Origin of the sequence: Ruania rhizosphaerae (assembly GCF_009805705.1) — a bacterium.
GTDB lineage: Bacteria > Actinomycetota > Actinomycetes > Actinomycetales > Beutenbergiaceae > Ruania > Ruania rhizosphaerae.
The window spans coordinates 1-57,671 of the sequence record NZ_VSMB01000011.1 but is presented as its reverse complement, the minus strand read 5'-3'; the positions used below and the strand labels follow the sequence as shown (position 1 = coordinate 57,671).

Annotated in this window: 54 protein-coding genes and 1 tRNA gene (1 of these 55 running past the window's edge); 46 read left to right on the top strand and 9 right to left on the bottom strand. The window is 68.3% G+C overall.

Features of this window, described 5'->3' with window-relative positions:
• Positions 1-876: the 3' portion of a M20/M25/M40 family metallo-hydrolase gene (locus FV560_RS14865; protein WP_159622338.1), read on the top strand. The gene continues 453 nt to the left of window position 1, outside the view; 876 of the gene's 1,329 nt are visible here — the last part of the coding sequence; the start codon falls outside the window, past its left edge; its stop codon occupies positions 874-876.
• 18 nt (positions 877-894) lie between these two features.
• On the opposite strand, the gene FV560_RS14860 is transcribed toward FV560_RS14865, so the two are convergent.
• Positions 895-1,125, bottom strand: a complete 231-nt coding sequence (locus tag FV560_RS14860) for a DUF5703 family protein (RefSeq protein ID WP_159622337.1) — start codon at positions 1,123-1,125, stop codon at positions 895-897.
• Between the two features lie 126 nt (positions 1,126-1,251).
• Here FV560_RS14860 and FV560_RS14855 point away from each other — a divergent pair, with 126 nt between their 5' ends.
• Positions 1,252-1,563, top strand: coding sequence for a DNA primase (locus FV560_RS14855; RefSeq protein ID WP_159622336.1), 312 nt, complete (start codon positions 1,252-1,254; stop codon positions 1,561-1,563).
• Positions 1,564-1,612: 49 nt separating this feature from the next.
• On the opposite strand, the gene FV560_RS14850 is transcribed toward FV560_RS14855, so the two are convergent.
• On the bottom strand, positions 1,613-2,584 hold the full coding sequence (locus tag FV560_RS14850) for an aldo/keto reductase (protein WP_159622335.1): 972 nt from the start codon (positions 2,582-2,584) through the stop codon (positions 1,613-1,615).
• Between the two features lie 51 nt (positions 2,585-2,635).
• Here FV560_RS14850 and FV560_RS14845 point away from each other — a divergent pair, with 51 nt between their 5' ends.
• Positions 2,636-3,481 carry an undecaprenyl-diphosphate phosphatase gene (locus FV560_RS14845; protein WP_159622334.1) on the top strand — a complete coding sequence of 282 codons (846 nt, stop codon included), beginning with the start codon at positions 2,636-2,638 and terminating at the stop codon, positions 3,479-3,481.
• A 53-nt stretch (positions 3,482-3,534) separates the two neighbouring features.
• Positions 3,535-4,833 (top strand): cysteine--1-D-myo-inosityl 2-amino-2-deoxy-alpha-D-glucopyranoside ligase, encoded by a 1,299-nt coding sequence (gene mshC, locus FV560_RS14840; protein ID WP_159622333.1) that lies wholly within the window; start codon positions 3,535-3,537, stop codon positions 4,831-4,833.
• Between the two features lie 105 nt (positions 4,834-4,938).
• On the opposite strand, the gene FV560_RS14835 is transcribed toward mshC, so the two are convergent.
• Positions 4,939-5,757, bottom strand: a complete 819-nt coding sequence (locus FV560_RS14835) for a PAC2 family protein (protein ID WP_159622433.1) — start codon at positions 5,755-5,757, stop codon at positions 4,939-4,941.
• 153 nt (positions 5,758-5,910) lie between these two features.
• Between FV560_RS14835 and FV560_RS14830 the strand changes: the two genes are divergently transcribed.
• From FV560_RS14830 to hisF, 11 genes are read left to right on the top strand one after another with little or no spacing between them, the layout of a single operon-like run.
• The gene (locus tag FV560_RS14830) at positions 5,911-6,612 is read left to right on the top strand and encodes an HAD family hydrolase (RefSeq protein WP_235020149.1); all 702 of its coding nucleotides are present in this window, start codon (positions 5,911-5,913) and stop codon (positions 6,610-6,612) included.
• Positions 6,605-7,792, top strand: a complete 1,188-nt coding sequence (locus FV560_RS14825) for a site-2 protease family protein (RefSeq protein WP_159622332.1) — start codon at positions 6,605-6,607, stop codon at positions 7,790-7,792. Before FV560_RS14830 ends, FV560_RS14825 begins: the two co-directional genes overlap by 8 nt.
• Before the next feature lie 53 nt (positions 7,793-7,845).
• Entirely contained in the window at positions 7,846-8,880 is a 1,035-nt protein-coding gene (locus tag FV560_RS14820) for a tRNA (adenine-N1)-methyltransferase (RefSeq protein WP_159622431.1), read from the top strand.
• Positions 8,881-8,907: 27 nt separating this feature from the next.
• Positions 8,908-10,542, top strand: a complete 1,635-nt coding sequence (gene arc, locus FV560_RS14815; protein ID WP_159622331.1) for a proteasome ATPase — start codon at positions 8,908-8,910, stop codon at positions 10,540-10,542.
• A gap of 18 nt (positions 10,543-10,560) precedes the next feature.
• Positions 10,561-12,192 carry a depupylase/deamidase Dop gene (gene dop / locus FV560_RS14810; RefSeq protein WP_275401910.1) on the top strand — a complete coding sequence of 544 codons (1,632 nt, stop codon included), beginning with the start codon at positions 10,561-10,563 and terminating at the stop codon, positions 12,190-12,192.
• A 48-nt stretch (positions 12,193-12,240) separates the two neighbouring features.
• The gene (locus tag FV560_RS14805) at positions 12,241-12,432 is read left to right on the top strand and encodes a ubiquitin-like protein Pup (RefSeq protein WP_159622330.1); all 192 of its coding nucleotides are present in this window, start codon (positions 12,241-12,243) and stop codon (positions 12,430-12,432) included.
• Positions 12,429-13,265, top strand: a complete 837-nt coding sequence (gene prcB / locus FV560_RS14800) for a proteasome subunit beta (RefSeq protein ID WP_159622329.1) — start codon at positions 12,429-12,431, stop codon at positions 13,263-13,265. Before FV560_RS14805 ends, prcB begins: the two co-directional genes overlap by 4 nt.
• Positions 13,262-13,990, top strand: coding sequence for a proteasome subunit alpha (prcA, locus tag FV560_RS14795; RefSeq protein WP_159622328.1), 729 nt, complete (start codon positions 13,262-13,264; stop codon positions 13,988-13,990). The genes prcB and prcA overlap by 4 nt, the downstream gene beginning before the upstream one ends.
• Positions 13,987-15,378 (top strand): Pup--protein ligase, encoded by a 1,392-nt coding sequence (pafA, locus tag FV560_RS14790; protein WP_159622327.1) that lies wholly within the window; start codon positions 13,987-13,989, stop codon positions 15,376-15,378. The genes prcA and pafA overlap by 4 nt, the downstream gene beginning before the upstream one ends.
• 41 nt (positions 15,379-15,419) lie before the next feature.
• Positions 15,420-16,331, top strand: coding sequence for an FKBP-type peptidyl-prolyl cis-trans isomerase (locus FV560_RS14785; protein WP_159622326.1), 912 nt, complete (start codon positions 15,420-15,422; stop codon positions 16,329-16,331).
• Positions 16,328-17,098: an imidazole glycerol phosphate synthase subunit HisF gene (gene hisF, locus FV560_RS14780; RefSeq protein ID WP_159622325.1), complete on the top strand. Its 771-nt coding sequence runs from the start codon at positions 16,328-16,330 to the stop codon at positions 17,096-17,098. The genes FV560_RS14785 and hisF overlap by 4 nt, the downstream gene beginning before the upstream one ends.
• A gap of 15 nt (positions 17,099-17,113) precedes the next feature.
• Here the strand turns inward: hisF and FV560_RS14775 are convergent, their stop codons facing one another.
• A complete protein-coding gene (locus tag FV560_RS14775) occupies positions 17,114-17,743 on the bottom strand; it encodes a TIGR03085 family metal-binding protein (protein WP_159622324.1) in 630 nt (209 codons plus the stop codon).
• Positions 17,744-17,956: 213 nt separating this feature from the next.
• Between FV560_RS14775 and hisI the strand changes: the two genes are divergently transcribed.
• The 20 genes from hisI to FV560_RS14675 all read left to right on the top strand — a co-directional run bounded on the left by hisI (position 17,957) and on the right by FV560_RS14675 (position 39,352).
• Entirely contained in the window at positions 17,957-18,316 is a 360-nt protein-coding gene (gene hisI / locus FV560_RS14770) for a phosphoribosyl-AMP cyclohydrolase (protein WP_159622429.1), read from the top strand.
• On the top strand, positions 18,316-19,911 hold the full coding sequence (locus tag FV560_RS14765; RefSeq protein WP_159622323.1) for an anthranilate synthase component I: 1,596 nt from the start codon (positions 18,316-18,318) through the stop codon (positions 19,909-19,911). Before hisI ends, FV560_RS14765 begins: the two co-directional genes overlap by 1 nt.
• A gap of 3 nt (positions 19,912-19,914) precedes the next feature.
• Positions 19,915-20,529 (top strand): Trp biosynthesis-associated membrane protein, encoded by a 615-nt coding sequence (locus FV560_RS14760; protein ID WP_159622322.1) that lies wholly within the window; start codon positions 19,915-19,917, stop codon positions 20,527-20,529.
• Between the two features lie 42 nt (positions 20,530-20,571).
• The gene (locus tag FV560_RS14755) at positions 20,572-20,856 is read left to right on the top strand and encodes an HGxxPAAW family protein (protein ID WP_159622321.1); all 285 of its coding nucleotides are present in this window, start codon (positions 20,572-20,574) and stop codon (positions 20,854-20,856) included.
• Positions 20,857-20,861: 5 nt separating this feature from the next.
• Complete coding sequence (locus FV560_RS14750) at positions 20,862-21,296, top strand: DUF2752 domain-containing protein (RefSeq protein WP_159622320.1); 435 nt, start codon at positions 20,862-20,864, stop codon at positions 21,294-21,296.
• 20 nt (positions 21,297-21,316) lie between these two features.
• A complete protein-coding gene (locus FV560_RS14745) occupies positions 21,317-21,991 on the top strand; it encodes a DUF4190 domain-containing protein (protein ID WP_159622319.1) in 675 nt (224 codons plus the stop codon).
• Positions 21,992-22,117: 126 nt separating this feature from the next.
• A complete protein-coding gene (trpC, locus tag FV560_RS14740) occupies positions 22,118-22,933 on the top strand; it encodes an indole-3-glycerol phosphate synthase TrpC (protein WP_159622318.1) in 816 nt (271 codons plus the stop codon).
• Between the two features lie 95 nt (positions 22,934-23,028).
• A complete protein-coding gene (gene trpB, locus FV560_RS14735) occupies positions 23,029-24,291 on the top strand; it encodes a tryptophan synthase subunit beta (protein ID WP_159622317.1) in 1,263 nt (420 codons plus the stop codon).
• A complete protein-coding gene (trpA, locus tag FV560_RS14730; RefSeq protein ID WP_159622316.1) occupies positions 24,288-25,157 on the top strand; it encodes a tryptophan synthase subunit alpha in 870 nt (289 codons plus the stop codon). The genes trpB and trpA overlap by 4 nt, the downstream gene beginning before the upstream one ends.
• Entirely contained in the window at positions 25,154-26,224 is a 1,071-nt protein-coding gene (gene lgt, locus FV560_RS14725) for a prolipoprotein diacylglyceryl transferase (RefSeq protein ID WP_159622315.1), read from the top strand. The genes trpA and lgt overlap by 4 nt, the downstream gene beginning before the upstream one ends.
• A 260-nt stretch (positions 26,225-26,484) precedes the next feature.
• On the top strand, positions 26,485-31,068 hold the full coding sequence (gltB, locus tag FV560_RS14720; protein WP_159622314.1) for a glutamate synthase large subunit: 4,584 nt from the start codon (positions 26,485-26,487) through the stop codon (positions 31,066-31,068).
• Positions 31,061-32,530 carry a glutamate synthase subunit beta gene (locus tag FV560_RS14715; RefSeq protein ID WP_159622313.1) on the top strand — a complete coding sequence of 490 codons (1,470 nt, stop codon included), beginning with the start codon at positions 31,061-31,063 and terminating at the stop codon, positions 32,528-32,530. The genes gltB and FV560_RS14715 overlap by 8 nt, the downstream gene beginning before the upstream one ends.
• Positions 32,531-32,697: 167 nt before the next feature.
• Entirely contained in the window at positions 32,698-34,119 is a 1,422-nt protein-coding gene (gene pyk, locus FV560_RS14710; protein ID WP_159622312.1) for a pyruvate kinase, read from the top strand.
• Between the two features lie 206 nt (positions 34,120-34,325).
• Entirely contained in the window at positions 34,326-35,078 is a 753-nt protein-coding gene (locus tag FV560_RS14705) for a hypothetical protein (RefSeq protein WP_159622311.1), read from the top strand.
• 2 nt (positions 35,079-35,080) lie between these two features.
• A complete protein-coding gene (locus tag FV560_RS14700; protein WP_159622310.1) occupies positions 35,081-35,788 on the top strand; it encodes a hypothetical protein in 708 nt (235 codons plus the stop codon).
• Positions 35,789-35,851: 63 nt separating this feature from the next.
• Complete coding sequence (locus tag FV560_RS14695) at positions 35,852-36,421, top strand: 5' nucleotidase, NT5C type (protein ID WP_159622309.1); 570 nt, start codon at positions 35,852-35,854, stop codon at positions 36,419-36,421.
• A complete protein-coding gene (locus FV560_RS14690) occupies positions 36,418-37,656 on the top strand; it encodes an arginine deiminase (RefSeq protein ID WP_159622308.1) in 1,239 nt (412 codons plus the stop codon). The genes FV560_RS14695 and FV560_RS14690 overlap by 4 nt, the downstream gene beginning before the upstream one ends.
• Positions 37,657-37,740: 84 nt before the next feature.
• Positions 37,741-37,824, top strand: a tRNA-Leu gene (locus FV560_RS14685).
• A 101-nt stretch (positions 37,825-37,925) separates the two neighbouring features.
• The gene (locus tag FV560_RS14680) at positions 37,926-38,555 is read left to right on the top strand and encodes an ANTAR domain-containing response regulator (protein ID WP_159622428.1); all 630 of its coding nucleotides are present in this window, start codon (positions 37,926-37,928) and stop codon (positions 38,553-38,555) included.
• A gap of 86 nt (positions 38,556-38,641) precedes the next feature.
• The gene (locus FV560_RS14675) at positions 38,642-39,352 is read left to right on the top strand and encodes a GNAT family N-acetyltransferase (protein WP_159622307.1); all 711 of its coding nucleotides are present in this window, start codon (positions 38,642-38,644) and stop codon (positions 39,350-39,352) included.
• On the opposite strand, the gene FV560_RS14670 is transcribed toward FV560_RS14675, so the two are convergent.
• Positions 39,268-39,699, bottom strand: a complete 432-nt coding sequence (locus FV560_RS14670) for a hotdog fold thioesterase (protein WP_159622306.1) — start codon at positions 39,697-39,699, stop codon at positions 39,268-39,270. The genes FV560_RS14675 and FV560_RS14670 overlap by 85 nt on opposite strands.
• Here FV560_RS14670 and polA point away from each other — a divergent pair.
• Positions 39,698-42,406, top strand: a complete 2,709-nt coding sequence (gene polA / locus FV560_RS14665; protein WP_159622305.1) for a DNA polymerase I — start codon at positions 39,698-39,700, stop codon at positions 42,404-42,406. The genes FV560_RS14670 and polA overlap by 2 nt on opposite strands.
• On the opposite strand, the gene FV560_RS14660 is transcribed toward polA, so the two are convergent.
• A complete protein-coding gene (locus FV560_RS14660; RefSeq protein WP_159622304.1) occupies positions 42,400-43,233 on the bottom strand; it encodes a class I SAM-dependent methyltransferase in 834 nt (277 codons plus the stop codon). The genes polA and FV560_RS14660 overlap by 7 nt on opposite strands.
• Positions 43,234-43,489: 256 nt before the next feature.
• On the opposite strand from FV560_RS14660, the gene rpsA reads away from it, so the two are divergent.
• The 3 genes from rpsA (at position 43,490) to coaE (ending at position 46,970) form a co-directional block, all read left to right on the top strand.
• Positions 43,490-44,983 carry a 30S ribosomal protein S1 gene (gene rpsA, locus FV560_RS14655; protein WP_159622303.1) on the top strand — a complete coding sequence of 498 codons (1,494 nt, stop codon included), beginning with the start codon at positions 43,490-43,492 and terminating at the stop codon, positions 44,981-44,983.
• A gap of 113 nt (positions 44,984-45,096) precedes the next feature.
• Positions 45,097-45,744, top strand: a complete 648-nt coding sequence (locus FV560_RS14650; protein ID WP_235020148.1) for a pyroglutamyl-peptidase I — start codon at positions 45,097-45,099, stop codon at positions 45,742-45,744.
• Positions 45,741-46,970 (top strand): dephospho-CoA kinase, encoded by a 1,230-nt coding sequence (gene coaE / locus FV560_RS14645; RefSeq protein ID WP_159622302.1) that lies wholly within the window; start codon positions 45,741-45,743, stop codon positions 46,968-46,970. Before FV560_RS14650 ends, coaE begins: the two co-directional genes overlap by 4 nt.
• Positions 46,971-46,974: 4 nt before the next feature.
• On the opposite strand, the gene FV560_RS14640 is transcribed toward coaE, so the two are convergent.
• Both FV560_RS14640 and FV560_RS14635 read right to left on the bottom strand, forming a co-directional pair.
• Positions 46,975-47,403, bottom strand: a complete 429-nt coding sequence (locus tag FV560_RS14640; protein WP_159622301.1) for an OsmC family peroxiredoxin — start codon at positions 47,401-47,403, stop codon at positions 46,975-46,977.
• Positions 47,404-47,510: 107 nt separating this feature from the next.
• On the bottom strand, positions 47,511-48,269 hold the full coding sequence (locus FV560_RS14635; RefSeq protein ID WP_235020147.1) for an alpha/beta hydrolase: 759 nt from the start codon (positions 48,267-48,269) through the stop codon (positions 47,511-47,513).
• Positions 48,270-48,307: 38 nt separating this feature from the next.
• On the opposite strand from FV560_RS14635, the gene uvrB reads away from it, so the two are divergent.
• Positions 48,308-50,395, top strand: a complete 2,088-nt coding sequence (gene uvrB, locus FV560_RS14630) for an excinuclease ABC subunit UvrB (protein ID WP_159622300.1) — start codon at positions 48,308-48,310, stop codon at positions 50,393-50,395.
• Between the two features lie 16 nt (positions 50,396-50,411).
• Here uvrB and FV560_RS14625 read toward each other — a convergent pair whose 3' ends face one another.
• Positions 50,412-51,395 carry an N-acetylglucosamine kinase gene (locus FV560_RS14625; RefSeq protein ID WP_159622299.1) on the bottom strand — a complete coding sequence of 328 codons (984 nt, stop codon included), beginning with the start codon at positions 51,393-51,395 and terminating at the stop codon, positions 50,412-50,414.
• 120 nt (positions 51,396-51,515) lie between these two features.
• Here FV560_RS14625 and FV560_RS14620 point away from each other — a divergent pair, with 120 nt between their 5' ends.
• The 6 genes from FV560_RS14620 to FV560_RS14595 all read left to right on the top strand — a co-directional run.
• The gene (locus tag FV560_RS14620; protein ID WP_235020146.1) at positions 51,516-52,379 is read left to right on the top strand and encodes a MurR/RpiR family transcriptional regulator; all 864 of its coding nucleotides are present in this window, start codon (positions 51,516-51,518) and stop codon (positions 52,377-52,379) included.
• Positions 52,380-52,426: 47 nt separating this feature from the next.
• The gene (locus FV560_RS14615; protein ID WP_159622298.1) at positions 52,427-53,182 is read left to right on the top strand and encodes a sugar isomerase domain-containing protein; all 756 of its coding nucleotides are present in this window, start codon (positions 52,427-52,429) and stop codon (positions 53,180-53,182) included.
• A gap of 87 nt (positions 53,183-53,269) precedes the next feature.
• Positions 53,270-54,700 (top strand): N-acetylglucosamine/diacetylchitobiose ABC transporter substrate-binding protein, encoded by a 1,431-nt coding sequence (gene ngcE / locus FV560_RS14610; RefSeq protein ID WP_159622297.1) that lies wholly within the window; start codon positions 53,270-53,272, stop codon positions 54,698-54,700.
• Entirely contained in the window at positions 54,697-55,719 is a 1,023-nt protein-coding gene (locus tag FV560_RS14605) for a carbohydrate ABC transporter permease (protein ID WP_159622296.1), read from the top strand. The genes ngcE and FV560_RS14605 overlap by 4 nt, the downstream gene beginning before the upstream one ends.
• Positions 55,716-56,591, top strand: coding sequence for a carbohydrate ABC transporter permease (locus tag FV560_RS14600; protein ID WP_159622295.1), 876 nt, complete (start codon positions 55,716-55,718; stop codon positions 56,589-56,591). The genes FV560_RS14605 and FV560_RS14600 overlap by 4 nt, the downstream gene beginning before the upstream one ends.
• Before the next feature lie 269 nt (positions 56,592-56,860).
• On the top strand, positions 56,861-57,671 hold an 811-nt coding region (locus tag FV560_RS14595; protein WP_200837718.1), incomplete at its 3' end, for a hypothetical protein.

The window sequence follows — 57,671 nt, the reverse complement described above, 5'->3', positions numbered from 1 at the left end:
GACGAGGAACACGGCGGTACCTACGGTGCCCGGTGGGCAGTGGAGAACCGTCCGGAGCTATTTGCCGGTGCGACCGAGGCGATCAGCGAAGTCGGCGGCTACTCCGTCGAGCTGGGTGGTCAGCGCGCCTACTTGCTGCAGACGGCGGAGAAGGGCATCGCGTGGCTGCGGATGATCGCCGAAGGCACGGCAGGGCACGGCTCACAGATCAACACTGACAACGCCGTCACCCGGCTCGCCGGAGCAGTCGCGCGGATCGGCGCTCACTCGTGGGGCACCGAGCTGGCACCGACCGTGCGCGCCCTCCTGGACGGCGTCTCAGACCTGACCGGGATCGCCTACGACCCGCAGGACCGTGCGTCGATCGATGCGCTGGTCACCTCACTCGGATCGGCGAGCAAGTTCGTCGGGGCGACGCTCTCGACCTGGGCCAACCCCACGCAGCTGGACGCCGGATACAAGGCGAATGTGGTGCCCGGAGGAGCCGAGGCGGTCATCGACGTGCGCTTCCTGCCCGGCCAGGAAGAACAGACGATGGCGACGCTGCGCGAGCTGGCAGGGGAGGGCATCCGGTTCGAGGACGTGCAGCGTTCGATCGCTCTGGAAGTGCCGTTCAGCGGCGACCTGGTGGACCGGATGGTGGACGCTCTGGACGCAGAGGACCCGGGCGCCGTCGTGCTGCCGTACATGCTCTCAGGCGGCACGGACAACAAGCACCTCGCCGATCTGGGGATCACCGGATACGGCTTCGCCCCGCTGCAGCTGCCACCCGAGCTCGATTTCGCCGGCATGTTCCACGGCGTGGATGAGCGTGTGCCGGTGGCGGCGGTGGAGTTCGGTGTGCGCGTGCTGGAGCGGTTCCTGCGGACCTGCTGAGTGGGCGACCGCTGTGGCTCACAGGGTGCTGGCCACCCGGATGATCTTGCGACGTAACCACACCTTCCGCGCCCCGCCCAGGTAGATGCGGTGACGTGCGAGCTCCCACCGGCCGTACTCGGCCTGCTCGGTGAGCAGCTGGCGCACATCGGTGCGGCTCGCGCTCGGCGGGATGGAGACCACGCGGAACTCGTACTGAGCCGCCGACCGTGTCGATCGTGTCGATCGTGTCGCGGGAATGCCTGCCATGGCGACACCATAGTGGCCCTCGGCCCGAGCGTGGGTCAGCAGCCCGGGCCGGGTGTGCCAGAGCGTACTGGACCCGGGCCGAAAATGGCTCTCCACCCAGCCGGTCGAAGGTGCTACGGTCAGGCCATGGCCAAGGATCTGCGCGCTGCGCTGGATGATCTCCTCACCGCTTTTGAGGCTCACCTCGACGCTGCCGAGGGTGCTCCGGAGGATGACGACCCGACCGTGCTGAACGCGGCCGCGGCACTCGCTGACGCCTTCGAGAACTATGACGAGATGCTCTACGACGAGCTCGGGGTGGACACCCCGTTCGTCGTCTACGACGGCGACGAGGACGATCTCGAGGACGACGACCTCGACGAGTTCGACACCGATGACAGCGATGACTCCGACACCTACGACGACGATCTTGAGGTCGAGGTGGACGACCAGCGCTGAGCGCCGATCGCTGCGCACTCATCGCTGTGTCCCTGAGTCGAACGTGCCCTCAGCGACGTTCGGGATACCCGAGGACCGGTGCGGTGATCTCGTCGAGCGCATCCCGGATCTGTTCGGGAAGCTCCAGGTCCACCGCTGCCAGTGAGCCCCGTAGTTGGGCCGGTGTCCGTGCTCCCACGACGGCGGAGCTCACCCCGGGCGTGTCCCGCACCCAGGCCAGGGCAACCTCGACCGGTGCACGGCCCAGTCCGTCCGCAGCCGTCACCACGGCCTCGACCACGCTGCGCGAGCCGTCAGTCAGATAGGGCTCGACGAATCCGCGCAGGTGCGGAGATGCCGCGCGGGAGTCTGCGGGTACCGAGCGCCGGTACTTGCCGCTGAGCACTCCGCGTCCGAGGGGAGACCAGGCGAGCACGCCCGCACCGAGGGCCCGGGCACCCGGGAGGAGTTCACGTTCGATCCCGCGCTGCAACAGGGAGTACTCCATCTGCACTGCCGCCAGCCCGGGGGAGAGGCCCGGCAGACCCGTCCCGACCTCCAGCAGGGTGGCCGCGCGCGCGGTCTGCCAGGCCGGGTGGTTCGCCAGACCGACATACCGGGTGCGGCCGGTGTCGACAGCGTGGCGCAGCGCCGAGACGGTTTCCTCGAGCGGGGTGCCTGGATCGGGGGCCTGGACGAGCCACACGTCGAGGTGATCGGTCCCCAACCGCTTCAGGGTGGCGTCGAGCCCGTCGAGCAACGCGCCCCGGGAGGCGTCCACACGGCCGTCGCGTACCCCGGCCTTCGAGCACAGCAACAACTCGTCGCGTTCGGCGACCGTGCCCAGCAGGCCACCGATGACCTCCTCTGCCATGCCGCCGGAGTAGGTGGCTGCCGTGTCGAGCAGCGTGCCGCCGGCATCCAGGAAGACCTTGAGCTGTTCGGCAGCCTCGTGCTCGTCGGTGTCGCGCCCCCAGGTCATCGTCCCCAGTGCCACCGAGGAGACGCGCAGTCCGCTCGCGCCCAGTCGCCGTGTCTGCATGTCAGCGAGGTTACCCGTCATGACCGGGTCGGCCGGTTATCGTTGGGCCTCGTGACATGGTGGGAAGCCCTCGTGCTGGGGGTCATACAAGGACTGACCGAGTTCCTCCCGATCTCCTCGAGTGCGCACCTGCGCATCGTCGGTGATCTGATGGGACAGGACCCGGGGGCGGCGTTCACCGCCATCACCCAGATCGGTACCGAGGCCGCAGTGGTTCTCTACTTCCGCCGCGACATCGCCCGGATCATCGGCCGGTGGGCCCAGGCACTCCCGGTCGGCCCGTGGAAGAACCAGGTGCCCAGCAGTGACCCGGACGCCCGCATGGGATGGTTCGTCATCTGCGGCTCCATCCCCATCGTGGTGCTCGGGCTGCTGTTCCAGGATGCGATCGAGCATGCGTTGCGCAACCTCTATCTCACTGCGCTCGTGCTCACCGTGTTCGCGGTGATCCTCGGGATCGCCGACGTCCGGGGCCGAAAGGAGCGCGTGCTGACCCAGCTGACGTGGAAGCACGCCTGGCTGTACGGCTTCGCGCAGTCGCTCGCGCTGGTGCCCGGCGTCTCCCGCTCCGGTGGAACGATCACCGCCGGCCTGCTCATGGGCTACACCCGGGAGGCAGCTGCGCGGTACTCCTTCCTGCTCGCGATCCCAGCCGTCCTGGGCTCCGGCTTCTACCAACTCGTCAAGAGCGGAGGCACCGGTGGCGCAGCAGGTTTCGGCCCCACCCTGCTCGCCACGATCGTGGCGTTCGGTGTCGGCTATGTGGTGATCATCGCGTTCTTGAAGATCGTCTCCACCTACTCCTACCTCCCCTTCGTCTACTACCGCATCGTGCTGTCCGTGATCGTCGTGGCGTTGCTCCTGGCCGGGGTCGTCGCCCCGTTGCCGAGCACGTGAGGCAGGGCACCCCTGTGGTCAGAGTTGCCCGAGCCACTCGTTAGGCTGAGATCGTGCAATCTTGGACGAGCCCTGCGATCCCTGCGCTGCCCGGTCGGGGCCACCGTCCCCGGTTGCACGACACAGCCTCCGGTGAACGTGTCGATCCCGTGACCGGCGGTGTGGGAGCCCTGTACGTGTGTGGGATCACGCCCTACGACTCCACCCACCTCGGCCATGCGTTCACCTATCTGGCCTTCGACACCCTGAACCGCGTCTGGCGCGACGCCGGGGTCGATGTCCGCTACGTACAGAACATCACCGACATCGACGACCCGCTGCTGGAACGGGCTGAGGCGACCGGGGTGGACTGGCGAGATCTGGCCAGCGACCAGATCGACCTGTTCCGCTCGGACATGTCCACACTGCGGGTGCTGCCGCCCGACCACTACATCGGCGTCGTGGAAGCGATGGACCTGCTGGTGACCGCCGTCGAGACGATGCTCGCCGCCGGTGCCGCCTACCGGGTCGAGCAGGATGTCTACGCCGACCTCTCCGCCGACGAGCGGTTCGGCTCCCTCAGCCACCTCGATCCGGAGGCGATGGCGACGCTGTTCGCCGAACGCGGCGGGGACCCGGATCGGCCAGGCAAGCGCGACCCGTTGGACCCGCTGCTGTGGCGCGGCCAGCGACCGGGTGAACCCCACTGGGACGGGCATGGTCTCGGCCCCGGGCGGCCGGGATGGCACATCGAGTGCGGTGCGATCGCCGCCGAGTATCTGGGTCTGCCCGTGAGCGTGCAAGGGGGCGGGCAAGACCTGATCTTCCCGCACCACGACATGGGCACCAGCCACCTGCGGTTCTTGCCCGCTTCGGGCACCCACGGCGATCAGAGCACCCAGGGCACGTCACAGGAGCCGATCCGGTGCTTCGTCCACACGGGTCTGGTGGCCTACCAAGGCCACAAGATGAGCAAGTCGCTGGGGAACCTGGTGTTCATCTCGCGCCTGGTCGCCCAGGGTGTGGACCCGCGCGCGATCCGGCTGGCGTTGCTCGACCACACCTACCGCGATTCCTGGGAGTTCGCACACGCCCACCTGGAGACCGCCGGGGCCCGGCTCGCGCGCTGGCGCCGGGTGGTCCCGGACCGGGACGAGCCGGGGGCGGCGAACGCATCTGGCGGGCCAAGCAGTTCGCAGGGACCGAACGCTGTCACCCACCTGGAGCGGGTGCGCGCCGCGCTGGCCGATGACCTCGACACCCCGGCGGCGCTGGCCGCCGTGGACGCCTGGGCGAGCCAAGGCGGAGCCGACAATCCCGCACTGCTGGTGGACGCCGTCGACGCTCTTCTGGGTGTGGACCTACGCAGCTGAGGTCGAAGACCTCCGTCGGTGGCGCGTCAGGGCGGCCTCAGTGTCACCGAACGGCGCCACGACGACATTCACGCCACCCTCGTGGCTCGTTCCGCCGAGCAGCACTCAGCCCGGACCGTGCCCGGGATCGCGGCGGCGCAGGAACTTCTCGAACTCCCGCGCGATCGCCTCGCCCGAGGCCTCCGGGAGCTCGGCCGTATCCTTGGCCTCCTCCAACTGCTGCACGTACTCGGCCACCTCCGGATCGTCCGAGGCGAGCTCGTCGACGCCGTCCTGCCACGCCTTCGCGTCCTCCGGCAGGTCTCCCACCGGGGTGGGCTCGCCGAGCAACTCATCCAGCGCCGTGAGGATGGCCAGCGTGGCCTTGGGTGACGGCGGCTGTGCCACATAGTGCGGGACGGCTGCCCACACGTTCAGCGCGTGCATGGTGCGGTCGGCGGCCAGGTGAGTCAGCACTCCGGTGATCCCGGTCGGGCCGTCGTAGTCGCTTTCCTCGACGTCCAGCAACGCCTGCACCCGCCGGTCGTCCGAGCTCGTCTGCACCGGAATCGGCCGGGTGTGTGGCACATCGGCGAGCAACGCCCCGAGGCACACCACAGTTCCCACATCCAGCTCTTCGGCGATGTCGAGCAGCTGGCCACAGAAGTCGCGCCAGCGCATCGACGGCTCCACGCCCTGGACAAGCACGAGCCGGCGCCCTCGCTGCGGTGTGGCCGTCACCGAGACCGTCGTACTCGGCCAGGTGAGCACTCGGTGGCCGCGTTCGTCGCGGCCGATCGTGGGGCGATTGACCTGGAAATCGTGGAACAGGTCGGGATCGAGCCGATGGACCTCCCGCACGTCCCACGCCTCGGCGATGTGCGCCAACGCCGAGCTCGCCGCCGAACCGGCGTCGTTCCAGCCCTCGAACGCAGCGATGAGCATCGCCGGAGGCACCTCGGTGCCGGCGTCTGCGGTGTGGTCGGGGTCCGGGCCGCGGTGGCGTGGCGGAGTGGTCACCACTCCAGCCTACGACGCCGTAGCCTCCCGTCCGCTCGTGGCGCCGGCCCCGGGCCCGGCACACCGTAGACTCGGCGGGTGCCTCGAATCACCACTGAGACCGACCTCGCCGCCGTCCTGTGGGACATGGACGGCACCCTGGTCGACACCGAGCCGTACTGGATCGCCGTCGAGATGGAGCTGGCCGCTGCACACGGCGGCGCTTGGGACGAATCCCTCGGCACCGACCTGGTCGGGATGCCATTGCAGGTCTCTGCCGCCGCACTGCGCGACCGGGCCGGGGTGCGCGGCAGCGTCGAGGAGGTCATCGAGCTGATGATCTCCGGCGTCATCGACCGGATCGCCACCCGCGGGCTCCCATGGCGGCCAGGCGCCCGGGAGCTGCTCGAGGAGCTCGGCGCCGCGGGCGTCCCACTCGCGCTGGTCACCATGTCCTGGCGGCGACTGACGGATGTGGTGCTGGCCGCCCTGGAACCGAACCCGTTCGCTGTGATCGTCACAGGCGATGAGGTCGCCCGCGGCAAACCCCACCCGGAGCCCTACCTGCGAGCAGCCGCAGAGCTCGGTGTCGACCCGGCGTCCTGCATCGCGATCGAGGATTCGCTGCCGGGTCTTGCCTCGGCGGAAGCCTCGGGGGCTGCTGTCATCGGTGTGCAGGCCAAGGTGCCGATTCCGGCAGCCAGGGGCCGCAGCAGGTTTCCCAGTCTGGCTGGGATCACCGTCGCCGATCTGCGTCGCATCGTCGCCGGAGACGTCGACGACCGGCTACCAGATGACTGACCGGCCCGCACCGCGTCCACGACCAGCCGGCCAGACCACCCGCGGCTGGCGGATCGGTAGCGTCGGCGGAGCGCCGGTGGTGGTCACCGCCGGGTGGCTGCTCATCGCCGGGGTCCTGATCGCCCTGGTCGGACCACAGTTGCAGTCCATCACGGGTGCGGGTCCGATCGCCTACCTGTGGGCCCTGGCCGTCCCGGCGCTGCTGTTCATCTCCGTGCTCGCTCACGAACTCGCACACGGCTGGGCTGCACGCGCCCGCAAGGTGCCCGTCCGCGAGTACGTGGTCACGTTGTGGGGCGGGCACACCTCCTTCAGCGGTGGACTGCGTACCCCTGGCGACTCGGCCTTGATCTCCGTGGCCGGCCCGGCTGCGAACCTGGCGCTCGCCGCCCTCGCCTGGTTCCTCGGGGACGGCCTTCCTGGACTCCCGGGCCTGGCGCTGGACGCCTTCACCTACACCAACGCCTTTGTCGGCATCTTCAACCTGTTGCCCGCGCTCCCGCTGGACGGCGGCAAGTTGCTCGAGGCCGCCGTCTGGTCGATCAGCAAGGACCGCTCGCTGGGCACCATCGTCGCCGCCCGCGCCGGGCAGGTGCTCGCCGTCGTCGTGCTCGGCGGGAGCCTGCTCGTGCCGCTGCTGCGCGGGGAACGGCCGAGTGTGGTCACCGCCGTCTGGGCGGCCCTGGTGGCCGGGGTGCTGTGGACCGGGGCCCAGGCATCGTTGCGCCAAGCCAAGGCCCAGCGCAGCGCCCAGGCGATCGACCTGGCAGCGATCGCCACCGGTGCTCACGTGCTGCACGTTAGCGGCACTGTCGCCGACGCCGACCAGGTGCTGGCCCGCACGCCGTCGGTCGGCATCGTGCTGGTCGACGACCGCGGCAAGCCGGTCGCCCTGGTCGACCGGCAGGCGCTGACCGCCGTGCCTGCCACTGGCCGCCAGGAGGTGCCGCTCAGCGCGGTCGCGCACGCTATCCCGCCGGCTGCGCTGGTGACCCGCACGCGCGGGCCGGAGGCCGTGGCCCAGGTAGCCCGCGCAGCACAGGCGGGGGCCGCCGTCGTGATCCTGGTCGGACCGACCGATCCCTCCGGTGACCCGAGCCGGGGGCTGGTCCCGGCACAGGTGCTCGGGCTGGTCCCGGTCTCGCAGGTGGTGGGTCTGTTGGGTGGGCGGCGCGCGTAGACTGCCCACCCGTGACTTCCGATGCCTCCACCGACCAGCCCACCGGGTCCACGATGCGCCGGGGCCCCTTCCGCTCCGGTGACAAGGTCCAGCTGACCGATCCCAAGGGACGACTGACCACCATCACCCTGACCGAGGGCGGCGTCTACCACACGCATCGCGGTTCATTCCGCCATGACGAGCTCATCGGTGCACCGGAGGGCACGGTCGTGAGCACCACCGCCGGTATCGAGTACCTTGCCTTACGGCCGTTGCTCGCGGATTTCGTGCTCTCGATGCCACGCGGAGCAGCGGTGATCTACCCCAAGGACGCCGGGCAGATCGTCACTCAGGCCGATATCTTCCCCGGTGCGCGAGTGGTCGAGGCCGGTGTCGGCTCGGGTGCGCTGTCGCTGTCTCTGCTGCGCGCGGTGGGCGACTCCGGTTCCCTGCTCTCGGTGGAACGACGTGAGGACTTCGCCGAGATCGCCCGTGGCAACATCGAGGACTTCTTCGGCAGGCCTCACCCAGCCTGGACGCTGCGCATTGGTGACCTCGCCGATGTCCTCCCGGAGGCCGTGGAACCAGGGTCGGTGGACCGGATCATCCTGGACATGCTCGCACCCTGGGAGAACCTGGATGCCGTGGCGCACGCACTGACGCCCGGTGGCGTGCTGCTCGCCTACGTCGCCACCGCCACCCAGCTGTCTCGCTTCGCCGAGGACGCCAAGGCGGACGGGCGCTTCACCGAGCCCCTCGCATGGGAGTCGATGGTGCGTGGCTGGCATCTCGAGGGCCTGGCCGTGCGGCCCGAGCACCGGATGATCGGGCACACAGGCTTCCTCGTGACCACCCGGCGGATGGCGCCGGGGGTGAGCGCACCGCTGCGGCGTCGTCGGCCGGCCCCCGGTGCCTACGCCGAAGAGGGGGTTGCGGTGGACGAGGGCGCGCTCGCGGCCGACCTGGGCGAGCGGGACGTCTCGCCGAAGAAGCTGCGCAAGCTGCGCCGTTCCTTCGATGCTCACCGCCGGGCGCGTGAGGGCACTGCCACGCCCACGGACCAGCAGGCGGACCCCGGGACGGACCGTCCGGAGGCTGACCTAGAGTAGGAAGTCCCGGCGCAGGAGGGAGCAGCGATGGCCGAGAACACCACCGCACGCGAGCGGGAGCTGCAGGAGCAGGCGGTCTCGCTCGCGGCGAAGAACGAACGCCTCGTCACCGCGCTCACCACAGCGCGTTCGCAACTGGTCGAGATGCGCTCCCAGCTGGAGGAGATGAGCAGACCGCCGGCGAGTTACGGCGTCTTCGTGCGCTCGCACTCCGATCGCACGGTCGACGTCATGTCTTCCGGTCGCAAACTGCGGGTGGGCACCTCCCCGCACGTGGCTGTGGAGTCCCTGCACCCCGGGCAGGAGGTGCAGCTGAACGAGGCCATGATCCTCGTCGCTGTCGGCGGCTACGAGCCGGTCGGTGAGCTCGTCACCGTCAAGGAGATGCTCGGCGACGGCCGTGCCCTCGTGCTGGGACGGGCCGAGGAAGAACGTGTGGTCCGGCTCGCCGGGCCGCTGGTCGGCGCCGGCATCCGGGTGGGGGATGCCCTCACCGTTGACACACGGACCGGCTTCGCATTCGAGAAGATTCCGCGCTCGGAGGTCGAGGACCTCATGCTCGAGGAGGTTCCCGATGTCGCCTACACCGACATCGGTGGGCTGTCGCGGCAGATCGAACAGATCCGGGACGCCGTCGAGCTACCGTTCGGTCACCCCGACCTGTTCCGCGAGCACGGGCTCAAGCCGCCCAAGGGCCTGCTGTTGTACGGTCCGCCCGGGTGCGGGAAGACCCTCATCGCCAAGGCTGTGGCCACCTCCCTCGCCCACACCGCCGGCAAGGGCGTCGCCGAGGGTGAGCCGGTGCGCAGCTATTTCCTCAACATCAAGGGACCGGAGCTGCTCAACAAGTTCGTCGGGGAGACCGAGCGCCACATCCGGTTGATCTTCTCCCGGGCACGGGAGAAGGCCTCCCAGGGGGTGCCGGTGGTGGTCTTCTTCGATGAGATGGAGTCGCTGTTCCGCACCCGCGGCACGGGGGTCTCCTCGGACGTGGAGACCACGATCGTGCCGCAGCTGCTCGCCGAGATCGATGGCGTGGAGCGGCTCGAGAACGTGATCGTGATCGGTGCCTCCAACCGGGAGGACATGATCGATCCGGCGATCCTGCGACCCGGCCGGCTGGACGTGAAGATCAAGATCGAGCGCCCCGACGCCGAGTCCGCACAGGACATCTTCAGCAAGTACCTCACGCCTGACCTGCCGATCCACCCGGACGATCTCGCCGAGCACGGGGGCGACGCCTCGGCCGCGGTAGCCGCGATGATCGAGCGCGCGGTGGGGCGGATGTACGCCGAGGATCCGGAGAATGAGTTCCTCGAGGTCACCTACGCCAGTGGCGACAAGGAGATCTTGTACTTCAAGGACTTCAACTCCGGCGCCATGGTCGCCAACATCGTGGACCGCGCGAAAAAGGCCGCCATCAAGGATCTGCTCGCTACGGGTGTGCGCGGGATCCGCGTGGAGCACCTGCTCAGCGGTCTCGTCGATGAGTTTCAGGAGAATGAGGACCTGCCCAACACCACCAACCCCGACGACTGGGCCCGGGTGTCCGGGAAGAAGGGGGAGCGGATCGTGTTCATCCGCACGATCGTGCAGCACAAGGACGCCCCGCGGACCAGTCGCACCATCGAGAACATCAGCCCCACCGGCCAGTATCTGTAGGCACATAGGGTGGGCGTCGTGACTGTGCGGCGTGTGATGGGCATCGAGACCGAGTACGGCCTGCTCGGGGTCGGCAACCCGGCAGCGAACCCGATGGTGATGTCCGCCCAGCTCATCACCGCCTATGCGAACGAGGGCATGCCCGGATCGGCGCGCGCACGGTGGGACTACCAGGACGAGGACCCGCTGCGCGATGCGCGCGGCTTCCGGCTCGACCGCGCCGAGGCGGACCCGAGCCTGCTCACCGACGACCCGCAGCGACCGGCCCCCGAGGGTGACCTGCACCGGGTCACGTTGCGGCGACGCCCCGGTCCGCAGCCCGAGCCGGCCACCGTTGCCAACGTGATCCTGCCCAACGGCGCGCGGTACTACGTCGACCATGCGCACCCCGAGTACTCCAGCCCGGAGGTCACCACCCCTCGGGACGCCGTCCTGTGGGACCGTGCCGGAGAGCAGGTGCTGCTGCGGTCGAGCCGCCTTCTCGCCCAGATCGCGGGCATGCCCGAGATCGCGCTCTACAAGAACAACACTGACGGCAAGGGCGCCAGCTACGGCACACACGAGAACTACCTCGTCGAGCGTGCCGTGCCGTTCGAGGACATCGTCGCCGCCTTGACTCCGTTCCTGGTGACCAGGCCGGTGATCTGCGGTGCGGGACGGGTCGGGCGCGGACAGCGGAGCGAAGCGGGCGGCTACCAGCTCAGCCAGCGTGCCGACTTCATCGAGGCAGAGGTGGGGCTGGAGACCACACTGCGGCGCCCGATCATCAATACCCGCGATGAGCCGCATGCCGAGTCCAGCCGGTACCGGCGGCTGCACGTGATCGTGGGTGATGCGAACCAACTCGAGGTCTCCACCTACCTCAAAGTGGGCACCACCGCACTGCTGCTGTGGTTGCTGGAACGGCGCGGACTACCCATGGAGCTGGCGGCGTTGCGGCTGGCGGACCCGGTGCGCGCCGCCCAGGAGGTCAGCCACGACCTCACGCTCACCCGCAGACTCGACCTCGAGGACGGCAGGCGGATGACGGCGCTGGAGATCCAGCGCACGTACTGCGAGGTGCTCACCGAGGCGGTACAACACGCCGCCGGAGGTGAGGCAGCGGCGCCGGACCCGGCAGCGGAACAGACCGCCGATGTGCTGGCGCGCTGGGCGGACGTGCTGACCAGGCTCGGTGACGATCCGGCCTCCTGCGCGCGAGAGGTGGAGTGGGTCGCCAAGCTCCGCGTGCTGGAAGCCATGCGTCGTCGCGACGGTCTCGGCTGGGACGCTCCCCGGCTGGCTGCCCTCGACCTGCAGTGGTCCGATCTGCGCCCCGAACGCAGCATCTACTCCCGGCTCGTCGCTGCTGACGCCGTGGAACGGCTGGTCAGCGAGGACGAGGTCGCCGCCGCCGTCCTGCATCCACCGCAGGACACCCGCGCCTACTTCCGCGGGGAGGCGGTACGCCGCTACCCCGGTGCGGTTGCCGCCGCCAGCTGGGACGCGATCATCTTCGATATCGACGGCGCCCCGGCGCTGCAGCGGGTTCCGATGACCGACCCGCTGCGCGGCACCCGTGCGCACGTGGGGGAGCTTCTCGACGCCCATCCCGACCCGGGCACGCTGCTGGCCACCCTCACCGCACGTCCGCCTGGCCCGCAGACGTAGGATCAGCCTCACGAAGACCCGTCCGCGCCAACCAGCTACGGAGCCTCGATGTCGCCACGACAGTTCGATCAGCGTCACCCCCACCCCCGTCCCGACGATGATTCGGCACCACCCCCGGCCGGCAGTGGTGCCCAGGCACGCGACACCGAGGTCGACTCCCTGCTGGAGGAGATCGACGACGTGCTGGAGACCAACGCCGAGTCCTTCGTCCGCGGATTCGTGCAGAAGGGCGGGCAATGACCGTCGGTGCCCGGGAGCAGTACCCCGATCGCCTGCCCGCTGCCTTCACCCGGCCGGGGAGCGCCTCGTTCGTGGAGTTTCTCGCCTCCTATGCACCCGACCTGCTTCCGGGCGGGTCCCACGGTGGGGATGCGGGCCAGGTGGTGACCGGCTCCCCGCACGCCACGACGATCGTTGCGGTCGCGCTCGATGACGGGATCGTGATGGCCGGTGACCGGCGCGCGACCATGGGATCGGCCATCGCCCACCGGCACATGGAGAAAGTCTTCGCAGCAGACGAGTTCTCCGCCATCGGGATCGCCGGCACCGCAGGTGTCGCTGTCGATCTCGTGCGGCTGTTCCAGCTCGAGTTGGAGCACTACGAGAAGATCGAGGGCACGCTGCTTTCGTTGGAGGGAAAGGCGAACAGACTCGGAGCGATGGTGCGCGGGAACCTCGGGTTGGCGTTGCGTGGCCTCGTCGCCCTGCCGCTGTTCGGCGGGTACGACCCGGCTAGCAGGGTGGGGAGGATCTTTTCCTACGATGTCGTCGGTGGCCGCTACGAGGAGATCGAGTACCACAGCGTCGGCTCCGGATCGGTGCACGCCAAGGGATCGTTGAAGAAGCTCTGGCGTCCGGGAATGAGCGTCTCGGACGGGGTCGAGGCGGTCGTGCACGCGCTGATGGACGCCGCGGACGAAGATTCTGCCACCGGCGGTCCCGACGTCGAACGGGGTATCTACCCGATCGTGGCGCGTGTCGACGACGACGGCTACCAACGCGTCTCCGACGCGGAGTTGGCGCAGGTGGTCGCGCGGCTCCTCGAGCTGCCGGAACGCAGGAGGCAGGTATGACGCAGCCGTTCTACGTCTCGCCCGAACAGTTGATGAAGGACCGGGCGGACTTCGCGCGCAAGGGGATCGCCCGCGGCCGTTCGGTCGTCGTGATCGGCTACGAGGGCGGTATCGCGTTCGTCACCGAGAACCCGTCCCGGGCGTTGCACAAGATCAGCGAGATCTATGACCGGATCGGATTCGCGGCGGTCGGCAAGTACAACGAGTTCGAGAACTTGCGGGTGGCCGGCGTCCGGTACGCCGATCTGCGCGGATACTCCTACGACCGCAGCGACGTCAACGCCCGGGGGCTGGCGAATGCCTACGCCCAGACGTTGGGATCGGTGTTCACCACCGAGTCCAAACCACTCGAGGTCGAGATCGCCGTCGCCGAGGTCGGTTCGGGCCAATCCGGGGACCAGATCTACCGGCTCGGCTATGACGGCTCGGTCGCGGACGAGTCCGGATACGTGGTGATGGGGGGAGCGGCAGACCAGCTCGGCCACCGCATCGGTGAGTCGTGGCGCCTGGGCCTAACCCTGGCCGAGGCTCTCGTGCTGGCCGTCGGCACGCTGGGGACCGACTCGTCCGGGAAGCAGCGCCGGATTCCCGCTCCAGAGCTGGAGGCTGCCGTCCTCGACCGTTCGCGCCGTCGCCGGACGTTCCGCCGGCTGGACGCCGGCGCCCTCGCCGAGCTGCTCGACAGCGGTGCGGCGGGCGGCCCTGCAGGTGGCGCGGGCACATGAGCCGGCGCATCTTCGGCCTGGAGACTGAGTTCGGGGTCACCTGCGCCGCACCGGAGGGCCGGGGGCTGTCGGCGGAGGAAGTGGCACGGTACCTGTTCCGCAAGGTCGTGGCCTGGGGGCGTTCGTCCAACGTGTTCCTCGGAAATGGGGCACGGCTCTACCTCGATGTCGGGTCCCATCCGGAGTATGCAACTGCCGAGTGCGACGACCTGACCCAACTGGTCGCGCACGACAAGGCAGGTGAGCGCATCCTCGAAGGGCTCGTCGCGGATGCTCAGCAGCGTCTCGACGCCGACGGCATCGACGGACGGGTGCACCTGTTCAAGAACAACCTGGACTCCGCCGGGAACTCCTTCGGCTGCCACGAGAACTACCTGATCCGCCGCCGCGGTGACTTCGCCCGGCTGGCGGAGGTGCTGGTGCCGTTCCTCATCACCCGCCAGGTGCTCACCGGTGCCGGGCACATCCAGGTCACCTCCCGCGGCCCGCTCTACTGTTTCTCCCAGCGGGCCGATCACCTGTGGGAGGCGACGAGCTCGGCCACGACCCGCTCCCGCCCGATCATCAACACCCGGGACGAACCCCACGCCGACGCCGACCGGTACCGGCGTCTGCACGTGATCTCCGGAGATTCGTCGATGTCGGAGACGACCACGTTGCTCAAGGTCGGGATGACGGATCTGCTGCTGCGCATGCTGGAGGCCGGGCAGCAGTTCCCGGACCTCAGTCTGGAGAACCCCGTGCGAGCGCTGCGGGAGATCTCCCACGACATCACCGCCACCACACCCGTAGCTCTCGCCAGCGGCGCACGCTACACCGCCGTCGAGGTCCAGCAGGTCTATCTGGACCGCGTACGGGACTTCCTGTCCACGACCGACAAGCGACCTCACGACGACCAGGTGCTCGAGCTCTGGTCGCGCGGTCTGAAGGCGCTGCGTCAGCAGGACACCACGCTCGTGGACCGGGACCTCGACTGGGCCATCAAGAAGCGCCTCCTGGACCGCTACTGCCAGGCACACGGCGTCCCGCTCTCCGACCCGCGGGTGCTGCGTCTGGACCTGGCCTATCACGACATCTCCCGGACCGACGGCCTCTTCGCCAAGCTGACCGCCCGGGACATGGTGACCAGGGTGGTCACCGATGAGCAGATCAGGACGGCGTCCGAGCAGCCCCCGCAGACCACGCGGGCCAAGCTCCGGGGCGAGTTCGTGCAGGCGGCCACAGCCCGCCGACGTGATTACACGGTCGACTGGGTGCACCTCAAGCTGAACGACGGCGCAGGCCGGACCGTGTTGTGCAAGGACCCGTTCCGTTCCGAGGACGAGCGTGTCGCCCGGCTGATCGCGAGTCTCGAGCCTGGCGGTGGAACTCCCACCGCGGGAGCGTAGGATCTGCCCTCGTGTTCCGCTCAAGCCCGCCCGGAGGTCGCTTGCCCGCCTCTCGCGCGACCCGCCTCGTTCTCGTCACGGCCGTCATGGCGCTCTTTCTGACCGGGTGCACCCAGCCCGAGGCCGAACCGGAGCCCCCCGCGGTGGAGCAGGTGGAGGTCGCCGGCGATTTCGGCGCGCGACCGCACGTCCAGTTCGATACACCGCTGGCCGTGACCGAGTCCGGCACGCGTACCGTCGTCGAGGGCAACGGACCCGCGCTGGCCGAGGGCGACCTGGCGCTGGTCTCCTACATGGCGGTCAGTGCCGAGACCGGTGAGGTCGAGGTGAGCAACTTCGGGTCGCAGCCGCAGACGCTGCGTGTCAGCGAGGATGAGGCAGGTCCGTTGTACGAGGACCTCCTCGGCACCCGGGAGGGCTCCCGGCTGCTCCGGGTCGAGCTCGGCACGGCCGATCGTCCCGAGCCGTCGGTGCTCGTGTACGACATCCGGCACACGCGCGCGTGGGGCGAGGAGGTCGATCCACCCGAGGGGACGCCGACCGTCACCTTGGACGAGTCCGGAGCACCGTCGGTCGAGATCCCCGGATCCGAGCCACCCTCGGAGCTGGAAGTGGTCACCCTCAGACGCGGCGACGGACCGCAGGTCCAGGAGGAGATGGCGGTCACGGTGCGTTACACCGCAGTCTCCTGGGAGAGCGGCGAGGTGGTCGACGGCACCTGGTCCAGCGGCGAGGGACCGACCACGATCGCCTTCACGGGCCTGATCGAGGGGTGGCAGAACGGACTCGTCGACACCCCGGTCGGATCGCAGGTGATGCTGATCGTGCCGCCCTCGCAGGCATTCGGGGACGATACGCTCGTCTATGTGATCGATGTGCTTGCCGTGTCCGCGCTGGACGGCACCGAGGGCTCGGCCGGGTCCGACGCCGGCGACGGGGTGGAGGAGTCATGACGGTCGCGATCCGGGTGGTGCCATGTCTGGACGTCGACGCCGGGCGCGTGGTCAAGGGCGTCAACTTCGAGAACCTCCGCGACGCCGGTGACCCGGTTGAACTCGCTCGCCGCTACGACGCGGAGAGCGCCGACGAGGTGACCTTCCTCGACGTCAGCGCCTCCACCGACGGGCGCGCCACCACCCTGGAGATCGTCTCGCGGACGGCTGAACAGGTGTTCGTGCCACTGACTGTCGGCGGGGGTGTGCGCAGCGCCGAGGATGTCGATGCGCTGCTGCGCGCAGGTGCGGACAAGGTGGGGGTGAACACCGCGGCGATCGCCAGGCCCGAGCTCATCGCGGAGATCGCAGCCCGGTTCGGCTCACAGGTGCTCGTGCTCTCGGTGGATGCCCGGCGCACTCGCGAGGGTGTCACGACCCCCTCAGGATTCGAGGTCACCACGCACGGAGGCCGCCGCGGGACCGGGCTCGACGCGCTCGAGTGGGTGCGCCGCGCCGAGGAACTCGGCGTGGGCGAGGTGCTCCTGAACTCGATCGACGCGGACGGCACCACCTCGGGATTCGATCTGGAGATGATCGCCCGCGTGCGTTCGGAGGTGAGCGTCCCGTTGATCGCCAGCGGCGGGGCCGGGACGGTCGAGCATTTCGTTGACGCAGCGCGGGCCGGTGCAGATGCCCTGCTTGCGGCGAGTGTCTTCCACTTCGGTGCGCTGAGCGTCGGTGAGGTCAAGGCAGCGCTGCGCGAGGCGGACTTCCCGGTCCGGTAGAGCCGGCGTCGCGGGTCAGGCGGCCCAGTCCCGCATCCTGGCGACGGCGTCCGGTGCGCCACGCAGGGTGAGGTCGGCGTGGTCACGGCGCCCGAAGGCGTAGAGCGCCTGCTCGACCGGTTCCCCCACGAGGGCGACGCTGTCGCTGTCCCGCCGGACCTGGGCGCGTGGCCCACCTGGCCACACGAGCACCACCCCGGTCGGTGCTGAACGGTAGGCCAGGCGTGCCATCGTCACCGTGGCCCTCCAGACGGCCTGCTCCTGTTCCGCCGTGAGCGTGCGGGGGGCGGCAGGTCGTTCCCCGGCGCGGCGCACGTCCTCGTGGTGAACGAGGTACTCGAGGTGGTTGGCGGTCTCGTCGGCGCGGTCGCCGATGAGCGGCAGGGAGGCGAGGCCCGACATGCCGCGTCCGCTCCCGGAGAACTCAGCGAGCAGGTCGTCGTAGGCGCGCGGCTCGGTCAGCGTGGTGGACAACTCGTCGATGGCGGCATCGGCGCCACGCAGCAGCGCCCACGGGCGGTGACCGCGCAGGTACAGGTGCGCTGCCAGATGGCGGGTCTGCCAGCCGTCGCACAGGGTCGGTGCGTCGGGGCCCGCCGCCCGCATCGTCTCCAGAAGTGCGCGCTGCTCACGTTGTGCCCACATGATCACAGCCTGGCATATGGGGATGGCACGCGGGGCGGGCGAGCACTGTCCCGCGGGCCCGGCAGTTGTGGATGCCGGCCGGGTGGTCGAGGTCGGTCGCCATGCCGAGCTCGCGGCCGCCGACAGTGTCTATGCGCGGATGCACGCTTGCTGGATCATGGCCAGCGCGCGAGGGTAGCCACGCAGACGTGGCAGGATCGGGGGGTGTCCGATGTGAGCCTCACCCTGGATCCGGAAGTCGCCGGGCGACTCTCCCGCAATGATCAGGGCCTCGTGTGCGTCGTCGTGCAGGACGACGACTCCGACGAGGTGCTGATGGTGGCGTGGATGAACGACGAAGCGCTACGGCGCACCCTCACCGAGGGCCGCGTGACCTACTGGTCCCGGTCCCGGCAGGAGTACTGGCGCAAGGGCGACACCTCCGGCCATGTGCAGTACGTCCGCTCGGTGGCGATCGACTGCGATGGTGATGCGCTGCTGCTGCGCGTGGAGCAGATCGGCCCCGCCTGCCACACGGGGACGCGCAGCTGCTTCCAGGCCGGGGGCCTGCTGCCGTTGAGCCGGGAGGCATGATGAGCGAGTCCACGGAGTCGACCGCACCGGCCGATCCTGCTACCGACTCTCCCGCTGGCGCATTGCCCGCTCCGCCGCCCTGGGGGGTGACCTGGCCCGCGCTGCCGGAGTTCCGTCGGATGGCCACCCATCGCCGGGTGATTCCTGTGGTGCGTCGCCTGCTTGCCGACGACGTCACGCCCGTCGGGCTGTACCGTCAGCTCTCCTCAGGGCGCCCGGGCACGTTCGTGCTGGAGTCCGCTTCCGACGGCGCGTGGTCCCGGTGGTCCTTCATCGGCGTGACCGCCCGGGCGATCCTGACCGAACGGGACGGGCAGGCACACTGGACCGGTGATGTGCCGGTATCGGTTCCCACCGAGGGGAACGTGCTCAGTGTTCTGCGCGGGGCGCTGGCTGCGTTGCACACCCCGAGCCTGCCGCACCTGCCACCGTTGACGGGTGGGTTGGTCGGTTCGCTCGGCTGGGATGTGGTGCACCACTGGGAGCCCACGTTGCCGGCTGTTCCACCCGATGAGCTCGACGTCCCGGACGTCGCGCTGTGCCTGGTGGGTGACATGGCCGCGATCGACCACCACACCGGTGATGTGTGGTTGATCGCCAATGCGATCAATACCGACGACTCCGATGCACGCGTCGACGAGGCGCACGCCGATGCGGTCGCCCGCTTGGACGCGATGCAGGAGCAGTTGGTTGCACCGACCCGCTCCCACGCATTGCGCACGACCGATGCTGAGCAGCCCGACCTGCGATTCCGAACCGCTCGCGAGGACTATGCCGCCGGCGTCCAGGCAGCCAAGCAGGCAATACGCGACGGCGAGGTGTTCCAGGTGGTGCTGTCCCAGCGCCTCGACCTCGACTGCCCGGCCGACCCGCTCGATGTCTACCGCGTCCTGCGCACCATCAACCCGAGCCCCTATATGTACTTCCTGCACCTGGCCGACGCCGATGGCGGGGAGTTCCACGTGGTCGGCTCCAGCCCGGAGACGCTCGTGAAGGTCACAGGCCGCCAAGCGCAGAGTTTCCCGATCGCGGGATCGCGGCCACGCGGTCACAACCCGGGGGAGGACCGGCGTCATGCCGAGGAGCTACTGGCCGACCCGAAGGAGCGGGCCGAGCACCTGATGCTGGTGGATCTGGCACGCAATGACCTCGGCCGTGTCTGCGAGGCGGGCTCGGTCGCGGTCGTGGAGTTCATGGAGATCAAGCGGTTCAGCCACATCATGCACATGAGCTCCACTGTGGTGGGCACCGTGAGTGAGGACGCCTCCGCCGTCGATGTGCTGACGGCGACATTCCCGGCCGGGACCCTCTCCGGTGCACCGAAGCCGCGGGCGATCGCCCTCATCGATGAGCTCGAACCCGCCCGGCGGGGGATCTACGGAGGCACCGTGGGCTACTTCGACCTTGCGGGTGACCTCGATATGGCGATTGCGATCCGGACCGCACTGATCCGCGGCGGCAGGGCCAGCGTGCAGGCCGGTGGTGGGCTGGTGGCCGATTCCGATCCTGAGGACGAGTACTGGGAGACCCGGAACAAGGCTGCCGCGGCGGTCCGAGCGGTCCAGATCGCGTCCGCCGTGGCGGAGGTGGAATAAGGCGTGAGCACGTCCAGGAGTGCCCCCGAGCCGTATCGCCGCGGCGTCGGGCGCCGGACCGCGGTGCTGGTGCTGCTGGCGGTGGGAGCACTGTTGCTCGTGCTGAGCCTGCCGACGTGGGCCCACGCTCCGGTACGCACCACGATCGGAGCCGGGGGGACGGCATCGGTCTCCGGAGCTGACGGTGCCCCGCTGGTCCCGAGCCTGGCTCTGGTGGTGATCGTGGCCGGTCTGGTGATCGGCCTGGCCGGCCGGATCGCGCGTGTCGTGGCCGCCGTGGCAGCAGCACTCGGTGGACTCGGCGCGATCGTCGCGGTCGTGGCGTTCCTGCGGGATCCGCAGACGCCGGTACAGTCCGTGGCCGCGGACATGACCGGGGTGCGTGAGCTCGGCGGGGCCGTGGGGACCACGGTCTGGCCGTGGCTGGCGCTCGTGGCCGGTGTGGCCGTCGCGCTGGTCGGCGGGATCCTGCCCTGGCGGATGGGCAGCTGGCGGGCCGCCGCTCGGCGCTACGAGCGCGCACCCGACCCGGATGGGGAATCCGGGCAGACCGGGCGCGCCACCAGAATGGCGGACTGGGACGCGCTGAGCCGCGGTGAGGACCCCTCCGACCGGTAGGCTGGTGTCAGAAGACCATCTGGCGGACGAAGGGCACGACTCATGACCACCTCAGCACGCTCCGGTGCGGCACAGTCCGTGGCAGTCACCGGTCCGGCCGAACAGATCCGTCCGCCTGCATCTCCACCGCAGAACCACGGTCGCACAGTCGCCGCCTGGGTCTTCTTCCTGGCCGGGGTCATTGCGAGCACGGTGGCCGGGATCGGCTTCGTTCTTCCGTCGATGCCGCTGATCGCTGTCGGTGCCGGGCTGTTCGTGCTCGGCGGGATCGTCAGCCTGTCCTTGCGGGCTGCCGGACTGGGACAGGTACGCCGCCCGCGGCGATGATCGGTGTGGCGACCGACGGACCGCACACGGGGGCATTCGTGGGCGAGCGAGTGCGGCGGGACCGGGTGGCCCCGACCGTGATCGGTGGCGTCCTGGCCGCCGGCACCGGTCTGGTGGTGCTGATGCAACCGCAGACCGGGGGGACGGTCCTGTGCCCGCTGCTCGCGCTGACGGGTCTGTACTGCCCGATGTGCGGCGGGTTGCGAACGACCGCCGCTCTGGCTCGTGCCGATGTCGCGGCGGCGTGGTCGGTGAATCCGATGCTCACGGTGCTTCTCCCACTGGCCACCGTGGCCTGGGCGGTGTGGATGGTTCGTTCCTGGCGCGGGCAGTCGCCGCTGCGGATCCCGGATGCCGTGTACCCGGTTCTCGCTGTCGCTGTGGTCGTCTTCGGCGTGCTGCGCAATATTCCTTTTCTCGCCCCCTATTTGTCACCGTAAGACCCGATGTAGGAGCACATGTGAATCACCCCACCAATCCCTACGGGTCGTACTTCTCGGATTCAGACCCAGACGGCACCGGTAGCCCGACCGAAGGGCAGCAGTCCGCTCGGTACGGCCCCTCGTCTCAGTACGGGCCCTACGGGACTGGGCAGGGCGACAGCCAGGGACAGACCCCATGGAACAGCCCGGCGGGAGCGGGCCCGGGTATGCCGCCCGGTCCGCCCGGTCCGCCCGGACCGCCGGCACCGCCCGGACCGCCGGCACCGCCCGGTCCGCCGGCACCGCCCGGACCCCCTGGGCCCTACGGCCAGCCGGCTGGAGGTCACCCGGCAGGCGGGTACGCCCAGCCCGGCACCTATGGGCCACCTGGATCCTACGGGGCACCTGGGCCCTATGGGGCTGCAGGCAACCAGGCCGGGTACGGCGGCTACCCGCCGGTGAGCACGTCCAAGAACTCCCTCGGTGGCTGGGCCCTCGGAGTGGGGATCGGTGCCGTGGTCGTGAGTTGTGCGTGGATGGGCGGAGCGCTGATCGGCCTCGCCGCGCTACTGTTCGGGCTCAGGGCACGCAGTGCCGTCGCCGCTGGTGAGGCCACCAACGGTGGGATGGCGATGGCGGGCATCATCCTCGGGGGCGTTGCGATGCTCATCAGCATCGTGGTCACGGGTCTGAGACTGCTCGGCAGCCTGTAGACGAGGCCTGGACGAGGCTCGACCAGGGCGGTGAGTTGTGCCGGGATGAGGTGCCTGTCGTGAGACGAGTGATCGGCACCCTCGGTCACGTCCTACGATGGTCATCGAACCGAGGAGAGGCGGATCGTGACCGTTCTGGAAGACATCGTCGCCGGCGTCCGGGAAGACCTGGCCGCGCGGGAGGACGCCGTCCCGCTCGAGGACGTCAAGCGCCAGGCGGAGGCCAGGACCTCGGCGCTGAACGCCGTCGGCGCGCTGCGGCGCGAGGACGCAGTGACAGTGATCGCCGAGGTCAAGCGGTCGAGCCCCTCGAAGGGCGCGCTCGCTGAGATCGCCGATCCCGCCGGTCTGGCCGCCGACTACGAGGCCGGAGGGGCAAGCGCCATCAGCGTGCTGACCGAACGACGTCGGTTCGGCGGATCGCTCGAGGATCTCGCCGGTGTGCGTGCCCGGGTTGACATCCCGGTGCTGCGCAAGGATTTCGTCGTCGCTCCGTATCAAGTGTGGGAAGCGCGGGCGCATGGTGCCGACATGGTCCTGCTGATCGTCGCCGCGCTGGAGCAGACGGTGCTCACCTCACTGGTCGAGCGGATCCACTCCCTCGGGATGACCGCCCTGGTCGAGGCGCACACGGCCGACGAGGTGGCACGGGCGGCAGACGCCGGGGCGCGGGTGATCGGGGTCAACGCCCGTGACCTCCACACGCTCGAGGTGCACCGCGGGGTCTTCGCCGAGCTGGCCCCGCTGGTGCCGTCCGGGGTCGTGACCGTGGCCGAGTCGGGAGTGCGCGGACCGCACGATGTGCTCGAGTACGCCCGCTCCGGTGCTGATGCGGTGCTGGTCGGCGAGGCGTTGGTGACCCAGCGCGATCCCAAGGTCGCGGTGGCCGACATGGTGGCGGCGGGAGCTCATCCCGCTCTGCGCGCGGTACGTTCCCGATGACGACGAGGGGCCGTCGGGACGAAGGAGATGCAGGCGACACGAGAGACGAGGCCCGCCGGAGCGAGGCAGCGGTGGACTCAGAGACGACGGTGGCGATGAGTGCGAACAATCGAGCGCTGCGGGATGCACTCGGACCTTACTTCGGGGAGTTCGGCGGGAGGTTCGTGCCGGAGGCGCTGATTGCTGCTCTGGACGATCTGACGGCTGCCTGGGAGAAGGCTCGCACGGATCCAGAGTTCACCGACCGGCTGGCTGCGCTTCACCGCGACTACACGGGGCGGCCGAGCCCGATCACCGAGGTGCCGCGTTTCGCCGCCCACGCCGGTGGCGTGCGGGTGCTGCTCAAGCGCGAAGACCTCAACCACACGGGGTCTCACAAGATCAACAATGTGCTCGGGCAGGCGCTGCTGACGCAGCTCGTCGGCAAGCGCCGGGTGATCGCGGAGACGGGGGCAGGTCAGCACGGCGTCGCGACCGCGACGGCGGCCGCGCTCTTCGGGCTCGAGTGCACGATCTACATGGGCGCCGAGGACACGCGCCGCCAGGCGCTGAACGTCGCTCGCATGCGCCTTCTCGGCGCCGAGGTCGTCCCGGTGGAGACCGGTTCGCAGACTCTCAAGGATGCGATCAACGAGGCCTTCCGCGACTGGGTCGCCAACGTCGAGACAACGAACTACGTGTTCGGCACGGTCGCCGGACCGCACCCCTTCCCGACACTGGTTCGGGATCTGCAGAAGATCATCGGTGAGGAGGCGCGCGGGCAGGTGCTGGAGCGGATCGGGCGGTTGCCTGACGTCGCGATCGCCTGCGTCGGCGGCGGATCGAACGCGATGGGACTGTTCCACGCGTTCCTGGACGACCCTGTCCGGCTGATCGGATGTGAGGCCGCCGGAGACGGTGTGGAGACCGGCCGCCACGCGGCGACCATCACCGCCGGTGCCCCCGGGGTGTTGCACGGGGCGCGTTCATATCTGCTGCAGGATGCCGACGGCCAGACGATCGAGTCCCACTCGATCTCGGCCGGCCTCGATTACCCGGGAGTCGGTCCGGAGCACTCCTGGCTGTCGAGTATCGGGCGTGCGGAGTATCGCCCCGTGAGCGATGCCGAGGCGATGGACGCCTTCCGCCTGCTGTGCCGTACCGAGGGCATCATCCCTGCGATCGAGAGCGCGCACGCGCTTGCCGGGGCGTTGCGCCTGGGCAACGAGATCGTCGGTGACGCTCCGGCGGGTACCGATCCGGCCGAGACGGTGCTGCTGGTCTCGCTCTCGGGCCGTGGCGACAAGGACGTGGCGACTGCGGCATCGTGGTTCGACCTGGTGGACGAGAACGACCTGATCGAGAAGGGCACATCATGACCGAGGCGATCGCCTCCCGGACGGCGCGTGCCATCGATGCCGCGCGGGCCGAAGGCCGTGCCGCACTCGTGGTCTACCTCCCGGTCGGGTACCCGGATGTCGACACCTCGATCGCTGCGGCGAAGGCAGCTGTCGACGCCGGCGCCGACATCGTCGAGCTCGGCCTGCCGTACTCCGATCCAGGGATGGATGGGCCCGTGATCCAGGCAGCCGTGCAGGCAGCCCTCGACGCGGGCACCCGGACCGCAGACGTCCTCAGAGCCGTGCGGGAGGTGGCTGCCACCGGAGCGCCGACGCTGGTCATGACGTACTACAACCCCGTGCATCACTATGGCGTGGCGGCGTTCGCTGCCGACCTCGCCGATGCCGGCGGTGCCGGGTTGATCACACCCGATCTGATTCCGGACGAGGCAGGGGAGTGGATCGCCGCCGCCGACCGGTACGGTCTCGACAAGGTGTTCCTCGTGGCTCCCAGCTCCACCACCGAACGGCTCCACCTGACCGCGGCTGCGTCGCGGGGCTTCGTCTACGCGGCCTCCACGATGGGGGTCACGGGCGCGCGGGTCAGCGTCGGTGAACGAGCCGAAGCTCTGGTGGCCGCCACCCGGTCGGCCGGAGCCGAGCGTGTGTGTGTCGGGCTCGGGGTTTCCACGGGTGAGCATGCACGCGAAGTGGCCGGCTACGCCGACGGCGTGATCGTGGGATCCGCCCTGGTGCGCACCTTGCAACGTTCCGATGGCGACATCGAGGCAGCGCTGGCGGACCTGCAGGGGCTGACGCGCGATCTGGCGTCCGGGGTCCGGGCGGCACGGGGAGCACCGGCACCGCAGGATCTGGATCAGGCGGGTTCGGTGGGGTCGGCATGAGCCCGCTCATGGCGGCGGCGGACCCGTCGGTCTGGGGTGCCGTGGCAGCGGGGATCCCCAGTCCGTCTCAGGGAACGTGGGAGCTCGGCCCGATCCCGGTGCGCGCCTACGCCATCGCGATCCTTGCCGGTATCGCGCTGGCCACCTGGATCTCGGTGCGACGCTACCGGGAGCGGGGCGGACCTGCCGGCGTCATCATGGACGCGATCTTCCTCGCGGTGCCGCTGGGTATCATCGGGGCACGGATCTACCACGTCTTCTCCTCTCCGGATGCCTACTTCGGCCCGGAGGGCAACCCGTGGAACGCGTTCGCGATCTGGAACGGTGGACTCGGTATCTGGGGAGCGATCCCCGCGGGCGCCCTCGGGGTGTGGATCGTGCTGCGGCGTGCCGGACTTCGGCTGTCGACGGTCGCAGATGCGATGGCACCGGCCGTCCTCGTCGCCCAAGCGGTCGGACGTCTCGGCAACTATTTCAACCAGGAGCTCTTCGGCGGTCCCACCACGTTGCCGTGGGGACTGCAGATCGATCCCTCCGTGCTCGTGGCCCAGGGAATGGACTACCCGGAGGGGACGCTGTTCCATCCGACGTTCCTGTATGAGCTGCTCTGGAACCTGGCGCTCGCTGGGGTGCTGGTGTGGGTCGACCGACGGTACCGGCTCGGTCACGGGCGGGTGTTCTGGCTGTATGTCTTCGGATACACGGCGGGCCGCGTATGGATCGAGATGCTGCGCATCGACGAGGCCGAGACGGTCCTGGGTCTGCGGCTGAACGTCTGGACCTCGATCCTGGTCGGGGTGGTGGCACTGGTGGTCTTCGTGGTGCTCTCCAAGCGCTATCCGGAGCGTGAGGACTCGCCCTGGCTGCCCGGGCTCGAACCGTCGTCCGCAGACGCCGACGAACCCGAGGAGGGCGCCTCCGACGGCACGACCGGCAGTGAAACGACTGCTGGCGAGGGCAGTGAGGACAGTGACGAGGCAGGTTCCACCGACGAGCAGGGCGCCGAACCCGGTGGGTCGACCCCGGCATCGGCGGAGCCGGAGAAAGCCGACGGCGACGCGCGCTAGCGAGATGCCCCGCCCGTTCGACAGGTGAGATCGACCGCCTGGATGAGCGTGGGATCGGACTAGAGCGCCCACAGTGCGATATCGTCCCGGATGCACCGGCGCCGTGCACCGCCGTCACCCCAATGGCCCCGGGCGCCTTTTCGTGCCTGGGTCGTGACACGGTAAAGTTGAGGTAGAACGTGGGTCGACGGCGTCCCAGCAGAACGCAATCGATGCCGCAGGATCTCCCCCGAAGTCCTTGCGGTGGTGAGGATGGTCGGATGAACGGCACCCCCCAGGTCTGGAGCCCCTACCAACGCTTCAGCGCAGCCCCTGCCAAGCATGGGCTGTACGACCCCGCGCAGGACAAGGACGCGTGCGGTGTCGCCTTCGTCGCCACGATGCGAGGAACGCCAGGCCGAGACATCGTTGACGCCGCGCTGACCGCGCTGGAGAACCTTGACCACCGCGGCGCTGTGGGTGCGGAGGAGAACTCGGGCGACGGTGCCGGGATCCTGACGCAGATCCCCGACGCCTTCCTGCGGGATGTCGTCGACGCTGAGCTTCCCGCACCCGGGTACTACGCCATCGGATTGACCTTCCTGCCGCAGGACAGTCAGGAAGCGGCCGAGGCGGCCCGTCTCGTCGGCGAGATCGCCGTCGAGGAGGGGTTGGAGGTGCTCTCCTGGCGTGACGTCCCGGTCACCACCGAGCTGGTGGGGCAGATGGCACGCGACTGCATGCCGACGTTCCGTCAACTGGTCGTGGCAGCACCGGGCCGCGACGTCGCCGAGGTGGACCTGGATCGCCGCGCGTACCGGCTGCGCAAGCGCGCCGAGCACACTGCGGGTGTCTACTTCGCCTCGCTGTCGAGCCGGACGCTGGTCTACAAGGGCATGTTGACCACCGGGCAGCTCGAGCCGTTCTTCCCCGACCTCTCCGACCCGCGCTTCGCGACCGAGCTGGCACTCGTGCACTCGCGGTTCTCGACGAACACCTTCCCGTCCTGGCCGCTTGCGCACCCGTTCCGGATGGTTGCGCACAACGGTGAGATCAACACCGTCCGCGGCAACCGGAACTGGATGGCAGCCCGGCAGGGCACCATCTCCTCCGATGTGCTCGGGGACGTTGCTCCATTGCTGCCGATCTGCGACGAGGAGCAGAGCGACTCGGCCAGCTTCGACGAGGTGCTCGAACTGCTGCACCTCGGCGGGCGCTCTCTCCCGCATGCGGTCCTGATGATGATCCCCGAGGCGTGGGAGAATCACGGCTCGATGGACGCCAAGCGGCGTTCCTTCTACGAGTACAACTCCACCATCATGGAGCCCTGGGACGGCCCGGCCGCCATGTGCTTCACCGACGGTCGTTACATCGGTGCCGTCCTGGACCGCAACGGACTGCGTCCGGGACGGTACTGGATCACCGATGACGGCCTCGTCGTCCTGGCCAGTGAAGCGGGTGTGCTCGACATCGAGCCCTCCCGCATCGCACGCAAGGGACGACTCGCGCCGGGCAAGATGTTCCTCGTCGACACTGGTTCGGGCCGGGTCGTCGAAGACGCGCAGATCAAGAGCCAGCTCTCCGACGCCTACCCGTACTCACAGTGGCTCGAGGACAACCTCGTCCGACTGGAGGACTTACCCGCACGCGAGCACGTCGACCACTCCCGCAGCTCGGTCGCCCGTCGTCAGCAGACGTTCGGCTACACCGAGGAGGAGCTGCGGATCCTGCTGCGGCCGATCGCGGCCACCGGCGCCGAGGCGCTGGGATCGATGGGCACCGACACGCCGATCGCCGTTCTGTCCTCACGGCCGCGGATGCTGTTCGACTACTTCATCCAGATGTTCGCCCAGGTGACCAACCCGCCGCTGGACGCGATCCGCGAGGAGCTCGTGACCTCCCTCGGCGGAGCGATCGGGCCGGAGCCGAATCTGCTCTCGGACACTCCGGACCACGCCCGCAAGCTGATCGTGCCGTTCCCGACGATCGACAACGACGAACTCGCGAAGATCAAGCACATCCACCGCACACGTGGACCGGGCAAGGACTTCAAGGCTGTCACCATCAGCGGTCTCTACCGCGTGGCCGGCGGAGCCGAGGCGCTGGAGTCCAGGCTGGAGGAGATCTTCGCCGAGGTCGACGCAGCCATTGCCGACGGTGCGAGCTTCATCGTGCTCTCGGACCGGGAGTCGAACTCCGAGCTTGCTCCGATTCCGTCGCTGCTGCTCACCGCGGCCGTGCACCACCACACCATCCGTCAGCAGACCCGGACCCGGATCTCGCTGCTGGTGGAGGCCGGTGACGTGCGCGAGGTGCACCACGTGGCGCTGCTCATTGGCTACGGGGCGGCTGCTGTCAACCCGTACCTCGCGATGGAGAGCGTCGAGGAACTCGTGCGCTCCGGCGTCGTGGAGGGCGTCACCCCCGAGCAGGCGGTGAAGAACCTCATCAAGGGCCTGGGCAAGGGTGTGCTCAAGGTGATGAGCAAGATGGGGATCTCCACGGTGCACTCCTACCGGGGTGCGCAGGTGTTCCAGGCGATCGGGCTCTCACAGCGCCTGGTCGACCGCTACTTCACCGCAACGGCCAGCCCGCTCGGTGGCGTGGACCTGGACGTCATCGCGGCTGAGGCTGCGGCCCGGCATGCCACCGCCTATCCGCGCAGCGGGATCTCGCCGGCGCACCGTCGGCTCGAGGTCGGCGGTGAGTACCAGTGGCGGCGTGAAGGCGACCCGCACCTGTTCGACCCGCAGACCGTCTTCCGCCTCCAGCACTCCACCCGCAACCGTCGCTACGACATCTTCCGCGACTACACCTCCCGGGTGGACGAGCAGGCCAAGCGCCTGATGACGCTGCGTGGTCTGTTCGAGTTCAAGGAGGGCGCGCGCCCGCCGATCCGGATGGACGAGGTGGAACCGGTCAGCGAGATCGTCAAGCGGTTCTCCACCGGTGCCATGAGCTACGGCTCGATCTCGGTGGAGGCTCACGAGACCCTCGCCATCGCGATGAACCAGCTCGGCGCCAAGTCGAACACCGGTGAGGGCGGCGAGGACGAAGACCGCCTGTACGACCCGCAACGCCGGAGCTCGATCAAGCAGGTCGCTTCCGGGCGGTTCGGCGTGACCTCCGACTACCTGGTCAACGCCGACGACATCCAGATCAAGATGGCTCAGGGCGCCAAGCCCGGTGAGGGTGGTCAGCTCCCTGGTGCGAAGGTCTACCCCTGGGTGGCCAAGACCCGGCATGCGACCCCCGGCGTCGGGTTGATCTCCCCGCCGCCTCACCACGACATCTACTCGATCGAGGACATCGCTCAGCTGATCCACGACCTGAAGAACGCCAATCCACAGGCACGGGTGCACGTGAAGCTGGTCTCCGAGGTCGGGGTGGGTACGGTCGCCACGGGTGTGTCCAAGGCGCATGCGGACGTGGTGCTGATCTCCGGCCACGACGGCGGTACCGGTGCCAGCCCGCTCACCTCGCTCAAGCACGCCGGCGGGCCGTGGGAGATCGGACTGGCCGAGACCCAGCAGACGCTGGTGGCCAACAACCTGCGCGACCGGATCGTGGTGCAGACCGACGGTCAGCTCAAGACCGGACGAGATGTGGTCATCGCGGCGCTGCTGGGAGCCGAGGAGTACGGCTTCGCGACCGCCCCGCTGGTGGTCTCGGGCTGCGTGATGATGCGGGTGTGCCATATGGACACCTGCCCCGTGGGTGTGGCGACCCAGAACCCGGAGCTCCGGGCTCGGTTCTCGGGCAAGCCAGAGTTCGTGGTGACGTTCTTCGAGTACATCGCAGAAGAGGTCCGTGAGTACCTTGCACAGCTGGGCTTCCGATCACTGGACGAGGCGATCGGTGCCGTGGACGCCCTCGACACCCGCGCCGCAGTCGAGCACTGGAAGGCTTCCGGTCTCGACCTGTCCCCGATCTTGGTGCAGCCCACGCTGCCGCAGGGATCCCAGCCGCGGCAGGTGAAGGGCCAGGACCATGGCCTGGACCGCGCACTCGACAATGTGCTCATCGCGCAGGCCGAGCCCGCCATCGAAGGCGCCGAGCCGGTCCGGATCACCGAGAACGTGCGCAACGTCAACCGGACGGTCGGCACGATGCTGGGTAACGCCGTCACTCGCAAGCGCGGGGCTGCCGGACTGCCCGACGGCACGATCGACGTCACCCTGCACGGATCGGCCGGCCAGTCGTTCGGCGCCTTCGTCCCGCACGGTGTCACGCTGCGATTGCTTGGCGACGCCAACGACTATGTCGGAAAGGGCCTCTCGGGTGGCCGGGTGATCGTCCGGCCTGACGAGGCGGCAACTTTCGAGGCGAGCGAGAACGTCATCGCCGGGAACGTCATCGCCTATGGAGCGACAGCCGGCGAGATCTTCCTGCGTGGCGTGGTCGGCGAGCGGTTCTGTGTCCGCAACTCCGGCGCGACCGCGGTCGTCGAGGGTGTCGGCGACCACGGATGCGAGTACATGACCGGCGGGACGGTGCTCGTGCTCGGGCACACCGGCCGGAACTTCGGGGCTGGGATGTCCGGCGGCACCGCCTACGTGCTCGACCTGGACCCCGACCTGGTCAACGCAGCGGCCCTCGCCTCGGGCGAGCTCTCGCTCGGTCAGCTGGACGAGGAGGATCTGAACATCGTCATGGACCTGCTGGCCCGGCACCACGAGCACACCGGCTCGCGTGTGGCCGAGACGCTACTGGCCGATCGGGACGAGGTGCGGCGCCGCATGACGCGTGTGCTGCCTCCGGCCTATGCCCGTGTCAACGCAGTGCTCGCCCAGGCGCGTGCCGACGGCGTGGACGTGGCCGAACCCGATGTATGGAACCGAGTGATGGAGGCGACCCGTGGCTGACCCCAAGGGATTCCTGAAGGTCCGGGAGCGGGAGCTGCCCACCCGGCGGCCCGTCCCGGTGCGGATCATGGACTGGAATGAGGTCTACGAGACGCGCGAGGAAGACGCGGCAGCGCTGAAGCGGCAGGCAGGACGCTGCATGGATTGCGGTATCCCCTTCTGTCACGACGGCTGCCCACTCGGGAACCTGATTCCCGAGTGGAACGACCTGACGCGCACCGGCCGCTGGGACGAGGCGATCGAGCGACTGCATGCGACCAACAATTTCCCGGACTTCACCGGGCGACTGTGCCCCGCACCGTGTGAGACGTCCTGCGTGCTGGGTATTAACCAGCCTGCGGTGACCATCAAGAACATCGAGCTGTCGATCATCGACGAAGCCTTCGAACGTGGCCTTGTCACCCCCCTGATCCCGGAGCGGCTCACGGGTCAGACCGTCGCTGTCATCGGATCCGGTCCGGCGGGACTCGCGACGGCTCAGCAGCTCACGCGCGCTGGTCACACGGTCGCCGTCTACGAGCGTGACGACCGCATCGGCGGGCTGCTGCGGTACGGCATCCCCGAGTTCAAGATGGAGAAGCGCCACCTCGATGCCCGGCTCGAGCAGATGGAGGCCGAGGGCACGCGATTCCGGCCCAGCGTCGAGATCGGGGCCGATGGTGAGCTCACCGGGACCGAGTTGCTGGAGCGGTACGACGCCGTGGTGCTCGCCACGGGTGCCACGATCAGGCGCGATCTGCCCGTGCCCGGGCGGGAGCTCGACGGTATCCACCAGGCCATGGACTACCTGCCACAGGGCAACCGTGCAGCGCTGGGCGAGCATGTCCCGGATCAGATCACGGCCGAGGGCAAGGATGTCGTGGTGATCGGTGGCGGTGACACCGGTGCCGACTGCCTCGGTACGGCACTGCGACAGGGCGCGAAGAACGTCATCCAGCTCGAGATCATGCCGCGGCCCACCGAGGAGCGGCCAGCCGGCCAACCCTGGCCGACCTACCCGATGATCTACCGGGTCTCCTCGGCGCACGAAGAGGGTGGCGAGCGCGTGTACGCGACCTCCACCGTCGAGTTCGTCGGCGACGAGAACGGTGCCGTCAAGGAGCTGCGGGTCGTCGAGGTCGACATGTCGAGCGGACGCCCGGAGCCGGTCGAGGGCACCGAGCGCACCATCCCGGCACAACTAGTGCTGCTCGCGATGGGATTCACCAGCGTGCAGACCGACGGGCTGGTCGAGCAGCTGGGCCTGGAGGTGGACCAGCGCGGTCGGCTGGTGCGTAGCAGCGAGTTCCAGACGTCGAACGAGCAGGTGTTCGTCGCCGGAGACGCAGGGCGCGGCCAGTCGCTGATCGTCTGGGCGATCGCCGAGGGCCGGTCGGCGGCCGCGGCTGTGGACGAGTACCTGCGCGGGCACACCGAACTGCCTGCGCCGATCGAACCGACCACGGTATCGATCACGGTCTGATGAGCTGTCCGTTGCAGTAGCAGCGGTTGTCGAGGTCGTAGAACGGGCCCCTCTGTGCGAACGGAGGGGTAATTCAGGACGAACATCTAGCGAGCTGTCGCGGGTGCGGACTACTCCGGTGGCCGCCATGTGCCTGCGTGACGGTCGGAAGGCATAAGGTTTGAGGTATGCGTAGAGCCAAGATTGTGTGCACGTTGGGTCCGGCCACGGAGTCTCCGGAAATGGTCCAGGCGTTGGTTGACGCCGGAATGGACGTGGCGCGGATCAACCGCAGCCACGGTGACGCGGACGCGCATGCTGCGGTGATCCGGCGGGTCAGGGAGGCCGCCGAGGCCGCCGGCCGGGCGGTCGCCGTCCTGGTGGACCTCCAGGGGCCGAAGATCCGGCTGGGTCGTTTCGTGGAGGGCAAGCACTATCTCGCCGAAGGTGACACGTTCACCATCACGACCGAGGACGTGCCGGGCACCAAGGAACTCGTCTCGACGACGTTCAAGGGCCTGCCGCAGGACGTCAACCCAGGTGACGCCATCCTGATCGACGACGGCCGTGTGGGCGTCCGGGTGACCGCGGTGGAGGGACCCCGCGTGGTCACTCGTGTTGAGGTCGCCGGGCCGGTGTCGAACAACAAGGGACTGAACCTCCCAGGTGTTGCCGTGAACGTGCCTGCTCTGTCCGAGAAGGATGCCGAGGACCTGCGCTGGGGCCTGAAGCAGGGAGCGGACTTCATTGCCTTGTCGTTTGTGCGCAGCGCCGCGGACTATGAGGACGTCGCCCGGATCATGGACGAGGAGGGGCGTCGCGTTCCGGTCGTGGCCAAGATCGAGAAGCCGCAGGCCGTGGACAATCTGCCGGAGATCGTCGACGCCTTCGACGGAATCATGGTCGCCCGCGGTGACCTCGGTGTGGAGCTGCCGCTGGAGCAGGTGCCGCTCGTGCAGAAGCGTGCCACCGAGCTGGGCTTGCGCAACGCCAAGCCGGTGATCGTCGCCACCCAGGTCCTGGAGTCGATGATCAGCGCACCGCGACCCACTCGCGCGGAGGCTTCCGACTGCGCCAACGCCGTGCTGGACGGTGCTGATGCGGTCATGCTCTCAGGCGAGACCAGTGTGGGTGAGTATCCGATCGAGTGCGTACGGACGATGGCCCGGATCATCGAGAACACCGAGGAGCACGGACTCGACCGCATCGCTCGGCTCCGCCACACTCCGCACACCCGGGGTGGGGTCATCACCAAGGCGGCGGCGCAGATCGGGGAAACCCTGGGAGTGAAGTACCTCGCGTGCTTCACCCAGTCCGGCGATTCGGCTCGACGGATGTCCCGACTGCGCTCGGCCATTCCGCTGCTGGCCTTCACCCCGGTGCCGGAGGTCCGCAACCAGCTGGCGCTGAGCTGGGGCGTGCAGACGTACACGGTGCCGCGTGTGCAGCACACGGACGACATGATCAATCAGGTCGACGTCGTGCTGAAGGGCGCCGACCAGGTTGAGGAGGGTGACTCTCTCGTCGTCGTGGCCGGTATGCCTCCGGGTGTGTCCGGTTCCACCAACTCCATCCGCGTCCACGCCGTCGGGGAAGAGCTCGGCGGCTGATCGTCCACGGCATCCGAGGGCGCCCGGTCCCGCGCATAGGCGCCGCCGGCGCCCTCGGTCCGTCTCTGAGCAGTTGCGCAGGTGGCGGTCGTGCTGACTCCCCGTGGTGCGCAGTGGCGGGCAGATCTGCCCGCCATGGGACGCGTGTGCGGCGGACGGTCGCGGTACCGTTCGGGGAGGTCGAGTATCGGACAGGAGTGATCGCAGTGCGCAGGAATCGGATGTGGGCGGCGGCCACCGCCGTGCTCGCACTGCTGGTGCCCACCGGATGCCAGCTTGTCGGCGGGCCGGAGGACGGCCAGCCGGATGGGTCCGATTCGTCCGCGGAGGGCAGCGGCGATACCAGTGGCGGCGATGGAGCCTCCGACGGGCCGGCTACGATCCCGCCGCAGCTGCTCGAGTGCGGTGACCCGTCCACACCGGACAAAGTTGACCAGGACAAGGGGACCGACCCGGATTCCAGCGACGATGGCGGGCTGCTCCTGACCGACACCGACCTGACCACTGCCAGCTGGTCGATGCCCGACGGTTTCCAGGAGGCTTTCGGCTACGTCGAGGACAACCCGGTCGAGACGCTCGACCAGATCTGGGTCGCAGAACCCACTGACTCGACCGTCCCGTCGCTCAATGTCGTCAACGTCGTCGTGTACACAGGGCTGGACTGGGGTCCGCTGGCCAGCGAGTGCGCGCAGGTGCCGTTGGACGCCGTCGAGGAGCGTCTCGCCGGCTACCGTGACCAGATCGGTGCCGAGCCGCTCACCGACGCGCAGATGACGGAGGTGGCAGGGCTGCCGGCGATCACACAGGAGGTTGGGCTCGATTCCTACGACTACGTCGGGTACTGGCTGTTCTCACGCACGGATCTGGTGCATGTGTACTGCCAGTGGACCGACGCGCAGTACCGGCCGGTCGTCGAGGACGGCTGCGCCGACCTGGTGGCGAGCGTACGGGTGGGCTGACGGTGGGTCTGACAGTGATCTGGCGTGCCGCCGTCGGGCTGCTCCTCGCCGGCGTGCTCACGGGATGTCAGGTGCCTGGAGCTGGAAGCGAGAACGCGCCCACGCCCGGCACCTCGGGTGAGACCTCTGACGGCCGCCCTGGTGAGCCGCGCCGCACGATCCCGCCGCAGCTGCTGGAGTGCGGAGCTCCCGATGCCGGGAACAAGGGTGCCGGTGAGGAGCAGATCGACCTGACCGACGCGCGCGTCGCTGCCGATGCGCGGTGGACAATCCCGGCCGGGTACACCGAGGCGGGCGGCTACTACGACGACCTCGCCTACGAGCGGCAGACTTTCCTGATCACGCTCGTTCCCGACGATCCGGGGTACGACACACTCGATCTGCTCGGCATCATCGGATACGAAGGACTTGACTGGGGCGACCTGGCACGCGAATGCGGCCAGGTGCCCGTGGCGGCCATGCTGGAGCGGGTCCAGCAATACCAGGACACGCTCGGCTCTGAGGCGTTGAACGAGCCTCAGGTGACAGAGGTGGCCGGCCTGCCTGCCGTGACTCAGGACATGCGCATACCGAACTACGACTTCCGCGGATACTGGCTCTTCTCCCAGACCGAGTTGCTCTTCCTGGGCTGCCAGTGGACGTCTGGGTCCGCGCGGCCCGAGATCGAGAGATCCTGCCGCGAGCTGGTGGAGAGTGTGGTGGTCGGCTGACCGCCGCGGCCGTGCACGTGGCACAGTAGGTTCTCCGGTGATCGATGCGACGAAGGAGACGATGTGGACGGCTCGGCCCTCGTGGTGGGAGTGGACATCGATGATGTCCTCTATGACTGGTCGGGCCGGGCACATCAGCTGTCGGTCCAGGCGGGCCTCGCCGGCGAGGTGCGGGCCATCACCTCCTGGACGCCGCACCGCGAGTACGGATGTACCGCGGAACAGTGGTGGGAGGTCATCGAGAGCGGGATCCACGACGGCAGCCTCTTCGGCGCACCACCGATCGCCGGTGCGATCGGGGCCTTGCAGCAGTTGCGGGCAGCCGGTCACCAGATCCATCTCGTCACCGCGCGGGGCAGCGGAGGGTTCAGCCCCTATGCCGCAGCGGTGCGGCAGCAGACGCACGAATGGGCGGCCCGTCACGGCATCCCGTACGACGATCTGACTTTCACGGCCGACAAGGCCCGTGTGCGGACGGACTACTTCGTTGACGACAGCGCCGACAACGTGGTGGCGATCCGGCAGACGGGTTCGCGCGTGTACGTGATGGACCGGCCGTGGAACAGCCACCTCGACCATCCGCACCGTGTTCGTCACATCACGGAGTTCGCGGCCGCGGTGCTCTCAGCATGACCCTCGGTGTCCACTCCGAGGTCGGACGCTTGCGCAAGGTGCTGGTCTGTGCGCCCGGCCGCGCGCACGAACGGCTGACACCCTCGACGGCGGACGATCTGCTCTTCGACGACGTGCTGTGGGTGCAGGCTGCTCAACGTGACCACGCCGACTTCGTCGATCAGCTCACCGGCCGTGGGGTCGAGGTTGTCGACCTGGGCGACCTTCTCACCGAGACGATGCAGTTGCCGCCGGCCCGTCGCTGGCTGCTCGACCGTACGATCGTGCCCAACCGGGTGGGTCTGGGCCTGGTGGCCGACACGCTTGCCTACCTGGACACGGTGCCTGCGCGTCAACTCGCGGACCACCTGATCGGCGGCCTGGCCACGACGGATCTTCCGCGTGAGTTCCGGCCTGCCTATGTGGCTCTCGCGGAGGTGAGCGGAACACCGCGGTCGGAGTATCTGCTGCCGCCGTTGCCGAACATGCTCTACACCCGCGACACGACCAGCTGGCTGTATGGCGGACTGACTCTGAACCCGTTGTACTGGCCGGCGCGACGTGAGGAGACCTTGCTGATGAAGGCCATCTACACGTTTCATCCGGAGTACGCCGACTGCCGAATCTGGTGGGGGGATCCGGAGCTGGATTGGGGCCACGCCACGCTTGAGGGCGGTGATGTGATGCCTGTCGGCAATGGCGTGGTGCTGCTGGGCATGGGGGAGCGGACCTCGCGACAGGCGATCACCCAGCTCGCGACCGTGCTCTTCGAGGCCGGTGCCGCCACACACGTGGTGGTGGCGGGAATGCCGAAACTGCGTTCGGCCATGCACCTCGACACCGTGTTCACTTTCGCCGACCGTGATGTGGCCACTGTGTACCCGGCGATCGTGGACGGCATTCATACCTTCTCTCTTTACCCGGCCGACCAGCCGCCGGGCCTCGAGGTCGTCGACGAGGGGGTCGGCACCTTCACCGACGTCGTGGCCCGGGCCATGGGCCTGCCTTCGCTCCGGGTGATCGAGACAGGCGGTGACGTCTACGCCTCGGAACGCCAGCAATGGGACAGTGGCAACAACGCCGTCGCCGTCGAGCCGGGTGTGGTGTTCACCTATGACCGGAACACGGTGACGAACGCCTTGTTGCGCGAGGCGGGCATCGAGGTGATCGAGATCCGCGGTGGTGAGCTCGGCCGTGGCCGTGGCGGAGGTCATTGCATGACCTGCCCGCTCGTGCGGGACCCGGTTGAGCAATAGCTCCGGCGATGCAGCGGCTCGGCGTGAAGAAGGTCGTGCAGATCGCGCTAGGATGTCTGCTCGCGGCCCGTGAACGGGCCCGATGCCCCGTTGGCGGAATTGGCAGACGCGGTCGGCTCAAACCCGGCTGCCCTCACGGGCGTCCCGGTTCGAGTCCGGGACGGGGCACGGGGAACGCAGGTGCAGCGGGCCCTGTCCACGCGCGTTAGGATCGCCTCGTGAGCACGGACGAGACCACCGGCGGGACGCCGGAGAAGCCTGACGCCAACTTGCTGGACCTCGACATCCCCGAGGGGGTGCCTGAGGAGAAGCCCGCCCCAGGGCGCACCCGCCGAGCGGTGGTGGCCGAGGACGAGGCGCTCATCCGTCTCGACGTGGTCGAGACCCTCGCTGAGGCGGGCTACGAGGTGGTCGGGGAAGCTGGAGATGGCGAGACCGCTATCCAACTCGCGACTGATCTGAAGCCGGACGTCGTCGTGATGGACGTCAAGATGCCTGTGCTGGATGGAATCTCGGCAGCGGAGAAGATCACGAAGGCCCGCATTGCCCCCGTGGTGCTCCTGACTGCGTTCTCCCAGACAGAGCTGGTGGAGCGGGCACGGGACGCGGGAGCGATGGCGTATGTCGTCAAGCCCTTCACCCCCGGTGACCTGCTGCCCGCACTGGAGATCGCGATCTCCCGTCACCAGGAGATCTCGGCGCTCGAGTCCGAGGTGGCAGATCTCACCGACCGCTTCGAGACCCGCAAGCGCGTCGACCGTGCCAAGGGCTTGCTGATGACGAAGATGGGCCTGTCCGAGCCGGAGGCCTTCCGGTGGATTCAGAAGACGTCGATGGACCGGCGCCTGACCATGCGCGAGGTGGCCGACGCAGTGATCGACCAGGTGGGCGCGAAGTAGTCACTCCCGAGGGCAGCGGGCCCGCCCGCCGGCCCAGGAGTGGGCGTAGTGTGTGAGAGCATCCGGACGAGGTCGTAGGAGGTGGCATGGCGGTGAGCATCGGAGCCGTGCGCGCCCGTCTCGCGGATGCCGCCGACCTGGACTCGGTGCTGCCCGTCCTGAGTTCGGCACGTGCGGACTCCCCGCTCGGACCGCAGTTCATCGCACCCGAGGTCGCCGGGCTCGACAGCCAGCTTGCTGCCTGGTTCGAGATGCCGGAGAGCCGGCTGGTGATCGCCGAGTCAGACGGGGCGACGGTGGGCATTGCCCTTGTCCAGCTGGTGTCGCCAGGATTGCTGTGCGATGTCCCGTACACGCAGATCGAAGCGCTGTATGTCGACGCCGAGCATCGACGTCGCGGGGTCGGCCGCGCACTGTTGCACCAGTGTGCGGTCCTAGCCGCTCGTCACGGGGCCGACCGTATGATCACTGCTCCGCTCACGGGCGCCCGTAGCGAGCAGCGGTTCCTCGCCGGACTGGGGTTCCTGCCTGCCGGTGCGCGCCGCGTGGCCGAGACTGCATCGCTGCTGCGCCGCCTCGAACCGAACGGGACGCCGTCGCGGGAGCGCCGGCCACGGGGTCTCGAGGAGCTCATCGCCCGGCGTCGCCGTAGTCGTGGGCTGCCGGAGACGCCAGCGCGCGGGATGGAACTGACGGCGCTGCTCGAGCGCAGTCAGGCGGAGTCCAGGAGCAGGCAGGTCAAGCGTGCCGTGCAGACCCGCCGTCCCGACTCCTCCTCCACGACTGCGATCTCGTAGGCGGCAGTCGAGCGGCCCAGGTGAATCGCCTGCGCTTGCCCGCGGACCCAGCCGTGGCGAACCCCACGATGGTGCGTCGCATTGAGATCCAGCCCCACTGCGGCGCGCCCTGGACCGGCGTGGACGGTCGCCGCGATGGAGGCGAGCGTCTCTGCCAGCGCCGCGGACGCGCCGCCGTGCAGCAACCCTGCCGGCTGTGTGTTTCCCGCCACCGGCATGCGTCCCGTCGTCCGGTCGGAGCCGATCTCGAGCAGCTCGATCCCGAGACGTTCCACCAGCGTTCCACGGAGGTCGACGTCCTCGGCGGGGGCGGTCGAGCGCGAGTCAGGGCCTGCAGTGTCGGTCATGCGTCCTAGGCTGTCAGGTGTGAGTGACACTGCGCGACCCCGACTCCTGCTCATCGACGGACACTCGATGGCCTACCGTGCGTTCTTCGCCCTCCCGGTCGAGAACTTCTCCACGACGACGGGCCAGACCACGAATGCTGTCTACGGGTTCACGTCGATGCTGATCAACCTGCTCCGGGACGAGGAACCCACGCACGTGGCGGTGGCCTTCGACGTCTCCAGCCAGACCTTCCGCAAGGACACCTATGCCGAGTACAAGGGGACGCGAGAGGAGACACCCCAGGAGTTCCGCGGCCAGATCCCGCTGATCGAAGAGGTCCTGGCGGCACTGAGCATCACGACCCTCGGCCGTGAGGGATTCGAGGCAGATGACATCATCGCCACCCTCGCCAGCCAAGCGGGCTCGGCCGGATACGAGGTGCTCATCTGCTCCGGCGACAGGGACACCTACCAGCTGGTGACCGACGGCGTCACCGTGCTCTACCCCCGCAAGGGCGTCTCCGACCTGGTGCGGATGACACCGGCTGCGGTCGAGGAGAAGTACGGGGTGCGTCCCGAGCAGTACAGCGACCTGGCCGCGCTGGTGGGGGAGACCAGCGACAACCTGCCCGGCGTTCCCGGGGTGGGTCCCAAGACGGCAGCGAAATGGATCCTGGCACATGGGGGCCTCGAGGGCATTGTTGCGAACGCCCCCGCGATCACCGGCAAGGCGGGCCAGTCGCTGCGGGACCATCTCGACCAGGTGCTGCTCAACCGCGAGTTGAACGAGTTGCTGCGGGATATGGAACTTCCGGTCGGGCTGGACGAGATCGTGCGTCAGCCGTTCGAACGGGAGCGTGTGCATCAGGTCTTCGACGCCTTGGAGTTCCGGGTGCTGCGGGATCGCTTGTTCGAGATGGATCCTCAGGACACCGAGTCCGCCACGGCGGAGTCCTTCGCCCTCGACGTCACCGCGTTGCAGACTGGCGCTCTGACCCGCTGGATGGATGAGCACGGTGACACCCGGCTCGGTGTCGATGTGAGGGGGAGCGCAGCCGCCGGTACGGGGGACGCGTGGGGACTGGCGATCGCGGCACCCGGTGGCGCCGTGCTGACGATCGACCTCACCGAGATCGCCCCGGAGGATGAGAAAGTACTGGCCACATGGCTCGCGAACGAGACCGCGGAGAAGGTGCTGCACGACGCCAAGACCGCGTGGCACTGCCTGGATGGTCGGGGTCTGACCCTGGCGGGCGTGACCTTCGACACCGCGACCGCCGCCTACTTGTGCCACCCGGACCAGCGTTCGTACGCGCTCGCCGACCTCACGCTGCGCTTCCTGGGGCGAGAGCTCAAGGCCGGCGACGGGAGTGAGTCGGAGGCATCCGGGCAGCAGATGCTGGTGCTCGACGGCCCGGATGAGATCGAGCTGTCCGCCGTCCGGGCGGCCGCGGTGGCCGAGCTAGCGGACGTGTTGACCGAACAACTCGATCAGCGCTCATCCGTCCCGCTGCTCACCAGCCTCGAACTGCCGGTGGCACACGTGCTCGCCGAGATGGAGAGGGCCGGTATCGCCGCTGACGTCGACTACCTGCGCGATCTCGAGCGCCAGTTCGACGATCACGTGCGATCGGCCGCCAGTCAGGCGTATGAGGTGATCGGGCGCGAGGTCAACCTCAGTTCGCCCAAGCAGCTGCAGGAGGTGCTCTTCGGCGATCTGGAGATGCCCAAGACCCGCAAGACCAAGACCGGGTACACCACGGATGCGGATGCCTTGGCGGACCTGTACACCAAGACGGAGCACCCGTTCCTGGAGCACCTGCTCACCCACCGGGATCAGATCCGGTTGCGGCAGACCGTCGAAGGACTGCTGCGTACGGTGGCCGCGGACGGACGGATCCACACGACCTACTCCCAGACGATCGCGGCCACGGGCCGGCTCTCGTCTGCCGACCCGAACCTGCAGAACATCCCGATCCGCACCGAGGAGGGCCACCGGATCCGGGCGGCGTTCGTGGTCGGCAGCGGCTACGAGTCACTGCTGACGGCCGACTATTCGCAGATCGAGATGCGGATCATGGCCCACCTCTCCGAGGATGAAGGTCTCATCGAGGCGTTCCGCTCCGGGGAAGATCTGCACTCCTTCGTCGGTTCGCGCGTCTTCGATGTCGCGCCCGAGGAGGTGACGGCCCCGATGCGGTCGAAGATCAAGGCGATGTCTTATGGGCTGGCGTACGGTCTGAGTGCCTTCGGGCTCTCACGGCAACTGAAGATTCCCACCGCAGAGGCGCGTGAGCTGATGGAGGAGTACTTCCAGCGGTTCGGCGGCGTGCGCGACTACCTCGCCTCTGTTGTCGACCAGGCGCGCGTGAACGGATACACGCAGACCATCCTCGGGCGCCGGCGCTACCTCCCGGACCTGACCAGCGACAATCGTCAGCGGCGCGAGATGGCCGAGCGCATGGCTCTGAACGCACCGATCCAGGGTAGTGCGGCGGACATCATCAAGGTCGCGATGATCGGTGTTCACCGAGCGATGTCCGAGCAGAAGCTGGCCTCCCGGCTGCTGCTGCAGGTCCACGACGAGCTCGTGGTCGAGGTCGCGGCGGGGGAGCAGCAGCAGGCCGAGAGCATCCTACGCGAGCACATGGGCGCGGCGGCCGACCTGGCCGTCCCGCTCGAGGTGAGTGTCGGCACCGGGGCCACCTGGCGTGACGCGGGTCACTGACGTTCGGCCACCATGATCAACGTGCCCGGTAGCAGTGCACCACGCTCGGGTCCCCACCCACCCCATACGTGGGTGTTGCCCGGTTGCCACTCCGGCTCGACGAGGTCGACCAGCATGTGCCCCGCCGCGATCAACTCTCGGACGTGATCGCTGATCGTCCGGTGGAACTCGGCGTACAGGGGCTGTCCCTGCGCGTCCCTTTCGACGTAGGGCGCCCGGTCGAAGTAGGACCGTACGAGGGTCAACCCCGCGTCGGTGGGGTCGTCAGGGAAGGCCCAGCGCACCGGGTGAGTGACCGAGCAGACCCACCGGCCGCCCGGACGCAGCACACGGGCTGCCTCGGCGTGCACCCGGTCGGCGTCCGGGACGAACGGGATGGCACCGAAGGCCGTGAAGACGACGTCGAACGACCGGTCCGGGAAGGGCAGATCACGTGCGTCAGCGACGACGAACGGCACCGGCACACCGGTGGCCGCGTCGAGCCGGGCGCTGGCGTGCGCCATCCCGTCAGCGACATCGCTCGCAGTGGCGCGCACGTGCCGGGCACGCAGCCATCGGGAGCACTGTGCGGCACCGGCGCCGATCTCGAGTACCTCCGCTCCGCGAAGTGTCGCGAGATCACCCAGCAGCCCGGCGTCGGATTCACGAAGCCCCTCCGGGCACCAGCGGAAGTCGGCGGCCCCGAGGAAGTCGCCGTGCTCGGCCAGGTAGCCGGGGGCCTCCTCCGACCACCAGTCAGCGTTGGCGGACGCTGCCGCCACCGGATCGACCGGTTCGTAGCCCGCGCGGGCGATCGGTTCTCGCGCCTCCGGCGCCGTCTCGTTCATGAGGCCATCATCACCTTTGCCAGGCCTTCGGTCGTCGGGGTAGGATTGCCGAGGTCATTCGTGCGTTCCTGCCTCCTGACATGGCGGTCGCCGCGGTCCAGCCCCTCGAAAGTTCTCGAACGGGCAGCCCGGTAGCCACCACGAGTCGCGAGTGGAGATCGTCCGAGTGCCATCGCGAGCGGCTCGCGGGACGAACTGCTCGCTGTTGTCCTGTGTCCGACCCACTATCCCTGTCCGCATCGGAGTCCAACACTCAATGACTATCACCAGCCCGGCCTCGACGAACGCACCGCAGGTCGCGGTCAACGACATCGGCTCGGAAGAAGATTTCCTCGCAGCCGTCGACGCGACCATCAAGTACTTCAATGACGGTGACATCGTCGAGGGCACGGTCGTCAAGGTCGACCGAGACGAGGTTCTCCTCGACATCGGTTACAAGACCGAAGGCGTCATTCTCTCGCGCGAGCTCTCCATCAAGCACGACGTCGACCCTGATGAGGTCGTCGCCGTCGGAGACGCCGTCGAGGCTCTCGTCCTCCAGAAGGAGGACAAGGAGGGCCGTCTGCTGCTGTCCAAGAAGCGCGCGCAGTACGAGCGCGCCTGGGGCACCATCGAGAAGATCAAGGAAGAGGACGGCGTCGTCACCGGCACCGTCATCGAGGTCGTCAAGGGCGGCCTTATCCTCGACATCGGCCTGCGCGGCTTCCTGCCCGCGTCGCTGGTGGAGATGCGCCGCGTGCGCGACCTGCAGCCGTACATCGGCCAGGAGATCGAGGCCAAGATCATCGAGCTCGACAAGAACCGGAACAACGTCGTGCTCTCCCGTCGCGCCTGGCTCGAGCAGACCCAGTCCGAGGTGCGTTCCACCTTCCTGCAGACGCTGCAGAAGGGGCAGGTGCGCCCCGGTGTGGTCTCCTCCATCGTCAACTTCGGTGCGTTCGTGGACTTGGGCGGGGTGGACGGCCTCGTGCACGTCTCCGAGCTCTCCTGGAAGCACATCGATCACCCGAACGAGATCGTGGAGGTCGGCCAGGAGGTCACCGTCGAGGTGCTCGACGTCGACTTCGACCGGGAGCGCGTCTCGCTGTCGCTGAAGGCCACCCAGGAAGACCCGTGGCAGGCCTTCGCCCGCACCCACGCCATCGGGCAGGTCGTGCCGGGTAAGGTCACCAAGCTCGTGCCGTTCGGTGCGTTCGTGCGTGTCGAAGACGGTATCGAGGGTCTGGTGCACATCTCCGAGCTGGCCCAGCGTCACGTCGAGCTGCCCGAGCAGGTGGCGAAGGTCGACGACGAGGTCTTCGTCAAGGTCATCGACATCGACCTCGAGCGCCGCCGCATCTCGCTCTCGCTGAAGCAGGCGAACGAGGGCTTCGACCCCACCAGCGACGAGTTCGACCCGTCGCTGTACGGTATGGCCGCCGAGTACGACGACCACGGCAACTACAAGTACCCCGAGGGCTTCGACCCGGAAACCAACGAATGGCTCGAAGGGTACGAGGCGCAGCGCGAGGCATGGGAGGCGCAGTACGCGTCCGCTCACGAGCGCTGGGAGGCGCACAAGGCTCAGGTCTTGCGTGCGATCGAGGCCGACGCGGAGTCCGCATCCTCCGGAGGCGGTAGCAGCAGTAGCAGCAGTCCTGCCGTCGAGGCGCCTGAGTCCTCCTACACCTCGGCACCGGTTGACGCGGGCGGCACCCTCGCCTCCGACGAGGCACTTGCCGCGCTGCGTGAGAAGCTCACCGGCAACTGATCGCAGGCTCTCCAGCCGCTGATCTGCGAAGGCCCGGACTGTCACCGACACGGTGGCGGTCCGGGCCTTCGTCGTCGCCGCACTCGAGCGTCCGGTCGTCATAGGCTGACCTCGTGCCTGAACGCCCACCGACCGTGTTGCTGACCGGATTCGAACCCTTCGACGGTGCTTCTTCCAACCCCTCGATCGATGCGGTGCGCCTGCTCGCCACCGCGTGGGACCGGGAGGAGGAGCTGGTCGTCGCGGAACTGCCCGTGGCCTACGGCCGGGCCGTCGACCAGCTCGAGGAACTGCTACGCGCGCACCGGCCCACTGTGGCCGTCGGTGTGGGTCTGGCCGGTGGACGCCGCAGGGTGAGCCTCGAACGTCTCGCCGTGAACCTGCGCGATGCCCGGATCCCCGACAATGACGGCGCACAGCCCGTCGATGAACCGGTGCTGGCCAATGGCCCCGCTGCCCGCTGGATGAGCCTGCCCGCCAAACGCATCGCGAGCGCGCTGGCCGAGGCGAGCATCCCCGCCGAGCTGTCGATGACCGCCGGGACCTATGTGTGCAACACAGTGGCGTACCACCTGGCCACGTGGGCCGCGTCGGTCCAGCCTGCTGGTACCGATCGCGTTCGCCCGTGTACAGGCTTCGTCCACGTCCCACCCGCTGACGTGCTCGGTGTCCCGGCTCTCGCCGGCGGTCTGCGTCTCGTGCTCGACGTGGCACTCGCAGGTGAGCCGGAGCTGGCGATCCCTGCTGGGAGCACCTCATGACAGCAGAGAGTCCGACGCGGGTTCCAGCGTTGAGCGTGGGGCTCACCGGCGGCATCGGTGCCGGGAAGTCCACGGTGACCCGGATGCTGGAGGCGAGGGGCGCCGTCGTGATCGATGCGGACGTGCTCGCGCGGGAGGCGGTCGCCGCCGGTACGCGCGGCCTTGCCGAGGTGGTGGCGACGTTCGGCGAGCAGGTACTGGACGCGGACGGCGCTCTGGACCGGCCGGCACTCGCGCGCCAGATCTTCGGTGATGACCGCGCCCGTCAGCGGCTGAACGCGATCGTGCATCCGCGAGTGCGGCAGGCTGCTGCTGCACGTGCCGCCGCCGTGGGCCCCGGGCGGGTGGCGCTGCACGACATCCCACTGCTGGTGGAGAACGGGCTGGCGGCCGACCACCACCTGGTGCTGGTGGTCGGCGCATCCGAGCCGGTGCGGCTGGATCGGCTGGCTGCACGGGGGATGCAGGCTGCGGACGCGCGCTCTCGTATGGCTGCCCAAGCCACGGACGACGAGCGTCGGCGTGTGGCTGACATCTGGGTCGACAACGGTGGCTCACTGGCGGCGACGCACGCGCAGGTCGACCGGGTCTGGGAGCGCCGGATCGCTCCGTACGCGCAGAACCTGCGCACCGGATCGCGGGCGGAGCGTCCTCCTGCGGCGGCCCTGGTGGCCGATCCGGGCCTGCCACGCACTTGGGCGATGCAGGCCGAGGACATCTTGACCCGGCTCCGGCGGGCCGCGGGTCAGTCGGCGCTCTCGGCGCACCACATCGGGTCCACCGCCGTTCCGGGCCTGGTGGCCAAGGACGTGCTGGACCTGCAGATCGGGGTTCAGGATCTGGCCACTGCCGATGTCCTGGCGGATCGGCTCACAGCGGCGGGCTTCCCGGCCATGCCGGGCCGGTGGAGCGACAGCCCGAAGGACCTCCGGGCCGAGGGTGGGTGGGAGAAGCGCTTCCACGCCAACGCAGACCCCGGCCGTCACGTGAACCTGCACGTACGGGTCGCAGACGGACCGGCCTGGCGGTTCGCGCTGATGTTCCGGGACTGGCTGCGTGCCGTTCGCGCTGAGCGGGAGGACTACGCCCGCATGAAGCAACGCCTGGCGGCTCAGACCACCAGTACCCGGGAGTACGCCGAGGCGAAGGAGCCTTGGTTCGACCAGGCGTGGCCCCGGATCCAGTCCTGGGCGACGGCGACGGGCTGGTACCCGCCGCCGTCGTGAGGCCTCAGGCTGCGAGCGTCGCTGAGAGCGTGATCGGTGTGGCCCTGAGTGCACCGGAGACCGGGCACCCCTCCTTCGCTGCAGCTGCGATCCGCTGGAAGTCTTCCTCGCTGATCCCCACCACGACCGCCGAGACGGTCAGTGCGATGCCGGTGATGCCGGTGCCGGGCTCGAAGGTCACCTCGGCGGCGGTGTTGACCGACTCCGGCGGCGTCCCGTTGCTCGCGAGTTCGTTCGAGAACGCCATCGAGAAGCAGGAGGCGTGCGCGGCAGCGATCAGCTCCTCCGGTGTGGTGGTACCGGCCCCGGGCTCAGTGCGGGCCTTCCAGGACACGTCGAACGTGCCCAGACCTGATGTGTCGAAGGTGGTGCGGCCGGATCCGTTGAACAGATCCCCGGTCCACGCGGTACTGGCGTTGCTGACGACGGCCATGGGTGTCCTCCCGTAGGTGGCAGTGTGTGGGTGGTCACCACCCATCCTGCCTTCCCAGTGGCTGTGCGTGCACGATCACCCGCCCACAGCTGCGAGAGAATCCCCGCTCAGGATGTCAGATGCGTCCGGAGGAAGTTCGCGACGGCGGCCACTTCTGCTGTCGAGACACCGTGCCCGAGCCCGGGGTACTCCGTGACGGTGACATCAGTATGCGAGGTGAGGAACGCCGTCGTGGCCGCGAAGACCTCGGGCGGTAGCAACGGGTCGGCACTGCCGTAGCAGGAGAAGACGGGCGGCCGGATCTGCGCCAGCGCCTCGTCACCGGCCACCGGCCCGGGGACGTGGAAGCCGGAGAGCACCACACCGCACCGGAACAGGTCCGGGCGGTTCCGCAGCAGGTGCGTCACCATCGCACCGCCCTGCGAGAAGCCGAGGACCCCGACCGGCCCTGGTGTGCCGGCCATGGCCCGGACGCGCTCCAGCCACGTCAGCACCCCGGCCGTGGCGGCCGCCGCGATCGCCGGATCCGGCGATCCTGCCGATGCCACGTCCTCGATGGGGAACCAGGCGTAGCCTCCCTGCGCCGGGAGCGGGGCCCGCAGGCTGGCCACGACGGCGTCGCTCACGAGTTCCGGAGCCAGGCCGGCGAGGTCATGCTCGTCCGCGCCGTACCCGTGCAGCAGGACCAGCAGCGGGCGCGACTCGAGCGCGGCCGCGAGATCATCAGGGCCGAATCGGGCGGGAAGCGTCCACACGAGGGCACCCTCGTCGATGGCCAGCAGGGCCGGCTGCCGACCGGCGTGGTGGGGGAGAGCGGAGGACGTCGACGAGGCAGAAGAGGCAGCAGAGGAGGCAGAAACGTCCACCCAGGCACGATGTCACACCCGGCGCGTACCGTAGTCCCATGCGTCCCGTGACCGATCTGCAGCGCACCATCGCCCCCTTCGAGGTGATCTCCGAGTACTCACCGGCGGGAGATCAGCCCACCGCCATCGCCGACCTGACTCAGCGATTGCAGGCCGGGGAGAAGGACGTCGTCCTCCTCGGTGCGACCGGCACGGGGAAATCGGCGACGACGGCATGGCTGATCGAGCAGGTGCAGCGGCCCACGCTCGTGATGGCGCCGAACAAGACCCTCGCCGCCCAGCTGGCCACCGAGTTCCGCGAACTGCTGCCCAACAACGCCGTCGAGTACTTCGTCTCCTACTACGACTACTACCAGCCCGAGGCCTACGTCCCGCAGACGGACACCTACATCGAGAAGGACTCCTCGATCAACGATGAGGTGGAGCGACTGCGACACTCGGCCACCAACAACCTCCTCACGCGCCGCGATGTCGTCGTCGTGGCGTCGGTCTCCTGCATCTACGGCCTGGGCACACCGCAGGAATACGTGGACCGGATGGTGCCGCTGCGGGTGGGGGACCAGGTGGAGCGCGATGACCTGCTGCGCCAGTTCGTCACGATGCAGTACACGCGCAACGACATGGCCTTCACCCGCGGTACGTTCCGGGTGCGTGGCGACACCATCGAGATCATCCCGGTGTACGAGGAGATGGCGGTCCGGATCGAGATGTTCGGTGACGAGATCGAGACCCTGGCCACGCTGCACCCGGTCACCGGCGAGGTCATTCGCACCGAGTCCGAGCTCTACCTGTTCCCGGCCACGCACTATGTGGCGGGCCCGGAGCGCATGGAGCGGGCGATCACGTCCATCGAAGCCGAGTTGGAGGAGCGCCTGGCCGAGCTGGAGCGCCAGAACAAGCTGCTGGAGGCTCAACGGCTGCGCATGCGCACCACGTACGACATCGAGATGATGCGCGAGATCGGTTCGTGCTCAGGCATCGAGAACTACTCCCGCCACATCGACGGCCGCGAGGGCGGGACTGCCCCGAACACTCTGCTGGACTACTTCCCTGAGGACTTCCTCCTCGTGATCGACGAGTCGCACGTGACCGTGCCGCAGATCGGTGCCATGTATGAGGGCGACATGTCCCGCAAGCGGACGCTCGTGGATCACGGATTCCGGCTTCCCAGCGCCATGGACAACCGGCCGCTGCGCTGGGAGGAGTTCCTGGAACGGATCGGGCAGACCGTGTATCTGTCGGCGACGCCCGGAAACTACGAGCTCAGCCAGTCCGACGGGGTCGTCGAGCAGATCATCCGGCCGACCGGGCTGATCGACCCCGAGGTGGTGGTCAAGCCCACCCAGGGCCAGATCGATGATCTACTCGCTGAGATCACCGAGCGCACCCGGCGTGACGAACGGGTGCTGGTGACCACGCTGACGAAGAAGATGGCTGAGGACCTCACCGACTACCTGCTCGAGCGCGGGGTTCAGGTGCGCTACCTGCACTCCGAGGTCGACACGCTGAGGCGGGTCGAGCTGCTGCGCGAGCTGCGGATGGGCAGTTTCGACGTGCTCGTCGGGATCAACCTGCTGCGCGAGGGCCTGGACCTGCCCGAGGTCTCGCTCGTCAGCATCCTCGATGCCGACAAGGAAGGCTTCCTGCGATCCGGCACCTCCCTCATCCAGACGATCGGGCGGGCCGCGCGCAACGTCTCGGGCCAGGTGCACATGTACGCCGACTCGATCACGCCGTCGATGCAGCACGCGATCGAGGAGACCAACCGGCGCCGGGAGAAGCAGCTCGCGTACAACGCCGAGATGGGGATCGACCCGACCCCGCTGCGCAAGCGGATCGGTGACATCACCGACATGCTTAGCCGTGAGGATATCGACACCAAGGAACTTCTCGAGGGCGGCTACCGGAAGGCCAAGGCGGGTTCGAGCCGCTCGGCGGGTGCGGGCGGTTCACGGGAGAAGCTTGCCGGTGCCGCGGCGAGCGACCTGGCCGACCTCATCCAGCAGCTCAACGACCAGATGCTCGCTGCCGCCGACGAACTCCAGTTCGAGCTCGCCGCCCGGTTGCGGGATGAGATCTCAGATCTGAAGAAGGAGCTGCGGCAGATGACGCAGGCGACCGCTTGAGAGCATCCGCTGACCGCTACCGGCGGGCTGCGATCGTCTCGGTCAACCGGTCGAATACTGCGTCGGTGACGGTGATTCCACCTCGGCGGAGCGCGAGGTTCGCTGCCCCGACCAGCCCGTCGGAGGTGAGGATCGGTTCCTGCTCCGGCAGCTGCGCACCGACGATCTCGGCGACGGCGGGCTGCTGCGTGAGCACGCTACCGCCGAAGACCACCGGGCCGCTGATGTCCGGGGCAAGCATCGCTGTGAGGGCAGCGCGCAGGGCGAGTGCGGCCTCGTGGACGATGGCGCGAGCGGTGGCGTCGCCGTCACGTGCGGCGTCGAAGGCGATCGGCGCCAGCTGCGCGAGCTCGACCGGACGCCAGGTATAGAGCAGGTCGACTGCGTGCTGGATGGCCCCGGGACGCCCCTCGACCTCCGCCGGTGCGTCCGGATCCAGGTCGAGCGCCGTCAGCAGCGCATCGGTCAGCGCCGTGGGATCGGCTCGACCGTCGAGGGCCGCCAGGCCGTGCCGGACGACCTGGTGGCCGACCCAGAATCCGGAGCCGGCATCGCCGAGGAGCCATCCGAGTCCGTCGGTCACGCGGTCCAGCTCGAAGTTCCGCACCCGAACGGCGACCGCGCCGGTGCCGGCCACGACTGCGTACCCGTCGGGCTGGGGGGTTGCAGACAGGAACGCGGCGAGCAGGTCGGGCTCGAGTGTGAGTGAGATCGGGAGGCCGGCCGCGTGCAGTGGGTCGTTGAGCCAGTCCGCCTCGCGCGCGACGCGACTGCCCGCCATGGCTGCGATACCGCCGGCGAGCCGCGACGGGTCGGCACCGGCGTTCGCCAGCGCAGCCTGACTCGCGGTCAGCACATTCTGTGCGGCCAGCTCCGGCCCTGCACTGATCGGGTTGCCGGATCCGGCCCGTCCGGTTCCGAGGCAGGTGCCGTCGGGGAGCACGAGTGCAGCACGTGTGGACGTGCCGCCGGCGTCGATGCCGAGATAACAGTTGGTCACGATTCCTCCGAGACGCTTGACGAACGTCGACACTGAGAATACCTTTCACGTACTTCGACGAACAAGCGAGAGGGATTTTCAGTGGCGAGCACGGTGACGGAGGTCGACCGGAACCTCCGGGTGACTGAGCGTATCCATGCCAACCGGACGTTGATGTCCGCGGCGATGCGCAAGATCGCCGATGTCGTGCTGGACGACCCGAGCGCGCCGCTGGAGCTGTCGATCACTGAGCTGGCCGACCGCGCCGGTACGTCGCCGGCGACGGTCACGAGGTTCTGCCGCCAACTGGGGTACCCAGGCTACGTGCAGTTCCGCGTCGGCGTGGCGACCGACTCGGGCCGCGGTGATGACTCCGACGCTGAGGGATGGCGGATCGAGATGGGGCGCACCCTCGATCCGGACGACTCCCCGGACGACGTGCTGCGGGCCCTGCTCAACGCCCATGTGCGGTCCTTGCGCGCCACCGCGGACGTGCTCGACCTCGACGCGGTCACCCAGGTTGCCGTGCGGATCGCCGCGGCCGACCACCTCGACATCTACGGCACCGGCGGCAGTTTCGCGATGGCCGACGAGATGCGTACCCGCCTCTACCGGATCGGCGTCAACGCCCACTCTTGGGGCGATGTCCACGCCGGCTTGGCGAGCGCCTCCATCCAAGGTCCCCAGACCACGGCCATCGGAATCTCCAACAGCGGCCGCACGCGCGAGACCATCGACATGCTCGCCCGGGCGCAGCGATCCGGGGCATTCGCGGTCGCCATCACGAGCTTTCCGTCCTCGCCGCTTGCGCAGCTCGCTGATGTCAGCCTGCTCGCCTCGGTCCCGGAGCAGTACCTGCATCCGGCCGACCTGTCTGCCAAGCACTCCCAGCTGTTCGTACTCGACGTCTTGTACCTGATCGTCGCGCAGCAGGACTACAGCGGTGCTGCCGCCAAGATCGCCGCATCCGCCGACGCGGTGGCGGCTCGACGTCGTCCGGACTGACCCGGCTTGATGCCTCGCCCTTCACCCGAAAGAACGAGAGGAACCCGATGATCTCTACCGTTGCCGACTTCCACCGCGAGGTGGCTGGTCGACTGGACACGCTCGCGCAGCGGGCAGCCGACGGGACGTTCGACCCGGCGGTCGATCTGCTCGTGAACGCTCTCGAAGCTGGTGGCGTCATTCAGGCGTTCGGCACCGGCCACTCCGAGGCTTTCGCGATGGAGATCGCCGGACGGGCCGGTGGGCTGATCCCCACCACCCGGATCGCGCTCCGCGATGTCGTCCTCCACGGCGAGCGTTCGGTAGCCGACCTCGAGGGCGCGACGATGGAGCGCGACCCGGACATCGTCGCGGAACTGCTGGCGGCCTCGCCGCTGCACCCGGAGGACGTGTTCGTGATCGCCTCCAACTCCGGAGTCAACGGATCCATCGTCGGACTTGCCCTGGCGGTGAAGGAGCGTGGCCACAAGGTCATCGCGGTCACGAGCCTGGAGCACACGATGGCGGTGCCGCCCAAGCACCCGAGCGGTCAGCGCCTCGCGGACGTGGCCGATGTGGTCCTCGACAACCTCGCGCCGTTCGGTGACGCGACGCTCACCCTCGGTGAGAAGTACGGCGCCGGGGCCGTCTCGTCGCTGACCGCCGCGTTCATCGCCCAGGCACTCACGCTCGGTGTGACCGAGCGCATGCTCGCTGCGGGATCCGTCCCGCCGCTGTACATCTCAGCCAACTCACCAGGAGGTGACGAGCACAACCATGCACTCGAAGAGCGTTACCGCGGCCGGATCCGGCGATCCGGCTGAGCGTGCCGCACGCCGGATGCGCGTGGCCGCTCGTCCTGTCATCACTGCACGATCCACTACCCCCACCACAGAAAGGTCGACGACGACATGAATGCCAAGCTCACCACCACCCCCGACCGCCGGACCGTACTCCGCGGTGGAATCATCACCGCAGCCAGCCTTCCCCTCGGTGTCACCCTTGCCTCCTGCGCCACCGGAGGTGGCGGCGAGGAGGAAACCACTGACGGCGGTGGCGAGGAGCCGGGCGGCGAGACCTCGGCCGACAACCCCTTCGGTATGGCCGAGAACACCACCGTCGACGCCGTCATCTTCGATGGTGGCTACGGCGTCGACTACGTCGAGTTCGCCGCCGACATCCTCGCCGAGACCCACGAGGGATCCTCGGTCGAGGTGTCCCCGTCGACGCAGATCGCCACCGAGCTGCAGCCGCGGTTCGTGGGCGGCAACCCGCCCGACCTGGTCGACAACTCCGGAGCCGGCTCGATCGGCTTCAACGCGATCCTCGACCAGCTCGAGGACCTCAACGATGTGATCGACGCTCCCAACCTCGAGGGCACCACGATCCGCGACACGCTCTACGACGGCGTCCTGGCCCCGAGCACCTACGAGGACAAGCTCGCCGCCATCAACTACGTCCTGACGGTCTATGGCGTGTGGTACTCGTCCAGTCTGTTCGAGGAGAACGGCTGGACCCCGCCCACCACGTGGGACGAGGCACTGGAACTCGGAGCCGCGGCGAAGGAGCAGGACCTGTACCTGTTCGGCTGGGGTACCGAGGCTGCCACCTACTACCAGACGCTGGCGATCGAGTCCGCGATCAAGGAGGGTGGCGACGAGGTCCGGCTGGCGCTGGAGAACCTGGAGGCGGACTGCTGGTCGCAGGACGCGATCCAGGGCGTCTTCTCGGCGATGAAGGAGGCCGTCGACGCCGGCTACTTCAAGCCCGGTGGCTCCGGTACCCAGTTCACGGCTGCTCAGGCGCAATGGTCCAACACGCAGGAGTTCCTGCTCTACCCCTCCGGATCCTGGATCGAGAACGAGATGCGTGATCAGACCACCGAGGGCTTCGAGATGAAGGGCATCTCCTCGATGAGCCTGACCTCGAGCCCGGCGCTGGGGGCGGACGCACTGCACTCCACAGCCGGTGAGCCGTTCATCGTTCCCTCCGACGGCAACACCGCCGCAGGCAAGGAGCTGCTGCGGATCATGCTCTCGAAGGAGGCGGCCGAAAACTTCGCCGCGACGAAGCTCGCTCCGACCATCGTGCGGGACACGGTGCCGGCGGACGGATTCGGCTCCACGGCCCTGGTCTCCCAGACCGATCTGCTCTCGGCAGCCGGGGAGAGCATCTTCACCTTCAATTTCGTCAACACCTACGGAATGAACTCCGAGCAGCTGCCGATCTGGAACTCCTTCCTGGACGGCAGCAAGTCGGTGGCCGACCTCACGAGCGAGCTCCAGGCGATCACCGACCGGATCCGGGAGGATGACACGATCGACAAGGTCGAGGTCTCATGACCCTCTCCGGCTCGGTCATCGACGGGCAGCCGCCGAACCAGACCACTCCTACGGGGCCCGTTCCCGGGCCCCGTAGGGGGCGGCGCCGGAAGTGGACACTCGACCGGATCAGCTTCTTCATCGTCTTCCTCGGACTGCCGCTGGCGCTGTTCCTGATCTTCGTCATCAACCCGTTCATCCAGGCCGGGTACTACTCGCTGACCAACTGGTCAGGATTCTCGCCGGAGCAGGAATTCGTCGGGCTGCAGAACTTCATCGATCTCGCGCAGGACCCACGCTTCACGAATGCAGTGGGCAACAGCGTGGTCCTCGGGTTGGTGGTGCCCTTCGTGACGCTGACGATCGCGCTCATCTTCGCGATCCTGATCACGATCGGCGGTGCCGGCCGCGGGCAGATCCGGGGCGTCAAGGGTGCCGGGTTCTACCGGGTGGTCTCGCTCTTCCCGTACGTCATCCCGGGGATTGCCATCGGCCTCATCTGGCGCCTGATCCTGGACCCCAGCAGCGGCCTCGTCAACGGTGTGCTGACCGGGTTGGGGCTCGACCAGTTCGAGTCCTTCGCCTGGCTCGGCAACGTGACCACGGCCATGCCTGCCTCGATCTTCGTGATCGTGTGGGGCTTCGTGGGCTTCTACATGTTGCTGTTCATTGCGGCGATCAAGGGCATCCCTGCCGAGATCTACGAGGCGGCGCGCCTGGACGGCGCCGGCCGGGCACGGATGAGCTGGTCGATCACCCTGCCGCTGATCCGCGACAACGTGCAGACGGCCTATATCTACATCGGCATCATGGCGCTCGACGCCTACGTGTACATGCAGGCGCTGAATCCGCAGGGCGGGCCGGACAGTTCGACGCTGGTGATGTCCCAGCAGCTGTTCCGGACTGCGTTCGCCGAGAGCAAGTTCGGCTATGCGAGTGCCATGGGTGTGGTGATCGCACTGGTCACGTTGGTGTTTGCGGCCCTGGTGTTCACGGTGAACCGCCTGGCCGGCGGTAAGGACGAAGGAGGTGCCTCATGAGCGCCACGACAACGCGGCCGCAGACGCGCAAGGTAGTGCCCGCCAAGGGCGACCGTCCCGTGGCCGTCGCCTCGCACGGTGCGCTGGTTCTCTGGTGTGTGCTGGTCATCGCCCCGATGTTGTGGACACTGCTGAGTTCGTTCAAGACGTCGGGCGAGATCTTCGCGTCCCCGTTCGGACTGCCGGCCGAGTGGAGCTTCACGAACTACGCCAATGCGTGGGTGGACTCGGGGTTGGGCGATGCGTTCATCAACACTGTGATCGTCGTCGGCACTGCCTTGGTGCTGGTGATGCTGCTCGGGTCGATGTGTGCCTATGTGCTGGGACGGTTCGAGTTCTTCGGGCGCCGGGCGATCTATTACCTGATGCTCGCAGGGCTCACGTTCCCGGTCTTTCTGGCGATCGTGCCGCTGTTCTTCGTGCTGCAGAACCTCGGCCTCCTCGGGACGCTTCCGGGGCTGATCGTCACCTACGTCTCCTTCGCGCTTCCGTTCACCGTCTTCTTCCTGTATTCCTTCTTCCGCGGTCTGCCGGTGGAGATCAGTGAAGCGGCAGCGATCGATGGCGCGGGGGAGTGGCGCACCTTCTTCCAGGTGATGCTGCCGATGGCCCGTCCGGGCATGGCCTCGGTGGCGATCTTCAACTTCCTCGGGCTCTGGAACCAGTTCCTGCTTCCGGTGGCTCTGAACACCGACCGCGACAACTGGGTCCTGGCTCAGGTGCTGGCCAGTTTCATCTCCTCGGCAGGGTACGCCGTCGACTTCGGCGCGATGTTCGCTGCGGCGGTCGTGACGATCGTGCCAGTGCTGGTTGCCTACATCGTCTTCCAGCGTCAGCTGCAAGGCTCGGTCAGCCAGGGCACGATGAAGTAGGCCTCCGAGAGCGCCGGGCCGCCGTTCGACCGCGTGAGAGCGTTCGAATCGCGACTGGAAGGCGCTCCTCGAGGATCGGCTGGTGGCCGGGTGCACTCTCTGCACCCGGCCACAGTCATGTGTGTCCGTCGTGAGTTCTCGGGCACGGCCGCTACTCGACTGTTCAGTTTTGATGACACTCGTGTGCACGAAACCTCGTACGCGACGCTGGCTCCGCTGCTACGTTGCGATCTGTTCTTGGAATGTTCGGACAAACGAGGAGCTGTCGGATGAGTATGTCTGGTCGGTTGGTGGCGTTCGCCGTCGCCTCGGCCGTGTTCGTCGGTTCGGGAATCGCCGGTTTGGCCGGGGTGACGATGTCGACGGCGTCGGCAGCTCCGGGTGATGGCGTGTTGACGGTTCAGGTCAGTCGTGACTTCTCTGGCGATGGTGTCTATGACGCGGCGTTCGATCCGCCGCAGGCTGGTGTCGAGGTGACTGTCACGGATGGGACGGACTCGATTGGGCCGTTGGTGACGGACTTCTCGGGTCAGGTGTCCTTCGATCTGTCGACGCTGTCGGGGGAGGGGTTCCGTGTCGATGTCGCCGTGACCGATCCTGAGCTCGATCATCTTCAGGCGGCGCCGGCGGCGACTGCTGACACTGTGAATGCGTTCCGCAGTTTCACCACGTTCGTCGACGGTGCGACGCAGACGATCCACGTGGGTGTGTGGAACCCGGACACGTATGTGGAGGAGAGCACCCAGCTCGCTGTCGCGCAGCAGATCAGCAGGGACGGTCCCAGTAGTCATCGATCACTGGTCGTGACCGACTGGGACAACCGCGGGCCGAACACGATGAGCGATGCAGACAATACGGATGGCATCACAACGCTCGCCACCCAGGCAGAGACCGGGACGGTTCTTGGCTTGGCTTGGGACCACTCCACGAACCAGATCTACTCAGCAGCGTATGCGAAGGCGCATACCTACTACGGGCCGGGCGGTCGTGGTGGTCTGTACCGGACCGATGTTGATGGTGGTGGCCCGGGGAACACGGAGTTGTGGGCGACTGTGCCGAATGCGGGTACGGCGGTTCACC

Bases quoted from the DNA above. Each gene is read 5' to 3' on its own strand.
- FV560_RS14860 (WP_159622337.1), bottom strand. From the start codon at position 1,125: ATGGCAGGCATTCCCGCGACACGATCGACACGATCGACACGGTCGGCG.
- FV560_RS14855 (WP_159622336.1), top strand. From the start codon at position 1,252: ATGGCCAAGGATCTGCGCGCTGCGCTGGATGATCTCCTCACCGCTTTT.
- FV560_RS14850 (WP_159622335.1), bottom strand. From the start codon at position 2,584: ATGCAGACACGGCGACTGGGCGCGAGCGGACTGCGCGTCTCCTCGGTG.
- FV560_RS14835 (WP_159622433.1), bottom strand. From the start codon at position 5,757: ATGCTCATCGCTGCGTTCGAGGGCTGGAACGACGCCGGTTCGGCGGCG.
- FV560_RS14825 (WP_159622332.1), top strand. From the start codon at position 6,605: ATGACTGACCGGCCCGCACCGCGTCCACGACCAGCCGGCCAGACCACC.
- FV560_RS14820 (WP_159622431.1), top strand. From the start codon at position 7,846: ATGCGCCGGGGCCCCTTCCGCTCCGGTGACAAGGTCCAGCTGACCGAT.
- arc (WP_159622331.1), top strand. From the start codon at position 8,908: ATGGCCGAGAACACCACCGCACGCGAGCGGGAGCTGCAGGAGCAGGCG.
- FV560_RS14805 (WP_159622330.1), top strand. From the start codon at position 12,241: ATGTCGCCACGACAGTTCGATCAGCGTCACCCCCACCCCCGTCCCGAC.
- prcB (WP_159622329.1), top strand. From the start codon at position 12,429: ATGACCGTCGGTGCCCGGGAGCAGTACCCCGATCGCCTGCCCGCTGCC.
- prcA (WP_159622328.1), top strand. From the start codon at position 13,262: ATGACGCAGCCGTTCTACGTCTCGCCCGAACAGTTGATGAAGGACCGG.
- pafA (WP_159622327.1), top strand. From the start codon at position 13,987: ATGAGCCGGCGCATCTTCGGCCTGGAGACTGAGTTCGGGGTCACCTGC.
- hisF (WP_159622325.1), top strand. From the start codon at position 16,328: ATGACGGTCGCGATCCGGGTGGTGCCATGTCTGGACGTCGACGCCGGG.
- FV560_RS14775 (WP_159622324.1), bottom strand. From the start codon at position 17,743: ATGTGGGCACAACGTGAGCAGCGCGCACTTCTGGAGACGATGCGGGCG.
- FV560_RS14765 (WP_159622323.1), top strand. From the start codon at position 18,316: ATGAGCGAGTCCACGGAGTCGACCGCACCGGCCGATCCTGCTACCGAC.
- FV560_RS14755 (WP_159622321.1), top strand. From the start codon at position 20,572: ATGACCACCTCAGCACGCTCCGGTGCGGCACAGTCCGTGGCAGTCACC.
- trpB (WP_159622317.1), top strand. From the start codon at position 23,029: ATGAGTGCGAACAATCGAGCGCTGCGGGATGCACTCGGACCTTACTTC.
- trpA (WP_159622316.1), top strand. From the start codon at position 24,288: ATGACCGAGGCGATCGCCTCCCGGACGGCGCGTGCCATCGATGCCGCG.
- lgt (WP_159622315.1), top strand. From the start codon at position 25,154: ATGAGCCCGCTCATGGCGGCGGCGGACCCGTCGGTCTGGGGTGCCGTG.
- gltB (WP_159622314.1), top strand. From the start codon at position 26,485: ATGAACGGCACCCCCCAGGTCTGGAGCCCCTACCAACGCTTCAGCGCA.
- pyk (WP_159622312.1), top strand. From the start codon at position 32,698: ATGCGTAGAGCCAAGATTGTGTGCACGTTGGGTCCGGCCACGGAGTCT.
- FV560_RS14690 (WP_159622308.1), top strand. From the start codon at position 36,418: ATGACCCTCGGTGTCCACTCCGAGGTCGGACGCTTGCGCAAGGTGCTG.
- FV560_RS14675 (WP_159622307.1), top strand. From the start codon at position 38,642: ATGGCGGTGAGCATCGGAGCCGTGCGCGCCCGTCTCGCGGATGCCGCC.
- polA (WP_159622305.1), top strand. From the start codon at position 39,698: ATGCGTCCTAGGCTGTCAGGTGTGAGTGACACTGCGCGACCCCGACTC.
- FV560_RS14670 (WP_159622306.1), bottom strand. From the start codon at position 39,699: ATGACCGACACTGCAGGCCCTGACTCGCGCTCGACCGCCCCCGCCGAG.
- FV560_RS14660 (WP_159622304.1), bottom strand. From the start codon at position 43,233: ATGAACGAGACGGCGCCGGAGGCGCGAGAACCGATCGCCCGCGCGGGC.
- rpsA (WP_159622303.1), top strand. From the start codon at position 43,490: ATGACTATCACCAGCCCGGCCTCGACGAACGCACCGCAGGTCGCGGTC.
- coaE (WP_159622302.1), top strand. From the start codon at position 45,741: ATGACAGCAGAGAGTCCGACGCGGGTTCCAGCGTTGAGCGTGGGGCTC.
- FV560_RS14640 (WP_159622301.1), bottom strand. From the start codon at position 47,403: ATGGCCGTCGTCAGCAACGCCAGTACCGCGTGGACCGGGGATCTGTTC.
- uvrB (WP_159622300.1), top strand. From the start codon at position 48,308: ATGCGTCCCGTGACCGATCTGCAGCGCACCATCGCCCCCTTCGAGGTG.
- FV560_RS14615 (WP_159622298.1), top strand. From the start codon at position 52,427: ATGATCTCTACCGTTGCCGACTTCCACCGCGAGGTGGCTGGTCGACTG.
- ngcE (WP_159622297.1), top strand. From the start codon at position 53,270: ATGAATGCCAAGCTCACCACCACCCCCGACCGCCGGACCGTACTCCGC.
- FV560_RS14605 (WP_159622296.1), top strand. From the start codon at position 54,697: ATGACCCTCTCCGGCTCGGTCATCGACGGGCAGCCGCCGAACCAGACC.
- FV560_RS14600 (WP_159622295.1), top strand. From the start codon at position 55,716: ATGAGCGCCACGACAACGCGGCCGCAGACGCGCAAGGTAGTGCCCGCC.